We start from the raw sequence: 57,671 nt of genomic DNA, 5'->3' as shown, positions 1-57,671 counted from the left end.
TGCTTAATAACATTATTCTCTATTAAATCTAATGAAGAATTAGGTGCACCAATAATTGGCAAACTTCTATGATTAGGTCCATATTCAAAAACCTTATGATTATCAAACTTGTCGTTTGATTCCATTTTTTTATATTGCTCCTTCGAAACTCGGTCTTTAATAGGACTTATATCCATATGACCTTTTTGTATAATTCCCGAGGATTTATTTTCTGTTTTTGCTAATAGGGAGATATCATTACCTAAACCTTGAGTACTTTTTGCAGCAACCGTAGCTCCAGCAGCAGTTTGAGCACCAGTCACTGGTACAGCAACAGCCGTTTCGCCTCCACCGTTACTCCTACAGTTTCTACCGCACCATAGCCATTTTGGGTGCTCAGTACACAATTTTAGTTGACCAGTACATATTATCAGCATGAAATCAAAACTCTACGATCAATTCACCATATTAATGAAAATAATCAATTCATAGTAATTTATAAAATAATTAGGTCTTCATGCATCATATTTTCCAAAATATACTTCATACTAAGACCTTCAAGAAGTGATGCCTCAAATAACTCATATGGATTTCTACTAACCGCAAGAATTTGTCTTCCTACTGCTAGTTGCCATCCCTCTTTATGATCCACCAAACCATATACAACACCGTTATACTTAACTTCAATTTCATGCCCTATTTCTAATGCTTCTACAACTTCTCTTACTACATCTGTACCTGTATACATATTCTATAATCTCCATTTCAAATCAATGCTTACTTCTTCTATTTGGTTTCAAATCATCTCTCCAAATATGTTTATGCGGGAAAATATGCTTATCACCACTATGAAAATAGTCAAGATCAACAATCGGTCTACCATCTGGACTATAGTATTTACAAAAGAATCAATTATAGTTTTAATATGTATTTGACTTAGTTTCTACAAAATAATGCCTTAAAATAGATTTCATAATAAATACTATCAATCTAAAACTATAAGATTTCTAAATGTATTTCTTGCGCAAAGAACTCAACTTTAAAGTGTTGAAAGTCAAACATAACCTGATACCCTTCTATTTCCATTGGTAAAAATTCCCCATTTATACGCATTTCCCCTGTACCATACATTTTTATAGGTTCAATCCGATATGTATCTAAAAAATAAGAATTTGCAGCAAAAAGTCCATTTAATTTACATTCTAATTGAGCTATTACGCTCTTCTCAAGTTTTATTAAATTACAATTGATAAATTCTATGTTAAGATTTTCTATTCTTAAAACTATTTTTCAGAAAAATGCTGAATATCAAAAGAAATAGGCTCTATATCAGGATATAGATTTTCTAAGATATACTCTACGGCTGCTTTATTTTTTAACACTCTCTATCTCCTTACTGGAATATGTGCTTTAAAACTTTTTTTTATTATATTACTTATAAAAATCGAGTGTAGTAAGATATACATCATATTACTACACTCGATTTTATTTATATTATTTTAGAGCACTAATATCCCCAATAATAGCCATTACACTATACGCCAAACGCACAAGTTGTAAACGATTTGCTTTAATCGCTTCGTCTTTATCCATAACCATAACGTCTTCAAAGAATTTGTTAATAGCTGGCACTAATGTGCTTGGTACGTCCACTACTGCGTCATAGTCATGGTTATCCCATGCAGATTGACTCATTTCAGAAGCTGTCTTAGCTGCTGCATATAATTCTTTTTCTGCCTCAGCAGATAACAATGCTTCATTCACACCGGTATAGGTAATATCTTTCACCAAATTATACATACGAGTATAAGCTTGTACTAATTCAACATGTTCATCAATGCGATTATGTAATAAGGCTTTCACTAAACCTTCTGCATCGGCAACAGATAATTGACTGTTAGATAAGAGCAAGTCGATGACATGATGTGGTACTTGGCGATCGAGGAATATGTTTTTCAATCGCAATGTGAAGAAGGATTCTACTTGTTCTACTAATTCCCCTTGTTTTTCTGCAGGTACTTGTAATAAGTTCATAGACTCTACAAAAATAGGGCGTAAGGATATATTCCAGTTGCTAGTGAGTAGAATATTTAAAATACCAATGGTTTGACGACGCAATGCATATGGGTCTTGAGAGCCAGTAGGAATCAAACCGCGGCTGAAAGTAGCCACAATATTATCAATTTTATCAATAATAGATAATACTTTACCTGCTTCTGTTTGTGGTAATACATCTCCAGCGAAGCGTGGTAAATATTGTTCAAAAATAGCCTCTGCTACGTCTGTAGATTCACCATCTAACAAAGCATATTCTTTCCCCATAATTCCTTGTAGTTCTGTAAACTCTGTAACCATACCAGTCGTAAGGTCTGTTTTAGCTAATTCTGTAGCTCGTGCCAGAATACCTCGAGTTTCTTCGTCTAAACCAGTAGCATCAGCAAATGTTTTTCCTAATTGTAACAGGCGATTAGTTTTATCTGCTAAATTGCCTAAACCTTCTTGGAATACGATTTTCGTTAAACCTTCTTTGCGATCAGCTAATGCTTTCTTTCTATCTTCATTAAAGAAGAATTTGGCATCGTCTAAACGAGCGCGCAATACACGTTCATTACCAGCTTGTACCACTTCGATAGAATGATCGGAACCATTGCGAACTGTTAAGAACAATGGCAATAATTTACCGTCTTTACCCACTAATGGGAAGTAGCGTTGATGGTCTTTCATCGGTGTAATAACAGCTGCATCTGGCAACGCTAAGTAAGCGTCTTCAAAAGAACCACATAAAGCTGTTGGCCATTCAACGAGGTAATTAATTTCTTCCAATAAATCATCATCCCATACGATGTCTGCATTTTTTTCATTTGCTATAGCATGTAACTGGTCAGTAATAACTTGGCGACGTTCATCTTGATTTACTAATACAAAATTGTCTTTTAATGTATCAATGTAATCAGATGGCTTCGCAATTGCTATTTCTTTAGCACCTAAAAAACGATGCCCACGACTCACATTAGAAGATTGTACAGTGGCAAATTCTACAGGTACCACTTCTTCATCGAGAAGTGCTACTAACCAACGAACAGGGCGAACGAAACGATCTTCTAAATTCCCCCAACGCATCGATTTAGGGAAATTCAAAGCACTGATCAATTGTGGCAATATATCTGCTACGATCTCTTTTGCACTTACGCCAGCTGTTTTTGTTTCTGCGTAAATATAACCGTCTTCTACAGTGAGATCAGATACATCAAGGCCTTTACCACGAGCAAAGCCAATCGCTGCTTTCGTAGCATTTCCATCTGCATCATAAGCAATTGACACAGATGGACCTTTATGACGTTCACTAACTTCGGCAGAAGAATCTGCCAAGCCTGTAACAATCAGTGCTAAACGACGTGGTGTGCCATACGTAGCAATACTTTCAAAAGGAAGGCGAGCTTCTTGTAATTTTGCTTTCGCCAAGTCTTGTAATTGGCTTAAGATATTCGGCATAAAGCCAGCAGGGATTTCTTCTGCGCCGATTTCAAATAATAAATCTTTTGCCATCTTATTTATCTCCTTTCAAAAGTGGGAATCCTAATTCTTCGCGCTTTGCTAAATATTGTTGAGCACAAATTCGAGCCAGTGCACGAACACGACCGATAAAAGCCGTTCTTTCACTAATGGAAATGGCGCCACGAGAATCAAGCAAGTTAAACGTATGGGAACATTTCAATACATAGTCATAAGCAGGCAATACATAACCAGCCTCACAAACGCGTTTAGCTTCTGCTTCGTACATATCAAATAATTTGAAAAGCATATCTGTATCGGCTAATTCAAAATTATATACTGATTGTTCTACTTCATTAGCATGCCATACATCACCGTAAGTAACAGTATCATTCCATTTTAAATCGTATACATTTTCAACGCCTTGAATGTACATAGCCAATCGTTCTAAGCCATATGTAATTTCTACGGATACTGGTTTACAGTCAATGGAGCCAACTTGTTGGAAATAAGTAAATTGTGTCACTTCCATGCCATCAAGCCATACTTCCCAACCGAGGCCCCACGCACCAAGCGTTGGAGATTCCCAGTTATCTTCTACGAAACGAATATCGTGATCTTCTGCGTGAATACCAAGAGCTGCTAACGATTGAAGATATAATTCTTGAATATTATCTGGAGAAGGTTTTACGATAACTTGAAATTGATGATGCTGGAATAAACGATTGGGATTGTCACCATAGCGACCATCGGCAGGACGACGAGATGGTTCTACATAGCATACAGACCATGGCTCAGGACCGATGGCATGCAAAAATGTAGCAGGGTTCATTGTACCTGCTCCTTTTTCAATGTCGTAAGGATTTTGAACGATACAACCTTGATCGCTCCAGAATTTTTGTAAATTTAAAATAATCTCTTGAAATGTCATTGATGCCTCCACTACTACAATGCTTTCTATAAAAGAGTTTTCGTTACAAACAAAAAGTCCCTGTAACGAAAATCGTTACAGGGACGAGTATTACCCGCGGTTCCACCCTATTTGGCGTATGCCCTCTTTTTTCTATGTTGGCCTTTACTAGTTAACAGACTGTTAACGTTCCTGCCAATGCTCAACAGCGCCTTCAACCTAGTGTGAGCTTTCACCATCCTCACTCGCTAAAAAGGTCTACTACTCTGTATCATCGCCTATATTATGTCATCTATTGTAACAATACAGGCTAGACACTGTCAAGATTAGGCTTCGCTAATAGAATCCATTAATGAAAGGTACTCTTCTTTTGTGAGAGTTGGCGTAAAGCTTTTCAATACTTCTTCTGCGCCTTGTGCATCATCATATAATAAATCGACGATAGTCATCGCTAAGGATTGAGCCGTTTTTATATACGCCACGTCAGGAACGATGATTTCATATTCAGCACTGTGGAGTACACCGCTAATACATCCCACCCAAGGATGTACAACAGGCATAATATGCGACACATCCCCCATATCTGTACTTGCGGTCATATGAGGTCGATCATAAACGTGATCTTCTCCAAAAATAGAAATAGAATTGTCTTTTAATAATCTATTTATACCTGGGTCATCTCGAAGTAGCAAATAGCCTGGCAAATCGTAGATAACACAAGTAGCACCGACTGCATCGCCACCGGCTTTAAGAGCTCTATTAACGCGCTTATTGCCATCAATCATGGCATCCACATTAGAGGCACGCACATAGCTCTCTACTTGCACATAGTCGGGAACACTATTTACGAGCGTTCCGCCATGATTAATGATGGGATGGAATCTAAAATAATCGCTTTCTTTAAACGTTTCTCGTATAGAATTAACTCCCATAACACCTAACAAAGCACCATTAAGAGCATTAATCCCTTCGTGAGGCGCCGCTGCTGCATGAGCTGTTTTGCCATGATACTCAATAAGTTTTGTAATAAATCCATTGGATGTACTACCTAAGCCCATTTCCCCTTGTTCTGTATGAGCCGTTTCTACATGCATTTGAAGGGCCATATGAATATCATCAAAAGCCCCTTCATAAATGAGTTGTTGTTTACCACCTAAATACTTAATTTTTCCTTCTTTTCGAAGTTTATTACGATAATCAACTTCGATCATTTCTTCTGCAGGAACGGCAAAGAGAATTACATCTCCATCTAATTGGTCCATCACTGCTTGCAAGCCAATACCGACAGCAAACATATTGGCAATTTGTATATTATGTCCACAACAATGAGCTGCACCAGTTAGCTCACTAGCTCTTGGATGGGCAGGGCACAAAATAGCATCAAGTTCACCAATCATAGCCACTGTTCGTTTTGACTTCTTCCCTGTTAACCGTCCCTTCACCCCCGTTAAGGCGTGACCAGTCGTATAAGGAATCTGCAATTCATCAAACATAGCTTGTACTTTAGCAGAAGTCTGTTTTTCCTTATAACCTAATTCTGGCTCTGCCATAATGGATTCAGCTAATGCTCGCAATCTAGGTTGTGCCGCTTCAATGGCAGCACATACTTTGGCTTTTACTTCTTCTTTTGTTAATATGGCCATAGTACTTCTCCTATATATTCTACAATTAGATAAAACCTTATAGATACAATTTTAAGATCTATAAGGTTTATTATCTATTATATTTTTTTATATTATATCTTCTCTATCAATTTAGATATCATCTACATTAAACATGATATTTAGCAGTTAAATAACTCCTTCTAAATGAAGCATAAATTGAGCTACCGCAGCAGCACAAATAAATGTACCTGCTGTAACTGCTAAGGCTACAGGAATAATGCGCCATGAAAGACGACGGAAAGCACCTAAATCTTTACCGAGTGATAAACCAGCATAAGCTAATACCGGTGTCGTTGTGGCTAAGAAAGTAACTTCACGAGTTTGTTTAATAATCCACTCTTGACCAGGTATACCTGGCAATGAAGCGATAACTCCTACGAGAGATACCCAAAATACCATTGGTAGTTTATTGGCTAATGGTAAGAATGAAATAAGCGCACCAATCGTAGCCAAAGCAGCTAAAACGAAAACGCCCACCATACTTGGCCCTAACAAATGTTTTCCATCTAATATATTACCTACACCAGTGATAATAGCAGCAATACAGATAACAACGATAAATTGTATGATTTTTTCAGTATTATTCATGGTGATTCGCCTCCTCTGCCAAATCTTGTTCTCGCGTTCTACCAGTAAAGAAATTATAGGTTTTTTCCATCACTGGTAAGGAAACGAATAAACCAAAATAAACACCTAATACAGTAGTCAATAAGTTCGCAGCCCCTGCTAAAGCCGTAATTTGTTGTTCAAATTCAGGATATACTGCAATGATTGGTGCCGTTGCAGCAGCCATCATACTAGCACTACCAACGCCGGCCCCCATAGCTAACGCCAATGGATGGAACCAGCCGAGTTGTGCCAAAATGCCAGCTAGTACGGAAATCCACATAGCTCCAATGAGAACGCCACAAATATACATGCCCATTACACCGCGCCCTTCTGGAGAACTAAAGCCATATTTATCGATAATAATGGCTACATTGGGCTCTCTATCAACAGAGTAGCATGCACCTACGGCTTCTCGTTTCATACCTACTAATAAAGCTACAGGTAACCCAAAAATAATGGTCCCAAAGAAATGACCTAATTCTTGCATTAATAAGGCCCAACCAGCACTTGTTAAAATCCCTAAATTAGGGCCAATACCAAGGCCTACTTTTACCATTAACAACATAACAGCAATGCCAATATAGTCAGAGGATTTCTCCATTTGCTCTATCGTTAATATCTTAAACTTAGGAATCGAAATAAGCAGACCTAAGATTAATGCGTACAATAATGGCAACATAACGACAGCGCCAAATTTTTGAATACCTATGAACTCCGCTATTATGGTCAATAGCAGTGCCAAAATATGGATTTTAAGATTACCTAGCAAATGCATGCAATACTCCTTACTACCAATTACTTACAGCAAATTAATTAAGAGCACAATAATGCTCCTCGACAATAGCGATCAACAATTTGTCGATCATCTCCAATGTAGAGCCACCGTTCCAATCGTTCTAATGGACTGCGCACATTCATATCGAAAATAGAAGCATCATCAATAACTAACGCATCAAATTCAAAACCTTCTTCAAAAGATCCTACATTGCCAAAGAAAGATCCTCCACCGCGCGTCGCCATATAGAAAGCTTCACTTAATGTAATAGGTTTCCGTTCACCATCAACTTCAGCCCATTTCATTTTTGATAATCCAATGGCTTCTGTTAAAACGCGAGCCATAGACGTCAAATGACCTCCCGAAATATCGGAGCCTAAGGCTACTGGTACGCCTGCATCTAATAATTTTCGAATCGGTGCTATACCACTAGACAAATTGTTATTCGAATATGGACAATGAGCCACCATGGTATGAGTCTTGGCTAAAATCTCAATTTCATCATCACTAAGATGGATACAATGCGCCATAATCGTCGGTTGTTGTCCAATTAAATTATGGTCAACATAAACAGACGTGTAATCTTTAGACCCTGGGAATAATGACTTAACCCAATCAATTTCACCGCGATTCTCCGATAAGTGAGATTGTACTGGCAAATCGTGGGCTTTGGCAATTTCACTTAACTCTTTCATCAATTTATATGTACAAGACGGAGCAAATCTAGGCGTCACAATAGGTCGTACATAAGGGGCAAAATCAGTTGATTTTTTGATACTTTCAATGGTATCAGCAATGGATTGACTATCCTCTTCCCGCAAATAATCCGGTGCATTTTGATTCATATTGACCTTACCTACATAAGCGGAAATTCCTGCGTCAGCTACAGCTTTCATGAGCTCTACAGTGCCTGTCAAATGGATTGTACCATATATAACAGCTCTTGTCGTGCCATTTCTTTTTAAATCGTCGATGAAAGCAGTATACACTTTCTTCGCATAACCTTCTTCTTTGAATTTATCTTCCTCTGGGAAGGTATAAGTTTCTAACCATGGCAATAATTCCATATCCATACCAAGACCACGGTTACAATACTGCGGTCCATGTACATGAGTATCTACAAAGCCAGGAATAATCAATTTATTTCCATAATCCTTAATAGGATAATCAGTATATTCTATCGGTAAAGATTCTCCTACGTATGCAACGTGAGGTCCATCTACGACGATATATCCATTTTCAATAATGGTAAAAGTATCAAGACTTTTAGTAAAAAGAATATGTCCTTTCAAAATCTTAACGCTTTCCTTCATAGGATCACCTCTCAAATTAATTCTATATGTTATAGCATAGCATATCCCATTATTATGTTAATTGACCAAAACCAATCATTAACTAACAAAGTACAATAGCCAATACATACTTTAGCCTAACGCAAAGTGAATAATAAAAGCTACCGTCAGTACATACATAATTGGATGAATTTCTTTAATACGACCTGTAGCTAATTTAATCAATGTGTAAGATACAAAACCAAAAGAAATACCTTGAGCAATACTAAACGTCAGCGGCATCAATAAAATCGTCAAAAATGCCGGTAATGCTTCTGTAAAATCAGTAAAATCAATATGTGTAACTTCGCTCATCATAAATACACCTACAATGATCAACACTGGCGCTGTCGCTTGTGCTGGTACAAGTAAGAATAAAGGAGCAAAGAATAAAGATACTACATAAAGTAGTCCTGTTACAACTGCCGTAAGACCTGTTCGACCACCATCAGCTACACCCGCAGCACTTTCAATATAAGATGTTACTGTAGATGTACCAACTACAGCACCTGCTGCGGCACCAATAGACGTACAAAGCAATGCGCGATTGAGCCCAGGAAATTTGCCATCTTCATCTACTAAATTAGCTTTTCTCGTTACGCCAATCAATGTCCCAATATTATCGAACATATCTACAATAGTAATAGAAAAAATAATAGAAACAATGCCATATGCAAAAGCACTCATTACATCAAATTGGCCGAATGTATCTACTGGAATCGGTGGAACAAGATTAAAAATATCATTCATTGATTGCGGTACTTTAGCAATCCCTAACGCCATTGCTAGTATAGTAGTAATCACCATACCAATAAGAAGACCGCCTTTTACTTCTTTTGCAAGAAGTACACTGGTAATGACCAAACCTGCCAATGTTAACAATACGGCAGGATCTTGTAAATTGCCAAGACCCACAAAGGTGGCAGGATTAGATACGATAATATTAGCATTTTTAAAACCTATGAAAGCCACAAATAAGCCAATGCCTACACCAATAGAAATCTTCAATACTGGTGGAATACTATCAATCACTTTATTTAATACACGTGTAACCGTTAAAATAACAAAAATAACTCCTGAAATAAATACCGCCCCTAGTGCCGTTTGCCAAGATAATCCCATAGCACCACAAATAGTATATGCAAAGAAGGCACTTAACCCCAAACCAGGAGCTACTACGACAGGAACATTACCAACTAAACCGATAAGTATAGTAGAAAAAGCAGTTGTTAAAATAACTGCTGCTACTGTACTTTCAAGAGGCATACCAGAAACTGCTAATAAATTAGGTACTACTGCCAAAATATATACAGAAGCAATAAACATGGTGAGACCAGCAAAGACTTCAGTCCTGACATTAGTCCCCTTAACAGATAAATTAAAAAAACGATCTAAGAAACCTTTTGTAGTCGAACTTTCTCCAGTTTTCATCGCATTCATTATATTCCCTCCTTCTGGTTAACCAGTGTAACCAAAACCGGACCATAAGAAACACTTACTTATAATAAGAAAAACTTACTCATAAAATGACTTGCTTACTAATGGGAATGACTTGCTAATAAAAAACTTACACTTTCCTACTTACTAAACGTTCTTGTTAGTACACTACATGTATCATTTAAGCTATCTAATTTTACTTTTCCGATCATCCTTTCTTATATTTACCTACTTATAAAACAAAACGACTACAAGAGCACTTTAAGTAGCTCTTGTAGTCGTGAATTTCGGTACCCGCTAGAGAGCCTTGGCCCATCACGCCAAGGTTATACAAGATTTGGTAAAACTATGAAATTAAATTTGTCATACCAAATATGCCTTTTATGCATTATTTAATTTAAGTATAATTATTCGAACCTATAAAGTCAATAAAAATTTTACACTTTGTAGCTCTTTTCCAATTTCTTTCGTTACAAATTGAAATAAGTATCGCTCCAATTCGCTCCATGCGGATCGATGAAGAGACAGCATGTTTTCGTCTCCCCATTCATAGGAGATTACTTGATATAACATATCTCGTAGTGACGGAGATGGCCTCTTTTCGATGATATGTGACAGTTCCTGCCAAAACCCTTCCGACTCTTCTTCCTTCTGCAACGCTTCTCTTTGGGGAACGAGTCCCGCCAACGAAAGTAATTGCCAGCCTAAAATAATAGTCGCCAATCGAACATTCCGACGTCGAATTTGTTTAGAATATTGTACAACTCGATCAAAAACAGTTCGATCCACATCATAAAGAGCGAATAATTCTTGTATCAATTCACTAGCAACGGCTGCATAAGCAATATTTTCAAGATTTACGTCTAATGATTCCACTACATAGGATCCATCAATTTGTGATACTTTCACATAATCTCCATCAGGAGCGACTGTTATGTACATAGCACTAAAAGGACGCAAATAGGAACTATTGCGCAATGTTTGGAGTCGCTTATGAGGAAGAGAAGCGCGAATCAATCCTAAGCGAGGAGTAATAAAGGTAAAGAGCGAATGTAATTTATATTTTTTTCGACTAATGACTATAGCTGGTGTATTAAATCCACCATTAAGACTCTGTCTGTTCATCATTATATACATCTTCTACTGGAATAGGAACGACTCGTAATCTAGAAATACGATAACCTTGCAATTGAATCACTTCAAAAGTATAACCTTGTACATCTACTGTATCACCTACAATAGGCGTTCGTTCAAGAAGACCAAAAATATACCCACCAATCGTATCAGAATCAGAGTCTTCAATGTCGATATCCATCGTTTCTGCTACTTCGTCGACAAGCACTTTTCCGTCAAATTCAAAGGAACCGTCACTATACGTCATAACAACTGGTAAATGGGAACCATGTTCATCTTGGATATCCCCTACTAATTCTTCTACAATATCTTCTAAACCTACGAGGCCTACCATGCCACCATATTCATCGACTACAACGGCTTGGTAAATACGGCGAGTTCTCATATATTGTAATAAAGTAGACAATTTCATGACTTCTGGAACAGTCAAAATATCTCGCTTCACATTGCGTAAATCTTTTTTTGCTTGGTTTGGTCGCTCCATTAAATCTTTAATGTGAATCAAACCGATGACATGGTCTTTATCTTCTACGCAAAGCGGATATCTCGTGTGCGATGTAGAACGAATCACTTTAATAGCCTCATCATAGCCATCTTCTAGGAAAATACAGCTTACATCTTGTCGTGGCACCATAACTTCTTTCGCCATACGCTCTACAAAGTTAAAAACATTGTCAATAAGCTCCGACTCCACTTGATCTAACTGACCTTCTTCATGACTACGGGAAATCATCATGCGAATTTCTTCTTCCGTATAAACTAAATCAAGTTCAGTTAAATATTTCGTTTTATAAAATTTTAAAATAACATTTGAAATCTTGCTGCCAATCCAAATGAAAGGATATACGAGACGCCCTGCAGCAACGACAATACGGCTATAAGTATTAACATATTTTGTAGGGAATGATAAACCCAATGCTTTCGGCACAATTTCCCCAAATATAAGCACCACTAAGCTAATAAGAAGTAATAAAAGAACATCTAACACACGATGTACCCAAATACCTTCTATATGAAATACATCCATAATATCAGCGATGACAGCATCAAATACATAGGTCCCCGTAGCTGCTAAAGCAAGTATAAAAAAGAGAATCAAAAATTGCGTCGTATTTAGAAAATACTCTGGATTTTGATAGAGCTTTAATAGAAATTGCCGATCTTTTTCTTCTAAAATCTCCATGTCCTCTACGTGTTCACGACGTAAGCGAGCAAAAGAGAATTTTGCAACCACGAAAAAGTTAATCAAAAAAATACATACAATACCAAATCCTAAGGGTAACAGGCCATCTACATTATCCATATACTAACATCCCTTCTTACTATATTTATTAATGTAAATTATTTATATCCTAATTCAGAAAGTACACCCGATTTATTGCGCCAATCTTTCTTTACTTTTACCCATAAATCGAGATATACCTTCGTTGCTAATAATCGTTCAATATCAACACGCGCTTGAGCGCCAATAGTTCTTAATAAAGCCCCTTTATTGCCGATAATAATCCCTTTTTGAGAATCTCGTTCGCAATAAATAGTAGCCCGAATATATGTAGTTCCATCGTTGCGCGTTTTCATTTCATCTACGTCTACTGCAATGGCATGAGGAATTTCATCGCGCGTTGCTAAAAGAATTTTTTCTCGCACAATATCGGAAATAATGAGTCGCTCTGGCTGATCCGTAATCATATCTTCTGGGAAATATTGAGGACCTTCTGGTAAATGAGAACCAATAACTTTTAATAATTCTGGTAAATTTTCCTTGTCTTTTGCAGAAATAGGAATAACACCAGCAAAATCGAAATCATTGTATGATGCAATAGCCGCAATGAGTTCATCTTTTTTCAAAGTATCAATTTTATTGACAACTAGGAATACTGGAACTTTTACTTTTCGCAATTGCTCAATAATAAAGTCGTCCCCAGGACCTCTCTTTTCATTGCCTGCCACAACAAATAAAACAGCTTCCGTTTCTTTTAAAGATGTAATAGCTGCATCCACCATAAATTCTCCTAATTTATGTTTTGGTTTGTGAACACCAGGCGTATCCATAAATACAATTTGTTTCTCTTCATCTGTATACACACAGATAATACGATTTCGCGTCGTTTGCGCTTTATCCGATACGATAGCGATTTTGTCGCCAATTAAAGCGTTAATCATAGTTGACTTGCCCACATTAGGTCGGCCTACAACGGCAACGAAACCAGATTTAAAATCCTCTCTTTTATTCATTATACGGTTGATCCTCTCGTACATAACCTAAATTAGAAAGTACAAATTCTTCTTCTATACGCATTTCTTTTTTATCTTCATCATTCATATGGTCATAGCCTAAAATATGTAAACAGCTATGAGTCGTTAAATAAGCTAATTCTCGTTCGAAGCTATGCCCATATTCGATTGCTTGTTCTCTCGTTTTTTCTAAAGAAATAATCATATCACCTAATAAATGACTTTCATTGTAGCTATCATTATAATCAAAGCCTTCATTTAAAGCGAAAGACAATACATCAGTAGCTCTATCAATACCGCGGTATTCTCGATTGAGTTCTTGAATTTTATCATTATTACACAATAAAATGCTCAGTTCATCTTCTTCAAGACCATAAACACGACTTACTTCATCACAGACAGTCTGAATAATCGCTTCTACAGCTTTATCTTCGTCCATGCCTTCATCATAACTAATGTATATACGCATATTATACTTCTTTCGCTTTCTGTTCATGATACGCATCATAAGCTTTTACGATGCGCCCTACTAAATCGTGGCGTACTACGTCTTGGTCTGTAAAGTAAACCATATGAATCCCTTTAACAGAGGCCAATACTTTTTCTGCTTCTCCTAAACCAGATACGACACGCGGCGGTAAATCAATTTGTGTTTTATCACCATTGATAACCATTTTAGAATTATTCCCAAGGCGTGTTAAGAACATTTTCATTTGTTCTGCTGTCGTATTTTGTGCTTCATCGAGAATGACAAAAGCATTTTCTAATGTACGGCCCCGCATATAAGCCAAAGGTGCTACTTCGATAGTTCCTTTTTCCATAAATCGTTGCACTTGTTCAATACCAAACATTTCATGAAGTGCATCGTATAAAGGTCGTAAATAAGGATCTACCTTTTCTTGTAGTTCCCCTGGCAAGAAACCTAGGCGCTCACCCGCTTCTACAGCAGGCCGAGTAAGAATAATTTTATCTACATTTCTATTTTTCAAATAAAACGATGCTAGAGCTACAGCGAGAAATGTTTTCCCTGTTCCCGCAGGACCGATTCCAAAGGTAATAGTATTTTTACGAATACTATCGACATATTGTTTTTGCCCTTCTGTTTTTGGGGTGATACTTTTACCACGCATAGTTACAGACAAAGTATCTTCGAACATAGCATGAAGAGCATCGGCTTTGCCTTGTCGTACTAATTTAGCAGCGATGCGTACTTGAGACTCCGAAATAGTACTCCCTTCTCGGTAAAGAAAAACTAATTCTTCTAATGTTCGATAAAGGGAGTTTACTACTTCTTCATCCCCTTTGATAATAACGGTATCACCTCTAGCGACTACATCTGCAGGAATGACTTCTATTATCATTTGCAAATATCGATTATGTTGACCTAAAATAGACTGCGCTAAATCATAGGTAGGAAAAGTAAATACTAATTCGCTCATAGAACCCCCTTACTCAATAAATTTCCGTACAGATTTGCCATTTAAATAATCACATAAATCGCCTTGGTAGGCATCTAATTCATCCAACCTATTATCAATTAAATCCTGTACGCGCCACCATCCCATAGACCAATTCGTAAATAGTGTATTATCTTCTGGTGCACGTCCTACAAGGCGCTGTAATACAATGTCAGGATGTAAATGGCGGACAAATTGTACTGCTCGTTCTGCATATTCTTCGGCACTAATCAATGTAAATTGACCTTCTTCATACCATTTAGCCATCAATGTATTTTTCACAATATATAAAGCATGTAATTTGACCTGATCTACACCTAATGATGAAAGTATTTTTGACCCTTCAATAGTATCTTCCATTGTATCCCAAGGCAAATTAATAATCATATGAGTCGTTATATTAAATCCATATCGTTTAATGCGTAAGACTGCATCGATAAATTGAGCTAAATCATGTCCTCTATTAATTTTTTTTAAGGTATGATAATTGACAGTTTGCAAGCCTAGCTCTATGTAGATATCTTTTTTATATCGCTCTTTAATATCTTGCAACACATCTAAATATTCATCAGCAATACAGTCTGGTCTCGTCGCAATAGCAATACCTACGGCGGAATCGATGCAACCTGCTTCTATATAAGATTGAAAATCATGGAGTGGTAAATAGGTGTTACTAAAATTTTGATAATAAGGAATAAATTTCTTCGCCTTATATTTAGGCCCTATATGAGCAATGTTTTCTTCTAACTGCATATCTACAGTCATCCAAGCAGGACGGTTTTCATAGCCAGCGCCAATTTCACCGCAAAATGTGCAGCCTCCTACACCAGCTACACCATCTCGATTAGGACAAGTCAATGGCAAGGCTACTGGGAGTTTATAAACTTTTTCTCCATATACCTCTTTATAATATTTCGATACCATCCGGTATCGTTTTGGTTTCGTTGTGTCTGTCATAACACTCCTTATAATGATATATTATCCCACTTCATTCGTCAGATTAGGGCGAACAAAAGGCAATACCTCTTTGTTCACATCTATAATAACGATGAGCTCTTCATCACTACTACGGTCATCACATTGAGGAACGCCTAGATATAATGCCGTTTCTTGGCTCATCTTCATTTCTACATATTGCTGGCGAATTTTACGCCATTCTTTAAATGTATAATCAGGAATATACTGCGATGCGATTTCTTCATTTCGCCAGAAAGCTTCCCCTTCTTGAAGCAGTTCTTTTGTTTGTTTCGGCAATCCTACGGCTTCGCTGCGTACCTTGCCACGATAGCTCACCAGTGTATCATATTGTAATAGTTCTGCGGCAATGTGTTGGCCTTTAGAAAGGAAATAGTTATAGAGGAACTCAATTTGATCGATATCCTTGAGATTCACTTTATGATGCCCTTTTCGTAACCATTCTTTCGTCATGTGAGAAAAATACGAAAAAGCATCTTCCTCTCCATCGATTAGTTGCACTCCAATATAGCCAAAAACAGTTCTAAACCGCTCGCTATTATAAAAACGTTCAAATACATCTTCAAAGTATTTTAAAAAGCGAATGTCCTCATAGGACATAACATGATTACTCAATACTTCATAAGGAGCCAATGAATCTGCTACATATTGGTATTCGGCCATTTGTCGCACACCAGATCCTTTAAGGAGCTTTAAAAAACCAATTTGTAAGGCATGAGGTTGCAAACTAAATAAATCATTAAAGGACTGACTAAATCGCTTTATATCTTCATGAGGCAAGCCTACGATGAGGTCCATGTGCACATGAGTATTACCAGCTTCAATGATAGGCCGAATAGATCGTTGAATATAGGGCCAATCATTGTAACGACGAACGGCATCTAAGGTCTCTTTATTCGTACTTTGTACGCCTACTTCTATTTGTATACGTCCTTTAGGGCTAGTAGCTAATAGATTAGTCTCCCACTCAGTCATCAACTCTGGTTCCATTTCTAAATGGAAATTTGTTGTATCGGTCTTAGCATCTCGAATAAACTCCATTAATGGCCTGTGATGCTTAGGAGCACAATTAAAAGTTCGGTCTACAAATTTAATTTGCTTTACCTTGTGATTCATAAACCACTGTAATTCATTAAATACACGTTGTTGTGGAAAAAAACGAACTGTATTTCTATTACCTGATAAACAATACTGGCAAGAAAATGGACAACCTCGGGATGATTCGTAATAGATAATTTTATGTTCTAAATCTTGCAAATCCTCTTCACTATACGGAAATGGTATGGTTGATAAATCTCCTACTTCTACAACTTCTGTAGATCCAAGAATATGTCCATTTTGATGGCGTCCACGAATCCCTGGAATTATCGGTTCTAATCCATTATTTCCAGTTTTCAGGGCCTTAACTAGTTCATAGAATGCTTCTTCCCCTTCACCTTGTACTATATAATCTACAGCAGGATGCACTTCTAATATTTCATCAGCGTTAAAAGATACTTCTGGGCCACCGAGAACAATTTTTATAGTTGGTCGTACAGCTTTCACCAAATCGACTACGTGAAGAGTCATTTCGATATTCCAAATGTAACAAGCAAAACCTAGTACATCTATATTTCGCTCCGTTATATCGCTAAGAATATGCAAAACAGGCATATTAATAGTGTATTCCACTATATCGTATGCCTGTCCACGGGCCTCACTATAGGCTTTAAGGTATCGTAAAGCTAGCGAGGAATGTATAAATTTTGAGTTTAATGTTGATACAACTACGTTCATATTACCTCATCATCGAATGGACCTGCCACCGTCTTCTTTATAATGTACTAGTATACATTAAAATAAGCCAAAAATAAAGGATATAACTGCTCCGATTAGCATGATTGCACCAATGATAATAGCAACAATTCCACCAAAGAAAACGATGGCTGCTGCAATAGCTGCTAACAGGGCAATTAAGACGATACGACTTAACCAACTCGATCCACCGAGACGAATGACTTTCACCTGTGGATTGCCATATGAGTTGTATCCATGTCTATACTCTTGACCTTGTTGTTCATAACTAGGTGCTTCATCAACTTCGATGTAGCCTGCATTGTCTTCAATAGTTACGCCATCAAATTGACGTCGTTCATCAGCGCTAAGAACACGTGTTTTCTGTACATCACTTCTATGCGATTCTTGAGTCATACCTACATCCTCCTTCGCATTATCATAAAATAAGGCTAATAGGCATAATACCTATTAGCCTGTATCTTATTATATCATTATTACTCACTCAGTAGTATGGCTACGCAACATTCTTATTCATACAATCTACTATGAGTCATTCCATTAGTCATTTAAGAATTTTTGTAATAATTCATTAACCATACCTGGATTAGCACGGCCTTTTGATTCTTTCATAACTTGCCCTACCAAGAAGCCAATAGCTTTGCCATTACCGCCTTTGAAATCGGCTACTGGTTGTGGATTATTAGCAATCACTTGTTTTACAATCTCTTCGATAGCACCAGTATCAGTAATTTGTACTAAGCCTTCTTCTTTTACGATAGTTTCTGCATCTTTACCAGATTCCCACATAGAGATGATGACTTTTTTCGCAATTTTACCGGAAATAGTGCCTTTTTCAATAAGGCTAATCATGCCTGCTAAATTTTCAGGACTCACTTTGGATTCAGCAAAGGTCAGGCCATTTTCATTGATCATTTTAGACAAGTCACCAAGCATCCAGTTAGATACTGTTTTTGCATCAGCACCGGCTTTAACAGTGGCGTCTAAATAATCAGCTGTTTTGCGAGATGCTGTCAAAATCGTACTATCTGTAACAGATAAGCCGTAGTCAGAAATGAAACGAGCAATTTTCGCATCTGGCAATTCTGGTAAGTTTTTACGAGCTTCATCAATTTCTTCTTCACTAATCACAATTGGAACCAAATCTGGTTCTGGGAAGTAGCGATAATCGTCTTCTGCATCTTTTTTACGCATAGCCAATGTAATACCTTGCGCATCGTCCCAAGTACGAGTTTCTTGATAAACTGTACCACCATCTTCAAGAACTTGCGCTTGGCGCAATGCTTCATATTCAATGGCTTTTTGTATACCTGTTAAGGAGTTAACGTTTTTAGTTTCTGTACGAGTACCGAACTTTTCAGTGCCTCTAAGACGTACAGATACGTTAGCGTCGCAGCGTAGAGAACCTTCTTCCATACGACCGTCAGATACATCTAAATATTGCAAAATGGAACGCAATTTTTCTACATATGCTTTAGCTTCTGCACCGGAACGAAGATCTGGTTCAGATACGATTTCAAGCAAAGGCACACCTGTACGGTTGTAGTCTACATTGGAAGAATTAGAATCAGAAATGGTACTGCCACTGTGCACTAATTTGCCTGCATCTTCTTCCATGTGGATACGAGTAATACCAATTCGCTTTGTTTCCCCTTCTACTTCAATATCTAAATAGCCATTTAAACAAATTGGCAAATCATATTGTGATGTTTGGTAATTTTTAGGCAAATCAGGATAATAATAGTTTTTACGGTCAAATTTATTGAATTGTAAAATCTCACAATTAAGTGCTAAGCCTACTTTAATAGCGTATTCTACAACTTTTTTATTCAACACAGGCATAGCACCAGGCAAACCTAAGCACACTGGGCATACATGTGTATTTTGGCTACCGCCAAATTCTGTAGTACAACCACAGAATATTTTAGAATTGGTTTTCAGTTCCGTATGCACCTCTAAACCAATGACTGTTTCGTATTTACTACTCATATAGAAACCTCCCCAGTTGGTGCAACTAATTGACAATCTGGTCTAGCTTGTTCAAAAGCAAATGCAGCGCGAAGCAATACATCTTCACCCATGGCAGGACCTAATAATTGCATACCAATAGGCAAATTATTGCTAGACATACCTGCTGGAATGCTAATGCCTGGAATACCTGCTAAGTTGGCTGGTACTGTACAAATATCTTCTAAGTACATAGCCAACGGATCGTTTACTTTTTCACCAAATTTATAAGCAGCATTTGGCGCTGTAGGAGATAATAAAAGATCGACTTTAGAGAATGCTTCATCAAATTCATTTTTAATGAGACGGCGTACTTTTAAAGCTTTCAAATAATATGCATCATAATAACCAGAACTCAATACATAAGTACCAAGCAAGATACGGCGTTGTACTTCAGGTCCAAAGCCTTCTGTACGCGTTTTTGTAGCCATTTCTACTAAATTGTCAGCAGGCACGCGCAAGCCGTAGCTAACGCCGTCATAACGAGCTAAGTTAGAACTTGCTTCAGCAAGGGCAATAATATAGTAAGCAGACAAAGCGTATTTAGAATTAGGTAAAGACACTTCTACGATTTCTGCACCTAATTTTTTATACGTTTCAATCGCTTCTTCCATAGCTTTTCGTACATCGCCATGAAGACCTTCACCGAAGAATTCTTTCGGCACACCGATTTTAAGATTCTTCACATCAGCTACTAAGGATTGTGTGTAGTCTACTCGTGCACCTGGGATGGATGTAGAATCTTTTGGATCGTGACCAGTAATAGCGTTTAATACTAATGCTGCATCTGTTACGTCTCTCGTAATAGGACCAATTTGGTCTAAGGAAGAGGCAAAGGCAATTAAACCGTAACGAGATACATTACCATATGTCGGTTTCAAACCTACCACGCCACAGAAGGAAGCAGGTTGACGAATAGATCCCCCAGTATCAGAACCTAATGCCCAAATAGCAGAACCACTAGATACGGCAGCTGCACTACCACCGGACGAACCACCTGGAACACAGTCAGCATTCCAAGGATTGGTTGTTTTTGCTAATGCAGAATTTTCGGTAGAGCCGCCCATAGCAAATTCATCCATATTAAGTTTACCAAGACTGACTAAACCTTGGTTATTAAGTTGCTCAATAACGGATGCATTATAAGGTGGAATAAAGTGCTCTAACATTTTAGAGGCACATGTGGCAGGCTCATCTTTGATACAAATATTGTCTTTGACCGCCCCTGGAATACCTGCTAATGGAGAAATAGCTTCCCCTTTTGCAATGGCCTCATCAACAGCTTTTGCAGAAGCGAGGGCACGTTCATGGGAATCAGAAAGATACGCATGTACTGTTGGTTCCACTTTTTCTTTATGACTAATAACTGCTTGTGTCAATTCGACAGCGCTAATTTCTTTATTCACTAAGCGCTTGTGAAGTTCATGAATTGTTGCCACTGTGAAACCTCCTATTCTTGTACAACGCGAGGTACTTTAAAGTACCCATCTTCTGCTTCTGGTGCATTGGAAAGTGCTAATTTGTGATCTAAAGAAGGCTTTTCTTCATCTTCTCTAAATACGTTGTGCAATGGTACTGCGTGAGCCATTGGCTCTACACCTTCTAAATCTAATTCATTTAATTCTGCCACATAGGACAAAATATCGGATAATTCTTTTTCTACAGTAGAAATATGGTCAGCTTTTACTTCTAATCTTGAAAGCAAAGCGATTTTTTTTATTTCTTCTTGGCTAATTTTCATCAATCCACATCCTTTCACATTTTATTATTATACCATTTATGAAAGCTCTTTCACATCTTATTCCCAAGATGCAATGAGGGCTAATAGTTCTTCTTCATTAATAACGCGAATCCCTAATTCGTTGGCTTTCGTTAATTTACTACCACTATCTTCGCCAGCTACGACTAATGTCGTCTTTTTCGATACAGACCCAGTGACTTTGGCGCCGTGTGCTTCTAATAATTTCCCTGCTTCACTACGTCCCATAGCGGACAATTTACCTGTAAGAACTACAATTTCTCCGTCCATTTCATTGCCTGCTGGTTCTACTGTATCTATAGTCATATTAAGACCAGCCTTTACAAGACCTTCTACAACTGTAATATGTTCTGGATCCTTGCGATATTCGATAATGCTATCCGCCATAGTAGGACCAATTTCTTCAACGCTTAGCAACTCTTCTTTTGTAACCGTTAAGAATCGATCCATAGAGCCTAACACACGGGCAATTGTGCTAGCTGCTTTAGAGCCAATGAGAGGAATACCTAAGCCAAAGAGCACTCGGTCAAGGCCTCTCGACTTCGAATCGTCAATAGCTTTCACTAAATTTTCTGCCGATTTTTTACCCATCCGATCCATCGTTACTAATTGATCGACGGTCAAACTATATAGGTCTACTACAGAAGCAATTAACTTATTATTAATCAAGTTTTCCACAATGCTTGGTCCTAATCCATCGATATTCATAGCATTGCGAGAAGCAAAGTGTATAATTTTTTCTTTTTCTATAGCAGGACAATGTTTATTAGTACAACGAATAGCTGCTTCTCCATCTCGTCGCACCGCAGGCGAGCCACAAACAGGGCAAATATGAGGAATTTTAAAAGGGATTTCCACTCCTGTTCTCTTTTCTTTCACTACCCGAATGACTTCAGGAATAATTTCTGCTGCTTTATGAACGATAACATGGTCACCGATGCGAATATCTTTTTCTGTAATAAAGTCTTGGTTATGCAATGTAACGCGACTCACATTGGTGCCGGATACAAAGACTGACTCTAATTCTCCTGTAGGTGTTAATACCCCTGTTCTGCCTACATTGATAGTAATATCCTTTAATACCGTTTCTACTTCTTCTGGTGGGTATTTATAGGCCGTAGCCCATTTAGGGTCTTTCGCTGTTGAGCCTAACATATCTTGGTCATTGAAATCGTTGACTTTAATAACCATCCCATCTGTATCGTACGGTAATTCATGGCGCTTTTCGTCCCAATACTGGATTATCTCTATGACTTCGTCAATAGTATGGCATAAACGATAATGAGGGTTAACAGGAAAATGGAAGGCTTCTAATGTCTTTAATAGCTGTTCTTGGCTTTCAATATTAGCCCCATCTTCAGAACCAATAGCATAGGCGAAGAAAGCTAAATTACGGTTGGCTGCAATGGCTGGATCTTGTTGACGCAAAGAGCCTGCTGCCGCATTTCTAGGATTCACAAAAGTTGGTAAACCTTCTTCTTCTCTTTCTTCATTGATGCGTTTAAATTCGCTATGAGGCATGTAAGCTTCTCCGCGAATTTCAATAAAGGCTGGCGCATTTTCTAAATAAAGGGGAATAGATTTAATAGTCTTTACATTAGCCGTAATATCTTCCCCTACACGTCCATCGCCACGAGTAACAGCACGGGTAAATACACCATTTTCGTAGTGCAAATTAACGGCTAAACCATCGATTTTTAACTCTACTACGTAAGCCTCTGTATGTCGCCCTAATTCTTTAGTCACACGGTTATCAAAAGCCCTTAGTTCATCACTATTGAATACATTGGACAAACTCAACATAGGTCGGCCGTGAACAACTTTTTCAAAAGCTCCTTCTACTTTGCTCCCCACTCGTTGGGTAGGCGACGACGGAACGCGATATTGAGGATGAGCCTCTTCCAAGGCCAATAACTCTCTATATTTTTGATCATATTCATAATCACTCATAGTTGGCGCATCTTTTACATAATATAAATACTGCGCATGAGTTAATTCTTCTTGTAATGCTTTTATTTTTGCTTGTACATCCATTATTACATCCTTATACTCAATAGGGTTTGTAATTACAATTATTAATAACTAAAATATAGCTTCAAGATAACATAGTTCAAACTAAATTAATCACTACATATATTAAAGTACAATCAACTAATTAGCTTTTTTTATAGGCGCAAATTTAGCCATAATCACACGAACCCCTTGCGTAGGGAAATCGATAGTAAGCTTCATGCCAGCCCCTTCACCAGCTACATCTAAGACAGTGCCATTTCCCCATTTACTGTGAACCGCTGTATCACCAACAGCCCAATTAGGCACTACATCATTACGAATGATTGGTTTTGTTACAGGACGACTCGTTACCGACATATGAGATGGCACTGTCCGCTGAATCTCATCTGATACTTTCCGTTTAGCCCGCAACCCATCAATTAATTCTTCTGGAATTTCATCGATAAAACGAGATGGCAAATAACTGCTGGTACGACCAAACACAGTTCGAGTTGTTGCATTAGAAATAAATAATTCCTTCTCTGCACGTGTAATTCCTACATAAGCGAGGCGTCGTTCTTCTTCGATTTCTTCAGGATTCATAAGCGTTCTGCTATGTGGGAACAAGCCTTCTTCTAAACCGCCTAAAAAGACGATAGGAAATTCTAGACCTTTCGCTGCATGCAAAGTCATCAATGTCACTTTAGATTCTTCTTGTTCAAAAGAATCTACGTCATTGACTAATGCCACTTGCTCTAAGAAATCTTCTACAGTGCCCGTTGGATTTGTATCTTGGAAATCTTTCGCTACAGATAACAACTCACCAATATTCTCTGCTCTTGCTTGATCTTGAGGGTCTGTACTCTCTTCTAATTGCGCTAAATAGCCAGTCCGATCAAGAATGGCTTCTAATATATCCAGCACTGATTTATTATCCATTTCTGCTACTAAGGTAAAGATGAGGACACCAAATTCTTCTAATTTTTCTTTAGTTTTCCCTTTAATCGTATCAACTAAGTGAAGTTGAGTTAAAGTCATGAACAAAGACGTCCCATTTTGACGGGCATAATCTTGCAATTTAGCCACTGTAGTAGCACCGATACTCCGCTTTGGTACGTTAATAATGCGGAGTAAACTTAAGTCATCAAAAGGATTGTAGAGAACCCGTAAGTAGGCCAATACATCTTTGATTTCTTTACGATCGTAGAATTTTGTGCCTCCTACCATCGTATACGGTAAAGCTCTTTTAATGAGCGCTTCTTCAAGAACACGAGATTGCGCATTCGTACGATATAAAATAGCCATATCCCCATAAGGTACGCCGTGAATATCGTGTTTTTTTACAATCGTATCGCCTATGAAAGCTGCCTCTTCATGTTCAGACTGAGCCGTAAAATGCTGAATTTTAGAACCTTCTACTTTATCAGTCCATAAGTTTTTTTCTGGACGACCTTCATTATTTTCGATCACTGCGTTAGCTGCATCGAGAATAATTTTTGTAGATCGGTAATTTTGTTCCAATTTAATGGACATACAATTAGGGTAATCTTTTTCAAAATCTAAAATATTTTGAATATCTGCACCGCGCCACGCGTAAATACTTTGGTCAGCATCACCTACGACGGCAATATTTTTCCAATGGCTAGACAGTAAATAAGCCAATAAATATTGAGCATGGTTCGTATCTTGATACTCATCGATCATAACATAGCGAAAACGTTTACTATATTTATCTAATACAGCAGCATTAGATTGCAGTAATTTTACGGCTACCAATAATAAATCATCGAAATCTAAAGCATTATTTTTACGCAATTCCCGCTCATAATATTCATATACGTCAGCCACTTTTTGTTGGTAAAAATCCCTAGCGCTCTTTCTAACATCAGAAGCAAAGAGCAACTTATTTTTAGCATCTGAAATAGCACTCAACATAGCCCCTACGGGATAATATTTATCATCTAAATTTAAAGCCTTTAAGGCAGCTTTAATGACAGCTTGTGAATCGCTTGTATCGTAAATAGTAAAATTACTATTGTAGCCTAAAAAATTATCTAATTCAAAGCGTAAAAACTTGGCACAAAAACTATGGAATGTACTTAACCAAATACGATTTGCCACATCTCCTACTAAGCCTTCTACGCGGCTTTTCATTTCTTTAGCCGCTTTATTAGTAAAGGTGATGGCTAAAATCTCATAAGGATTAACGCCTTGCGATAATAAATAGGCAATGCGTACCGTTAATACTTTTGTTTTACCTGAACCGGCACCTGCAAGAATAAGCAAAGGCCCTTCTGTATGTTGTACAGCCTGTTGTTGTTCTTTATTGAGGCCTGCTAACAATGATTCCATAATAACTCCTTTATTCTATCTTTGAAAGGAATGTGTTGTTCTCTATAAGACTGATTAATTCATATCTATAGGATTCTATCTACTACATATAATAAAAACGTTGCTAATAGCAACGTTTTTATTATATTTCTATACAGATACGATAGTATCTATTATTTCATCGCTCCTAGGATAGGAGGTACAATTTGTTTTTTACGAGACATCGTATTTGGTAAAAATACACTATTGTCCTTGATCTCCTTACCAAATGCTTTTGTCACTACAGCGTCTACATCACCGCTATATAACAAAGTCGTGCTTTCATCAAGAATATTAGTAATCATAATATAAGAGGCCGAATAATTGTTAGCACTGCGAAGTGATTCTAAGGCATCTACTAATTCTCCTTGTTTAGCTAAAATATCTGTAGTATCCATCACAGAGATTTGACCGATAGAAATAGTTTGACCTCCTTCAGAGAACTCTTTCATATCTGTGCGAACAATGTCGTCGTTAGATAAATCAGAAATATCTGCACCCGCTTTTAACATATCTAAGCCGTAGCTTTCAATATCTACACCAGCAATGGCAGCTAGTTTATGAGCCATTTCTTTATCTGTTTCTGTACATGTAGGAGAACGGAATAATACAGTATCTGAAATGATAGCAGACAACATAACGCCAGCAATATGTTTAGGAATGTCTTGGTTGTTTTCTATATACAATTTAGTCAAAATTGTATTTGTACAGCCTACGGGTTCCATGCGAATAAATACAGGGCCATCTGTTTCAAAATCACCAATGCGATGGTGATCGATAACGCCACGAATATTCATGGATTTATAGCCATCAATAATTTGTTTAGACTCATTATGATCTGTTAAATATAAATCACCACCATTAGGAGCAAACTCTTCCCAATTTGTTACAATTTGAGGATGAGCGAAACCGAAATGATTCAATACATAAGTGGTTTCTTTGTTAGCCGGACCTGCACATACAGGTGTAGCAGGTGTGCCCATTTGTGTCAATAAATTAGCATAAGCAATAGCAGAACAAATAGAGTCAGTATCAGGGCTTTTATGACCCGATACAAATGTTAATACGTCGCTCATAGTTACCTCTCATCACTTTATAAATATATATCGTTTCAAACGATTTTTAACGAACTTTCAACTTCCATATTATAGCATATTTTCATAAAAAAAACACGCTAATACATAGTATATTAGCGTGTTTTTAATTATTTATAAAAGCTCTTTTCTATTAAATTAGTGGTTTTTCTTTTTCGTAAAAAGACCAGGGCCTAATTTTTCAACAATAATGAAGAGCATTGGAATAACGAAGATACCAAATACGGTAGCTGTTGTCATACCTGCGGCTACTGTAACCCCCATAGAAATACGGGCTGCAGAACCAGCACCGCTAGACATAGCCAATGGCAATACACCTAAGATAAATGCAAAAGATGTCATCAAAATTGGACGAAGACGAATCTTAGCAGCTTCAATAGCTGCATCTACTACATCCATGCCTCGTTCGTCGACACGAACTTTAGCATACTCAATGATCAAAATTGCGTTTTTCGCAGCCAAACCAACGAGTGTTAACAAGCCGATTTGCATGTAAATATCATTAGCTAAATTGTATTTACCAGTAAAGTTCAACAAGTACGGTACTAATGCAGCACCAATCATACCAGATGGTACGGAGAACAATACGGCAAATGGTACTTTCCAAGATTCATACAAGGCAGCAAGAATCAAGAATACGAAAATCAAACCTAAGCCAAGAATCAATACAGTTTGAGAACCAGCTTTTAATTCTTCTCTAGATTGACCTGCCCAGTCATATGTATAACCTTGTGGTAGTGTACGAGCTGCTGCATCTTGTAAAGCCGCAATGGCATCACCAGAAGAATAACCTGCTGCTGGAGAACCACCGATTTGAACTGCCATAGCGTTATCAAAACGAGTAATAGATGATGGCGTACCAGTTTGTTCTTTCGTAATGTAATTAGCAACAGATACCATTTGGCCTGAACTGTTACGAACAGCAATCATATTAAGATTATCTGCATTCTGACGATACATATCTTCCGCTTGTACTACTACTTTATAGTTTTTACCATAGGAAGTGTAATCATTAACTTGAATACTGCCATAGAAACCTTGTAATGCAGTAAAGATATCCCCAAGCGCTACCCCATCAAGAGCTGCTTTTTCACGGTTAATATCGAATTGCAAAGATGGTGTTGTAGTATCAAAAGTTGTATAAATCGATTGGATTGCTGGGCTCTTACGAGCTTCTGCAATGAATTCACCAGCTCGTTCTGCCATTACTTGTGCACTATCACCAGATTTATTAATAATATACATACTGAAACCACCGGTACTACCTAAACCTGGAATGGATGGTGGATTCAAAGCAATAACAGTTCCTTCGGGTACCCCTTTCGCAGCAAATCCAAAGGTTCTACCAATCATGGCTTTTGCCGATTGATTATCACCAGGCCGTTTGTCCCAGTCATTCAATACAGCAAAGATAACACCAGCACTCGATTTCTGTCCTCCCCCTAAGAGATCAAAGCCGGATACAGCGAAGATTTGGGCGAAGTTTTCCCCTACACCTGGCGTATCTTCAAGGAAATCGCGAATCTTCTCGAGAGATTCGGCTGTACGATCCATTGTAGATCCAGGCGGCAAGTTAACAGCTACAATGTAGTAACCATTATCTTCATCTGGTACGAAACTACTTGGCAATACGGAGAATATCGCTGCTGTACCGCCGGCAAAAATTAACAAGGCTATAACGGTTAAACTCAACCGATGACTTAAGCGAGCTAATACTTTACCATACCAGTCACTGAAACGATCCAAAGCATGATTGAATTTATTCAATTGGCGTTGTAAGAAATTTTCATGTTCTTCTTCTTTATGAGGTTTTAACATAGTCGCACATAGCGCTGGCGTTAAAACTAAGGCAATAACTGCAGAAATGGCTACGGATACAGCAATTGTTAAGGCGAACTGCTTATACAAAATACCAGTCATACCACCCATAAAGGCAACAGGAATAAATACGGCAGACAATACGAAGGCAATACCAATTACAGGGCCTTGTACGTTTTCCATAGCTTTGATAGAAGCCTCTTTAGGTGATAAACCATTATATTTCAATTCATATTCTACAGCCTCTACAACTACGATAGCATCATCAACTACGAGACCGATGGCAAGAACCATGGCAAATAATGTCAATGTATTAATAGAGAAGTCTAGTAAAATAAATGCTGCAAATGTACCGAGCAAAGATACTGGTACGGCAATCATTGGAATAACCGTGGAGCGCCAAGATTGTAAGAATACATATACGACTACAAGAACGAGTAATAATGCTTCTACGAAAGTCTGCTCTACCTCTTCAATAGATGCACGAACGAATTTCGTATTATCAATAACTTCTCGGTATACTAAATCTTCTGGGAAGGATTTAGATTGTTCTTCTAAGAGCGCTTGAATATTAGCAATCGTTTCTAATGCGTTCGCATCATTTTGCAAAGAAATGGCGAAACCAGCAGATGGTACTGGTCGAGTAAATAAAATTTCCCCTTCTTTTGCGGTTTCATCTTTAAAGGACACGATTGGGGAGAAGTTGTAATTACGAGCCCCTATTTCGATGCGAGATACATCTTTTAAGTGAAGTGTCGTTCCATTAGCAGATTTAATGGCAATCTCACCAAACTGCTCTGGCGTTACGAGACGACCTTCAATTTTGATTGGATACTGAAAGGCTTGTTCCCCATTTGTTGGATTTTGACCTACAGTACCAGCTGCCGCTTGTAAGTTTTGACCTTTAATAGCACCTATTACATCGGCTATAGTAACGCCTAATTTTTGCATTTTCGCTGGATCTAACCAAATCCGCATGGAGAAGTCAGAACCGAACTCCGTTACAGTACCTACACCGCTTACAGCTTTTACAGCATCTAATAAGTAGTTCGTACCGTAGTTTTTCAAGAAGGTTTGATCAAATGTTTCATTAGGAGATACTAAGGCGAAAATATAAGCCATATCGCCAGACGATTTAGTCGTCGTTACACCTAATTGTTGAACTTCAGAAGGTAATTGAGATAAGGCCGCTTGTACACGGTTTTGTGTATTAACCGTATCCATATCGGCATCACTATCTTGAGCGAATTGCAATGTCAAAGAATACGTACCATTATTAGTACTTGTAGAAGACATATAATCCAAGTCTTGTACACCAACAATTTGTGTTTCAATAACACTGGCTACAGTATCATTTACGACTTGCGCCGTAGCACCAGTATAAATAGCGCTTACTTGCACTGTAGGAGGTGCAATTTGTGGATATCGAGCTATCGGAAGGCTTATCATGGAAATAAGACCTGCCAAGGTAATCATAATAGCGACTACGATGGCGAAGATAGGTCGATTAATAAAGAATTTCGACACGACTTACCTCCTATTATTTCGTACTTTCTACTTGTGCTTTTGTTAATTGTGTAGCTTGTACTTTAGCTCCACTTCTAATCTTAGTTAAACCATCTACAACGATTTCATCACCACTAGCAAGACCAGATTTGATTAATGTGAAGGAGCCTAATGTAGCGCCTAATTCAACAGCTTTTTGAGCAACTGTACCATCTGCATTCACTACGAATACGAAGTTTTTATCCATAATTTGTTGGATACTGCGGCTTGGTACCAAAATCGCCCCTTGTATATTTTCACCTGGAGAAATAACTGTAGCAAACATATTAGGTAATAATAAACGATCTGGATTTGGGAAGGATGCTTTAAGCGTTAATTTGCCAGTCGTATCATTTAAGCTTTTTGCTGCTTGCACAACAGTCCCCAAATGATTATATTCTTGACCATCTGCTAATCGTAAACGCAAGTTAGTGCCACTTGTTTCATCACCACTATTGTTTTTCATGAAGTCCAGGTACTCTGCTTCTGTCATGCTAAATTCAACGAAAATAGGATCGATAGAGTCGATTGTTACCATCGTTGTAGAACCAGCAGTAACAAACGTACCTAAGTCAATATCATCCATGCGCAATGTTCCAGAGTATGGAGCATATACGATAGTATCACCTAAATTGTCTTGGGCAATTTTCAATGCTGCTTGTTGAGCCTCATAAGCTGCTCTTGCTTGTTCCGTAGCAGAGCGTTGCGTATCTACTCGTTGACGAGCGATGGCATCTTGATTTGCCAACACTTCATAACGATTTAAGTCAACTGCAGCATTTTGAAAATCTGCATTAGCTCGTGCTACATTAGCCTCTGCAGCAGCTACGTCTTGTTCATATTGACGGGAATCAATGCGGAACAATGGTTGACCCTCTACAACTTGTTCTCCACCTTTAACATATTTTTCCACTACATAACCAGTTACACGAGCTCTTACAGGAACGGAATTTTCTGCAATCACTGTACCTGTATAGGTTTGGTCTACTTGAGCGTTGCTAGCTACGATTTTATAAGAATTAACAGCTACATCTGTAGGTGCTTGTTGCTCACTACCACAACCAGTTACCAGCAGAGCAGACACAGCAAGGACTGCCAACATGCGTGAATAACGAGACTTCATTACATGTACTCCTTTTCATACCTTAAAACATTGAATCTTTTAAATATCTTATTTATTTTACTTGATTATCATCTATAAAGTCAAGATTTTTCGCCTTCTAAAAGTATTTATAAATTCATATTTTACCTGCATTTTCAATGCTTATATTGCATACAATCTCATCAGAACCAGTATGAATATAAAACAAAACGATAACCTCTTATATACAAAAAAAGCGTTTATTTACTGAACACAGTAAATAAACGCTGTAAAGACATTGGTGGAGATGAGGAGAATCGAACTCCTGTCCAAAAGTGTTGCCATATAGACTTCTCCGAGCACAGTCTATGATTTAAGTCTCAAGTTCCTATCGCTCACAGACAAACTACAGAACTCCAGTTCATAAAATCTCGCTTAATTCATATGAACGGATAAATTAAGCCAGCCTACTGTTTGACGTCCGTTCACACTTGGTAGGCACAAGTATGAGGGACGTAGCTTATGCAGCTAATGCAAAATTTTCTTCTGCGTTTAAATGTTTTCCCACCGTTTAACGGCCTCATGGAACGCCGACTCGCTATCTATACCACACGCACCCCTGTCGAAACCTTTACATCCCCGTGGATTTGTTGGTCATATAATCATACCCCTATAAAAGATGACTGTCAACTATAAACCACTCCACTTTGATCTAATATTTTTGTTGTTCCTTCAATCGTTTCGCAATATCTCGTTTTGCATCACGTTCAGCCATATCTTGTCGCTTATCGTAGTTTTTCTTGCCTGTTACAAGGCCTACTGTGACCTTTACATAGCCACGGCTGAAATGAAAGTTCAAAGGAATTAAAGAAAAGCCTTTTTCTTTCACTTGACCAAAGAGCTTATCGATTTCTTTGCGATGCATCAATAATTTGCGAGTCCGTTCTGGTTCGTGGTTGAACCGATTGCCTTGTTCGTAAGGACTAATATGGACTCCCATTAAGAGCATTTCCCCATTATGAATGCGGATGAAACTATCTTTTAAATTTAATTTTCCTTGACGGATTGATTTAATTTCCGTCCCTGTCAAGGCAATGCCTGCTTCATAAGTTTCATGAATGTGGTAGTCGTGACGAGCTTTACGATTATCTGCAATTAAAGAGTCAGACTTTTGTTTTGCCATAATTACCTTTTACGTCTTCCTTTCTTCATTTTTACCTGTTTCACTTTCTTATTGTTCTTCCCTTTACTTCTTGATTTAGACAGCACTCCTTTTCGATTCGCTTTACTGCCTGTTCCTTTGCGTTTCGGCTTTTTATGTTTCCCTATATCTTTATAATTAGAAGAGCGTCCTAAAGCCTCTTGGATTTGTGTTAAGTTATCGACTTCACCGAGAACAAAATCAATTTGGCGTTTCTCTACGTCAGCTTTCACCAATGTTACCGTTACAGTTTCTCCTAAGTGATAAGTTTTACCTGTTCTTCGTCCTACTAATAAGAAATGTTCTTCATCGAAGAAATAATAATCATCGTTCATCATATTCATATGAACAAGACCATCAATGCCATTGTCCAATTCTACAAACATACCGAAGGAAGTAATACTAGAAATTTTACCTTCAAATACTTCACCCACAAAAGGTAGCATATATTGAGTTTTTTTCAAATCAATGGTATCTCGCTCAGCAGCTACAGCAATTTGTTCTCGCTCTGAAGAGTGTTCTGCAGCTCGTACTAAAAACTCATTTTTTACATCTCGTTTACTATAATCGCTATTCCAATGCATCGTCGCTTTTAATAATCGGTGTACCATTAAATCTGGGTACCGCCGAATAGGTGATGTAAAGTGAGTGTAGCACTTAGAAGCTAAACCAAAATGCCCGAAGTTTTCTGTACTGTACCGCGCTTGTTGCATAGAGCGAAGGGTCATAATTTGAGCAACTTGCTCAATATCACTGCCCTTTACACTATCCAAAATCGCTTGAAAATCTCGGGGCTCTAATTTTTCTAGATTAAGTCGAATATTTTGTCCTAAATAATTTAGTACTTTTTGAAAAGCTGCCATCTTCTCTTCATTCGGGTTTTCATGGATACGATAGACGCTTGTAATACTTGCCTCTTTCAAGTGAGTTGCCACCGTTTCATTAGCGATGAGCATACACTCTTCAATCAATCGCTCAGCTAAAGTCCGTTCCCGCTTAACAATACGCAATGGAGTTCCATTTGTATCAAGCAATACTTTATATTCAGGAAAATCAAAATCCAAAGCACCACGACGGCGGCGCATCTGACGCAAATGTTCAGCAATATCGCGTAATACTTCTAGCATGGGCATAAAAGGTCGTAAATCATCAGGAATGATATCTTCTGCTAAGGCTTTATACACTTCTTTATAACTACACCTACGATTGACATGAATAATGGAGGGACGAATTTTATAATTTACAACTGTACCATGCTTGTCGATTTCCATCATACAAGTCATAGCATAGCGATCTTCACCGGCATTTAAACTACAAATCCCATTGGACAGTACTTCTGGTAACATAGGGATAACACGATCGACTAAGTAAACCGAAGTCCCTCTATTATAAGCTTCTTTATCAATCGCTTTTTGAGACACTACATAGTGACTTACGTCGGCAATATGAACACCTAATTCATAATTACCATTCTCTAATCGTCGTCCACTAACAGCATCATCGAGATCTTTCGCGTCTTCTCCATCAATAGTAACCATATCGATATGGCGCAAATCCCAACGACGTGGATCATCAGTTACAACTGTATCGATACGTTCACTAGCTTTTATCACATCATTAGGAAAGGAAAATGGCAATTTATGATGGGCCATAATCGTGTTAATATCTAAACCCACATCGCCTTTATAGCCTAAAACTTGTGTAATTACACCTTCTGGGTTCTTACCAGGTTCATGCCATTTAACAATTTTTACTAATACTTTAGCTCCACTGCGAGCGTTTAGAGTATGATTCAAATCGACATATACATCGGTGCTAATGCGCTCATCATCAGGGATGACAAAACCAAAGTGATGTTGTCGGTCATAAGTGCCTACAATGGTATCATTAGCCCGTTCGAGGACTTCCAAGATGCGGCCTTCTCGCTTATGACGACTAAATTTAGATTTAATAATACTCACTCTAACTTTATCATCATGTAATGCACTACCTCTATTTTTTTCGTCAATATAAATATCTTCCTGACCTAAACCGGGAATAACAAAACCAAATGATTTTCTATAGCCCTTATAAATGCCTTCAATTATACCTTCCTCACCACCATACGCATATACATCTGGTCGTGTGGCGCGCAATCGACCTTCGCTTTCTAATTCCTTTGCAGCGCTGATGAACGCGTCTAATTCAGCGCCTCCTTTTATATGACAATCCATAGCAGCATCTTCTACGTGATATGTATCTGGGGCTATAGATTTATAAAAAGCCAATACTCGTTCTTTCACAATAACACCCCCTTTTTGTGTATATTTTGAAAAAGAAAAAGCCTGCTAGGCAGGCTTTCATCATTAAAATTGGTTCATCATTGCCCCTAGTACTAAACTTAATACAGCAAAGATAATACCTAATATAACTGTACATCTTGACAAAAAACCGTCTAAACCGCGGCTTTTGCCACCAAATGTAGAATCAGCAGCACCAGAAACAGAGCCGCCCATGCCAGAGCTTTTGCTAGATTGAGCCACTACTACTACGATTAATAAAACGGATACAATGATTTCTAAAATCATCAAGAAATTTGTCACGATGTTCATCCTTCCTCTGTAGAACCACTAATGGTACGATGTTCTAAATACTTTTCTACTTTACGTTTAATTCTTTGCAATGCATTATCAATGGATTTAACACTACGCTTTGTTGACGTAGCCATCTCTTGATACGATCTGCCATCTAAATAGCCTTCTAATACAGTCCACTCTAAATCGCTCAAAATATACCCGATATTGCGTTCAATATCGCCCATTTCCTCTTTACTAATAATGAGGTCTTCTGGATTCGTAACGTACCGAGAAGCTAACATCTCGAAAAGTGTTCGTTCTGAATCTTCTGTATAGACAGGTTTATTGAGAGAAATATAGGAATTTAAAGGCATGTGTTTTTGCCGCGTTGCAGACTTAATAGCAGTAATGATTTGGCGCGTAATACAAAGTTCTGCAAAGGCTCTAAAAGACGCTAATTTCTCTGGTTTAAAGTCTCTCGTCGCTTTGTACAAGCCAATCATTCCTTCTTGAATGATATCATCTCGATCCGCGCCTACTAAGAAATAAGTACGCGCTTTTGCTCGAACGAAGTTTTTATATTTGTTGACTATATAGTCGATTGCAAACTCATTCTGCTCTTGTTGAGCTATGACCACAACTTGCTCATCGGTCATTTCTTTGAAATTGTAATCGGACTGGTACACATGAATCGACTTCATAGGTCCTCCTTACAATCATATTGTAGAAATACCAATATGCTTATTATATATGAATTATGATGGTTCCGCAACTTATGCAGATATTCTCTATATCTGTCCCTTCCGAAGGGCATCTAATTTCTCTGCCACTTCAGGACTTAATTGATCGTGCACTTCATTGCGACTAATAACGAATCTATCTCTGTAGTGCTTGTGCGTATATTGCAAACGTTCTTCTTGTTTTGCTAAACGAATATCATTTTGCAGTTCCCGCGCAGGAATACGTAGCCCTCCAGAACCAAGGATTTGATTTTGCTCCGCCCCATCAGAAGTGACCACATAGACATTGGTATATTTACCTTTCCGTAAAAATACTTCCCTTTCTATAAAAGCATCTGCTGTTTCACTATCATCTGTATACACTTCAAGAAATCCTTCTGTTACGACTTCCACAGTAGCTGCTGACTTCGTATAGCTGCCATCAAAGACAAGAATCACTTCATAGTCTTTATACTTCCCGTAATTAAGCAATTGATTCCGCAATTCCATACGAGCATGTTCTAGTGATTCTTTGGCAATTTTCTTTAAGCTGGCCCAAGCGAAAATCACATTATATCCGTCTATAATCAAAATATCTTTTAACATATAGCACCTACTTAGCCTTTAGGCGTTCGTTGTCGTACCACTTCATACATCAAGACAGCGGCCGCTACGGAAGCGTTTAAGGAATTTAATTGTCCATACATCGGTATAGTAACAAGGAAATCGCACGCCTCTTTAACAACGCGACTGATGCCTTTACCTTCATTGCCAATAACAAGAACAAGAGGTACGGTCATATCAGCTTCGTATAATGTAGCATTACCTTCCATATGAGCACCTAATACCCAAAAACCTTGTTTTTGCAATTGTTTGATTGTTTGTGTTACATTGCCAATTTGAACGAGTGGGATTTGTTCCACTGCTCCTGCCGATGTTTTTGCTACAGTGGCATTAATAGGCGCATTATGGCGTTTAGGAATTAAGACAGCTGTAGCCCCTACACATTCAGCAGTACGAATAATAGCCCCCATATTATGAGGATCTTCTACACCATCAGTGAGGATTAATAGAGGCACATCGTGAGTTGTTTCTTGTAGTACTTCTCCTAATTCTTTAAACTCTACAGCATTAACAAAGGCAATAACGCCTTGATGAGGAATATCTAATTCATAGCGATTCAGTTGTTTCACAGGTACTAACCGTACATCGATACGCTTTGATTTTGCTAGCCCTATAATATCAGCTAATCCGCTATTCGCTTTATCTTCGTTCACTAATATGCGTTGTATGGAACGATTCGCTTTCAAAGCTTCTTTTACGGCATTTCTACCAACTATATAATTATCCATTCGAAAGACCTCGCAATGTCATAGAATAAGCTCTACTCATCAACTCATATAAGCGTTCTTCTTGGCCTGTTTCAAAAAGAAATCCTAAGACAGCTTCAAAGGCTGTACTATTCCGATATTCTCGAACAGAACTGCTTTTCGGTACGTTTACATTACTATTTCTAGCCCGTCTTGCAATGTGCTGCTCTTGCTCTGTGAAATCCCCTTCTAATGACTCCAGCACTTTCGATTGTGACTTAGCACATACAAATTCAGTGACTAATGTATGTAATACTTGAACCTTTGAAATACTCATTTCTACAATGCGTTGCCGAATATACATAGAATAAACTGCATCTCCTACATAGGCGAGCATCACTGCATCAGAAGATAAGACTTGTTCCACCGCTTTCGCTTGGAAATGACCTTTTTCTTCATCTAAAAGGAGTAGTTTTTTAATAGCTTCTTGTTTTAAAAATTGAAATTGCTTAAATTTCACGTTTTTTCCACCGTGCTCCATTTGGAGAATCTTCAATCGTAATACCAATATCTGCCAAACGATCTCGAATGCAATCAGCTAAAGCCCATTGTTTTTGATTGCGGCATTCTTGACGAACAGACAAGATAACATCCATCAATTGTTCATAGTCCTCGGCACCAGCATTATCTTTAGGTTCCCAAGATTTAGTTAACACACCAATAATATCAGTCATTAATTTGAAGATACGTTTCACTTCTGCAATGGCTTCTTGGCAAACAACGCCTTCGCGACTAGAAACGGCTTGGTAATAAATATTGATTTCTTTTGCTAAGCCAAACATGCTAGATGTAGCTAAAGCCGTATTGAAATCGTCACTCATAGCAGCTTCAAATTCTTCTTCATACTTTTTAGCTTGCTCTAATAAGCGTTGTGCTTCATCACAAGAAGCAGGTTCACGTGTTTCTAAGTAGAGAAGATTATCGATAGCCGTATTAAGACGCTCTAAGGATTTAATCGCTTCTTCCAAACGTTCATCAGAGAAGTCTAATGGACTACGGTAGTGAGTACTTAATAAGAAATAGCGTAATACATCTGGGCTATATTGTTCTAAAATATCTTTCACTAAGAAGAAATTGTTTAATGATTTAGACATTTTTTCAGAATCGATAGTAATAAATCCATTATGAAGCCAATATTTTACAGTTGGATGGTGTCCGGAGCAGCCTTCAGATTGAGCGATCTCATTTTCATGATGTGGGAAAATTAAATCGCTACCACCGCCGTGGAAATCGAATTCTTCGCCTAAATATTTTTGGCTCATAGCGGAACATTCAATATGCCAGCCTGGACGTCCATTGCCCCATGGACTTTCCCAATATGGTTCACCTGGCTTTGCCGCTTTCCAAAGGGCAAAATCCATTGGATTCTTTTTACGTCCATCTACTTCGATACGAGCACCCGCTTCCATATCATCGAGAGTACGGCCAGACAATTGACCATAGTGTTCAAATTTCTCAACACTATAATACACATCTCCGTCTAATGCGTAAGCATAACCTTTATCGATTAAAACAGAAATCATTTCAATGATGTCAGGAATGTGAGTAGATACGCGAGGATAAATATCTGCTCGCTCTACGCCAAGTGCATCCATCACTTCAAAATAGCTATCAATATAGCGGTTTGCTACTTCGTCCCATGGTACACCTTCGCCATTGGATGTATTGATGATTTTATCATCTACATCTGTAAAATTTTGTACATACGTTACTTTATAACCTACGTGTGCTAAATAGCGGCGAATCACATCCCAAGTCACAAATGGACGAGCATTACCTATATGTGGGTGGTTATATGGAGTCACACCACATACATAAATTTTAGCCTCTCCCTCTGTTACAGGTACAAATGTTTCTTTACGACGTGTCATCGTATTATATACTGTAAGTTCTCTCATCGTTACCGATGCCTCCATCTATATAAATAAAAAAGACCCTCATCTCATACAGAGACGATGGCCCGCGGTTCCACTCTGTTAGGTACTATAAAACAGTACCCCCTCAACGCATAACGGCGCGTAACCGGACAAAACCTACCTATAATCGGAATGTCAGCTCATGAATGCATTTCCTTTACCTATACTTGAACTCTTCCACCGTCAGTTCTCGCTAGAAAGCTAGTTGTAAAGTACTTCTTTCAATCTCAGCTATTGTATCTATTACTAATGTATTCATTTTATCAATTTCAATAATCAATGTCAACGAAAATCAGTAGTTTCCTCTATGATTACAGTCTAGAAAAATTTATAGTATACCCCAAAAATAATCCCACAAGTAATAGCGTCATCACTATTACTTGTGGGGTATGAGTATCATCTTAGATCATGTGATGATGAATCATATCATCACATGACTTGAAAGTTCACACTGATCATTTCAACAAATCAGTGTAATTATCCAATCGACTGACAGCAGCTTGTACACCTAACAATGTAACGATATTATTCAAATCAGGGCCATGCATCTGTCCTGTTAAGGCAACACGAATCGGCATAAATACAGACTTACCTTTTAATTCTGTTTCTTTCATAACCGCTTTGATCGTCGCTTTTACAGTATCTGGTGTTAGCTCATCAAGTTCTGTTAGTTTCGTTTTGAACGTATCTAATACAATAGCTACTGTTTCTTCTTGTAATACTTGTTTTAACTCTTCTGCCGCTTCTTTCTCAAGAGTTACTGTATCCTCTAATAAGAAACGAACATGATCTTTAATTTGTGCCCCAAAACTGAGGTGATCTCGGAATGTAGTACATAATAAAGTCAAACGAGCTTTATCGTCTTCGTTCAAAGTCTCTTTGGCAAGGCCTACTTCTTGTAAATGTGGCAAACACAATTGGAGAAGCTCTTCATCACTTAAAGCTTTCATATAGTGGAAATTGATATGATTTAATTTATCAATATCGAATACGGCAGGATTTTTTGCCACTCGATCCATAGAAAAGGCTTTGATTAACTCGTCTTGAGTAAAGAATTCTTCTTCCCCTTCCGGCGCCCAGCCTAACAAAGCTAAGAAGTTCACCAACGCTTCTGGCAAATAGCCTAAATCTTTATATTGTTCTACAGAAGTAGCACCATGACGTTTAGACATTTTTTTATAATCTTTGCCAAGAATCAAGGAAATATGTCCAAATACAGGTGTATCCCAACCTAGTGCTTCGTAAATTGCCATTTGTCGCGGCGTATTCGATAAATGTTCTTCTGCGCGAATCACGTGAGTAATATCCATTGTATGATCGTCTACAACAACGGCAAAGTTATAAACAGGAATACCGTCAGATTTAACGATAACAAAGTCACCAACCCCATTGGATTCAAAGGATACATGACCGCGTACCATATCGTCAAAAGCATATGTTTTATTCAATGGCACACGAAGGCGAATGGTAGGAGTTCTACCTTCAGCGCGGAATTTCTCTTTTTCTGCTTCTGTTAAATGACTGCAACGACCATTGTATTTCGGTGTTTCTCCACGATTTTTTTGTTCTTCTCGAACAGCTTCTAACTCATCATTAGTACAGAAACATTCATACGCTTTATCTTCAGCTAATAAGCGATCTGTTACTTCTTTATATATAGAGAGTCGCTCCGTTTGACGGTATGGACCATTGTCTCCGCCTACATCAATTCCTTCATCCCAGTTCATCCCTAACCATTGTAAGGATGCTTTAATATTTTCTTCACTTTCTCGAGTGGAGCGAGCTAAATCTGTATCTTCAATGCGAAGAATAAAGGAACCCCCTTCTTTGCGCGCCAATAACCAGTTAAACAACGCAGATCGAGCACCACCAATATGGAATGGACCCGTTGGACTTGGGGCAAAACGCACTTTCATAGAACTCATTTAAATAACATCTCCTTCATATACGGTAACAACTGCTTGGGCTGCAATCCCTTCACGGCGACCGATGGCACCAAGCATTTCGTTAGTAGTCGCTTTAATACTAATACGATCAAGCGGTATTTGTAACACCGACTGAATATTCACTTTCATTTGCTCAATGTGAGGCTTTAATTTCGGCGTTTCCGAAATCACCATAATATCTACATTATAGGCTTCTAAGTGTCGTTCTTTCAACAAGGAATTTACATGTTGTAATAAAAGCATGCTAGAAATCCCTTTATAGGCATCGTCTTCAGGTGGAAAGTAATAGCCAATATCACGCAATCCTGCAGCCCCTAACATAGCATCCATTAAGGCATGAATCAGCACATCTGCATCAGAATGACCATCTGGGCCGATAGACGATTCAATGTGGACGCCACCAAGGATGCAAGGACGCCCTTCTTTTAATTGATGAATATCATAGCCATAGCCTACTCGCATAGCCTTCTCCTTAATTCCCAAATATCGTTTTACAACATCTATATCATTAGGAGTGGTAACTTTTATATTTTTATAATCCCCTTCCAGAATGTGTACCGCTTTATCTATATATTCTACTAAAGATACATCATCAGTACCTATATATCCTGCTTCTTTAGCCCTATGATGAGCTTCTACAAATAATGACTTCTGAAAGCCTTGTGGGGTCTGAATATTTACTAATTCACTACGATTCAACGTTTCTATAACTTGACTATTTTTATCGACCCGTTTAACCGTATCCGTAGAAGGGACACCAACAGTAACAGCACCGTATTCATAGGCGCCATCAATAACCTTATTAAATAAATCAGCCGTTACTACAGGTCGAGCTCCATCATGAACAAGGACAATGTGATTGCTTTCTTTCACCTTACTTAAGCCATTGTAAACAGAATCTTGTCTCTCTTTTCCGCCCGTAACAATGACAATCTCAGTCTGTAATTCTATGGAAGCAATGTGATCAGCCATCTGCTGTTCTTCGCCGTTAGCAACGACGAGAATGATTTCATCGATACGCTCAACTTCATCAATATGTGTTAATGACCATTGAATAATCGATTTAGAACCGAGAGGATAAAAGATTTTATTTTCTTCTAATGCCATACGTCGCCCTGCACCAGCAGCTAATAAAATACAACTGACATTACTCATGCTTACCTCCGTCTACGCGAGCAAAGATCATTCGCCCTGCACTAGTTTGCAAAATAGAAGTAACCATCACTTCTACTTCTTGGCCTACATAAGGACGACCATCTTCAACGACAATCATAGTACCGTCATCTAAATAAGCTACACCTTGATGAATTTCTTTCCCTTCTTTCATAACTTGCACGCGAATCCACTCGCCAGCAATGAGGGCTGGTTTTAAGACATTAGCTAATTCATTAAGATTGAGTACATGAATACCTTGTACTTTAGCGACTTTATTTAAATTATAATCATTAGTCATCAATTTCCAATGTTTCTCTAAGGATAAGCGCATCAATTTTGAATCGACTTCTTCCAAGTCATCATAATCATCTTCGACGATTTGAATAGGAATCACATTGCTATCTTGCATGTCCTTCAAAATATCTAATCCTCGGCGGCCTCGATTGCGCTTCGTCGCATCGGCAGAATCAGAAATCGTTTGCAGCTCATTGAGTACAAAAATAGGCACAACTAACGGTCCATCAATAAATCCTGTAGCTGACAGTTCTTTAATACGACCATCAATAATAACAGATGTATCTAATAGTTTATGACTACTTGCTACATGGTTACTAGAATCACGTAATGATTTTGATACTTTAGTTTTTTTATTACTATTGTCACCACTTGTCCATTGTTTTACGTAATTCAAATACATTTCTGGCCCTTTTCGAGCCATTAAACGTAAGCCACTATACCCAAAAATAGCACTTAAAATGATAGGGATGTATGGACCAATAATAGGAACTTGATTAAATGCGAAGCCAATTAAATTTGCAATAATAAGACCGAATAATAAACCAATAGTGCCCGCAATTAATTGTTGGTTCGGAATATGTGTCAATACGCGTTCTAATCGTTTTGCTATGAATAATCCTTTGTGTAATAAAAAAGAAGATATTAAATACCCAATAACGACACCTACTATCGTTCCTACTGTAACGATAATAATATTGACCATCGTATGGGATATATTGCCTAAACTAGCAAACTGTTCTAAGAAAGATGGATCAATGAGGGGAATCAAACTCTCCATCCCTACATAAGAAGCAGTACCTACTAGTATGGCGATGACATATCGTAAAATTCGATAAATCATAGCCACACCTCCTTTAAAACTAATAGCTCATAATTATTTCTTTGAAAGTTAATTAACAATCTAATATTGTTAATCGGTTACGTTAATTTCCAAATATCAACTGTATAGCCTGAGCAATGGATGTAACACCTTTAATTTGTATATCTTTATTGCTCTTCGTCAATTGTTTTACATTACCTTCTGGAATGATAAACTTTGTAAAGCCTAATTTCTTTGCTTCATTAATACGTTGTTCAATACGTGGAATACTACGGATATTTCCAGTTAAACCGACTTCTCCTAAAATAATCATATCATTAGGAACGACTCGATTTTTAAGGCTCGACACAATAGCAGCAGCCATCGATAAATCACAGGCTGGCTCATTCACTTTCAAGCCTCCAATGACATTGACATAAACATCTTTATTGCCCAATGTAAACCCGCAACGCTTTTCTAATACAGCTAGCAAAACGACGAGACGATTTAAATCATACCCAATGGCCGTCCTTCTAGGCAATCCGAAAGCTGTAGATGCAACGAGACTTTGTACTTCTACGAGAATAGGTCGTTGTCCTTCTAAGTAAATCATAACGGCACTGCCGCTTTCCTCATCGGATCGTTCTGCTAAAAGAGACGCCGATGGATTAGCTAATTCTGCTAAACCATCTTCAACCATTGCGAAAATGCCACTTTCAGAGGTGGAACCAAAGCGATTTTTAATGGATCGTAAAATACGGAACTGATAGGACCGCTCCCCTTCAAAGTAGAGCACTACGTCCACCATATGTTCTAACATACGAGGCCCAGCAATATTGCCTTCCTTCGTAACATGCCCAATTATAAGTATCGGTATATTTTGTTCTTTAGCAAAACGCAATAAACGAGATGTACATTCCCGCACTTGGCTGACACTACCTGGTGCTCCGTCAATATCGCCAGTATACATAGTCTGAATAGAATCGATGATCATAAGAGTCGGTTGCTTAGCCAGTGTTTCTTCTAAAATATGATCTAAATCTGTGTCGGCTATAACATGGAGTCCCGAACTATTTATATGCAACCGTTCTGCTCGCAATTTTAATTGCAATTGCGACTCTTCCCCTGATGCATACAAGACTGTACTACCTGTATCTGATACTTTTTGAGATACTTGCAATAATAGCGTCGATTTACCAATCCCTGGATCACCGCCTAGCAACATCAATGCACCAGGCACAATACCGCCACCCAATACGCGATCAATTTCAGCAAAGCCTGTTGAAATCCTTTCGATGGATGATATTTCAATATCTGCTAAAGCGACTGCTTTTGTATCACTGTTCCCAATACCGCGTTTCGTCGGTGTTCTGCTGTGTTTTACATCTTTAATAACCTCTTCTACAAGGCTATTCCATTCGCCACATTGTGGGCATTTCCCCATCCACTTTGGCGACTCAGCACCACAGTTTTGGCAGAAAAAAACTGATTTAATTTTAGCCATATATTCCTCATAAGTGATAAAAAGGCCATGAATGATAATCATTCATGACCTTTTGTGCATAATATATACAGTGTTTGGTCAACTATTACCACTAATAGTATACCATTTTAGAGCTAGATTTTATATGAAAGCTTACGAGAACAAATGTGTGAATGATTATTCACGGGACAATACAATTGCATTGTCTACTACATCAGCTTTAATTGTCGCTCCTTCTGGGGCGTCTCCTTTTAAGATTAAATCAGATACTGGATCTTCAATCAATCGTTGAATAGCCCGTTTTAATGGACGTGCACCCATAGCAAAGTCAGAACCTTCTTTCACAAGTTCATCCATAGCAGCTGGTGTAATGTTAAGGGTTAAGCCCATATGAGAAAGACGTTTTGTTACATCTTTCATTAAGATGTGAACGATGTCTTTCAAATCGGACGCTGTTAAGGAATGGAATACTACCATTTCGTCAATTCGATTTAAGAATTCAGGGCGGAAATGACGTTTTACAGCATCCATAACAGATTTTTTCGCTTCTTCAAATTTCACCTCCCCTTTATTGTCCAATACACTATCTGCTTTTTTAGCAGCTAAGAAGCCAAGCTCTGGCGAATTCTTTTGCAGTGCTTTTGCCCCTAAATTACTAGTCATAATAATAACAGTATTTCTAAAGTCTACTGTGCGACCTTGGCTATCTGTTAAACGACCGTCATCAAGGACTTGTAATAAAATATTAAAGAAATCAGCATGAGCTTTTTCTACTTCATCAAGAAGAATAACGCTATATGGTTTTCTTCGTACTGCATCTGTTAATTGACCACCTTCTTCATACCCTACATATCCTGGAGGGGCCCCTACTAAACGAGACACTGTATGTTTCTCCATATATTCGGACATATCAAGGCGAATCATAGCCGATTCATCACCAAACAAATTAGCTGCTAATGCCCTCGCTAATTCTGTTTTACCTACCCCTGTAGGTCCTAAGAATAGGAAGGAACCTATTGGCCGTTTTGGGTCTTTTAGTCCCGCTCTAGCACGACGAACTGCTTTTGCTACCGCCACTACAGCTTCATCTTGACCTATGACGCGTTTATGAAGCTCTTCTTCTAAATGTAATAAAGCTTCCGATTCTTCTTTAGCAATTTTAGCTACTGGAATTCCTGTCCATTGGGATACTACAGCAGCAATATCTTCTTCAGTGACCACTAATTTAGCATCACTCGTTTCTTTAGCAGCCTCTTTTTTATGAGCAATTTCTGCTACAATGCGTTTTTCTTCGTCTCGCATTGTAGCAGCTTTTTCAAATTCTTGCGCCGTTACAGCTGCTTCTTTTTCTTTTTGAACTTTGCTCAGTTCTTCTTCTAATGCTTTCACATCTGGCGCAGCAGAAAAGACTTTCATTCGCACTTTAGATGCTGCTTCGTCTACTACGTCAATAGCCTTATCTGGAAGGAAGCGGTCATTGATATAGCGACTAGACAATGTAACAGCCGCCTCTAACGCTTCATCTGTAATTTGTGCTTTGTGGAATGCTTCATAGCGATCCCGCAAACCTTTTAATATTTCCAGAGCATCTTCTTCAGACGGTTCTCCCACTTGTACTGGTTGGAATCGACGTTCTAAAGCTGCATCTTTTTCAATATTCTTTTTATATTCATCTAAAGTAGTAGCCCCAATCACTTGGAATTCTCCACGTGCTAAAGCTGGCTTCAAAATATTAGCTGCATCCATAGCCCCTTCACTAGCGCCAGCGCCTACTAATGTATGAATTTCATCGATGAAAATAATCATATCATCGTGAGCCTGTACTTCGTCGATAGCTTTTTTCAATCGTTCCTCAAATTCACCACGATATTTAGCGCCTGCTAACATAGCACTAAGGCTTAACGAAATAATCCGTTTATTGCGCAATACTTCTGGCACATCACCATTGACGATGCGTTGTGCTAACCCCTCAGCAATAGCAGTTTTACCAACCCCTGGTTCACCGATAAGAACAGGATTGTTTTTGGTGCGGCGACTTAAAATTTGAATTACTCGAGTAATTTCTGTATCACGGCCAATAACAGGATCAATTTTACCTTGTTTTGCCGATTCATTTAAATCGATGGCAAAATCAGACAATTCTCCTAAGTCATTATTGCCTTCACCTTGACTTGTAGCGCCAGCTCCGCCTTTTGCAGATCCTAAAATATTGCGAATTACATTGATAATATCATCATTTCTAACGTCATTATCCCGTAAAATCGCTACAGCTACACCGCCACCATCACTTAATAAGCCTAACAAAATATGTTCTGTTCCTACATAGTTGTGGTTCATACGATTCGCCACACCTACTGCCAACTCTAACACATGTTTTACACGCGGTGTCATATATACAGTAGTGGCATTTTTATTACCTTTCCCTACTTGTTCCACCACATCTTCTGTTACAGTATCAGCAGTTATATCAAATTCTTTTAATGCTTTTGCAGCTACACTATTCTTTACTTTTGTTAAGCCTATAAGAACGTGTTCAGTACCAATATAGTCATGGCCTAGTTCTATAGCTGCCTCTTTTGCAAAAGATAACACCTTTTGTGCATCATCTGTAAATCGTTGCATCATATCATCTATCCCTCTCTAACAAAGTCTGATTATTCTATGCCATATCTACCAATTTTTGACGAATCACAGTTGCCCTGTAAGCATCTCGTTCATTAGTAGTTACATCATCTTTGCCAATATATTTATTTAAAAAATTAGGTCTTGTCACAGCCACGAGCTCATTAAAGCTGTGATCACTCCAGGCAGGTAAAATACCTAAGTCCATACCTAATTGTACATCACTTAACTTTTCTAATGCTTCCTTACCATCAATGCGGCGTGCATATTGTAAAATCCCATAGGAACGCCATAATCTATCTTCTAATCCTTCTCTATCATTATGGAGTAAAGATTGGCGATATTTACGTTCTTCTGCAATGATGCCTTCTACAATTTTCTCCAATTGCTCAATCGTATCTAGCTCACTATCCCCTAATGTACGTTGGTTGGAAACTTGATACATATGCCCTAATGCTTCAGACCCTTCTCCGTATAAACCACGTACAGAATAACCTAATTGAAGGATACTGCGAATTAATCGATTAATACGACCTGTCAATGCTAATGCAGGCAAGTGGAGCATAACAGAAGCACGCATACCAGTCCCTACATTCGTTGGGCATGCTGTAATATAGCCAAACTGTTCATGAAAAGCAAAGACGTGCTTACTTTCAATAGCGTCATCAATAAGAGACGCGTGTTTAAAAGCATTCATTAACTGTAAGCCTGGTTCCATTGCTTGAATGCGAAGGTGATCTTCTTCGTTTACCATAACCGCAACGGATGCGTCATTAGAAACAACTAAGCTTCGATATGGCAACTTTTCTGCCATAGCCGGACTGATCAAATGTTTCTCTACCAATACAGATCGTTCTGTATCGGATAATTTATCTAAACTAATACTAGAGTATTCTCGATTGTCCGCTTTTGTTAAAGTACTAATCAAACCTCTAGCAATAGAGTCAACTTCTTGTAATGAAGGTTCATCGTTTTTATTCGTAAACAAAGGTCCTTCAAAATTTCGTGCCAATCGAACTCGACTCGATATAGCAATGTGTTCACCATTTGGAGAACTATCTTTTAACCAATTACTAAGAGGTGAATCTAATATATGATCTAACATAGTGCTCCTCCTTAGTTTTCGTTACAATCTAAAGCAGACTCTAACTCTTTAATTCTATCCCTCAATCGAGCCGCCTCTTCAAATTGCTCCCCTTGTATGGCTACTTCTAAATCTTTACGCAATTGTTTAATTTCATATTGTTTTTTGAAAGCATTGCTACCTTTACTAGGTACTTTTCCATTATATTCTTTAGAACCTTGTATACGTTGTACTAATGGTTCAATTTGATCTTGGAATACAGAGTAACATTGAGCACATCCAAAGCGACCTAACCGATTAAATTCATCATAAGTATTGCCACAATGAGGACATCGTTTCTGATGTTGAGATTCTAATACATGATTTGGATAGACCATATTTTTGAAAAAATCATTAGTAAAGAAGTTGCTATCCCACATATCATTAACAAAGGAGCTAAAAGGAGAAATTTTACCATCCTTTTGTAAATCACTAGCACAGGAAGCACATAAATGTTGCTCTGTTTTTTCATTATTCACGATATTTGTCATATGGATAGTCGCTTCATTTTGCTTACAATGATTGCATTTCATAGGTTATCACTCCCTCCGCAGTGCCTCTACCATGGAAGCATAGAGATTTCGAATGGCTTCATTTCTCATTTCATAATCTACGTGTTCAATGATTGTAGAAAAAGCATTGTGCATCAATTCTGCTTCTCTTCGGGTAATTTTATCATTTTGAAGCAATTGAAATAATGATTGATCTACGTCACGTATGTCGATTAATCGTTCTACTGTATTCGGACCTTCATAGATACGATAGGTAGTAACGGCTGGTAAGCTTTGTGCCTCTTCTTGATTTAATCGTTGAATACGAATATACCCCCCTAAGCCTCTGCGCGATTCTACATCAAAACCCCTTTCGTTAGAAAAACGTGTACTTAATACGTAACTAATCTGGGATGGAGCACAATTAAGTTCATCCGCTAATTCATTACGTTTTAAAATTAAACGTTCTCGTTCTTCTTTTAATTTATCAAGTATAAATTTTTCTATTTTATCAGCAATCATGCTCATAATTATCATCCTTTCATAATATATTTGTATATATAAATTATTTTTGTTCTTTTGTCTTTTTGACTTTAACATTATTATATTTGACTATTCGATAATTGTCAATATAAAAGTCAAAAAAGGTCAAATTCGATTTTCCCTTTTAAAATAGACGAATCCATGAAATCCATGTATAATGGAATAATATATACTATGAGAAAGAAGGTGTAACAATGGCAGATGCATTAGGAGAACAACTATTAATCGATCTATACGCTTCCGACGAAGAAGTTATTTCTTCCCTTACGGATGTGCAAGAAAGTGTAGCTAATGCCTTCGAACTAGCAAACTTAGAAGTAGAAGAAATGAATTGCCAAGTAATGGATGATGAAATCATCGTATTTGCTATTGCCCATCGTTTCCACTTCACTTTACATGCTTATCCATCCTTAGGCTATATAGCTATCGATACGTACTCATTTGATCGAAATTTACCATTTACGATTTTAATGAAATCTTTACGCCAATCCTTTAGAGCAGAAAAAGTAAAGGCTACAAGCATAAAACGAGCTGATTTTGGTAGCCAACGAGATATGAAGCCGCGCCGCAAAACGAAAATCACTACTCTTGGCCGCGTATCCCGAACTCGTATACAATTAAAACAAACGGGAGGCAAATTAAAACAACAATCAGCAAAAGTGATTAGCTCTTTAGCTAAGAAAAGCGGATTAAAAAAATAAGAGGCTAGAATGACAACAACCCCTTACAGTTAAACTATTTCGTCTAACTGTAAGGGGTTCCTTTATCTAATTTCTTTTTATTTTCTAACCATTAATTCTTCTAAATTAAGAGTCATCACAATATCATCAGCATCATCGCAAAGATATTCTGCATTAGCTGCTTTCAGTTCCTCTTCTGTACCGTATCCATAAGTAACACCAATGGAAATACATCCTAAAGCATTACCTGCTTCTACGTCATATTTACGGTCTCCTACCATATAGGCTAAGCGTCGACCACTATCATCTGTTAAAGGATTTCCAGCAAGATCTAAAGCCTTTTGAAGGATATCTTGTTTATAGATTAGACCTTCTTTATAATTAGCTCCTACGATAACGTCGAAGTATTCAATGATAGAAAAATGTTCTAAAATTTCTCGTGCATAGAGTTCCGGCTTAGCTGTAGCTAGCGCAACAGTATAATGTTCAGCTTTAACTTTTGCTAATAAATCAACGATGTTAGGATATAATTTATTTTCAAATTTCCCCACTGTACCGTAACGTTCGCCAAACTTTTTATATACTACTTCTGCTTGCTCTGCTGTTAGGCCACAATGTTCTTGTAATGAATCTACAATCGGTGGTCCTAAGAACAATAACAATGTTTCATAATCTGGCACTTCATAGCCAAAATGTTGAAGAGCAAATTCAATACTTTTTAATATGCCTTCTTGGGAATCCGTTAAAGTACCATCTAAATCAAAGATTATCGTCTTTTTCATATTACTTTTTCAACGCCTCTTTTAATGTGTGCCATGCCAAAACAGCGCATTTTACGCGAGCTGGCATATTAGAAATATTTTGCAATGCCATAGCATCTTCTAATTCTTCTAATTCAGCTTCATCAGTTACGTCTTTTTTAATCATCCCTAAGAACAATTCCACTAAACGCAACGCTTCTTCTACAGATTTACCTTTCACAATATCGATCATCATAGATGCAGAAGCTTGACTAATAGCACAACCAGAACCTGTATAAGCAGCGTCTTTAACAATGCCATCTTCAACGTCTATTTGAAGGGTTAAATCATCACCACAACTAGGATTGTGACCATGCTCAGAAGTAGTAAATTTAGCAAGTTCCCGTTTATTACGCTTATCTTGATTATGTTCCAAAATAAGTTCTGTATATAATTGATCCATTTCCATAGCTTATCTCCTAATCTTCAAAGCCCATAACGGTACGCACCGTTTTTAATACGTCTAAGAATGCATCTAAATCTTCTTTTCGCGTATATAAGTACATGCTCAAACGAGTCGATGCAGCTACTTTATAAAAAGCGCCTAGTGGTTGCGCACAATGATGACCAGATCGTACACAAATCCCTTTAGAGTCAAGAATAGTAGCCACATCATGAGGATGTACATCGTCTACGGTGAAAGCAATAACACCGTGTTTTTCTTTTGCATTAGTGGAACCAATCACGTGGACATGAGGTATGTCCATTAATTTTGGCAACACATAAGCTACTAACTCTTCTTCATAGGCTTCGATAGCATCCATGCCAAAAGAGTCTAAATAATCCATTGCTGCATGTAATGCCACTGCCCCATCTGCATTAGGTGTACCAGCTTCAAATTTATAAGGCAATTCATTAAAAGTAGTAGTTTGCTCTTTTACATATTCGATCATATCCCCACCGAGCAAGAATGGTGGCATCGCTTCTAAGAGAGCCCGTTTCCCATAGAGAACGCCAATCCCTTGAGATGCGCACATTTTATGACCGGAGAAGACAAAGAAATCACAATCTAATTCTTGCATATCCACTTTCATATGCGGTGTCGATTGCGCACCATCGAGAACGACAACAGCTCCTACAGAATGAGCTTTATCAGTTAACTCTTTCACTGGAAATTCCATACCTAATACATTACTCACATGGGCAAAGGCAACGATTTTTGTATATTCGTCGATTTTATTAATTTCCCCATCTTTTAAATGTCCACTCTCATCTAAGTACATGTACTCCAAAGTAGCCCCTGTTTTGTTAGCTACAAATTGCCAGGTTACAAGATTGGCATGGTGTTCTGCAACAGTAATAACAATTTTATCGCCTGCTTGTAAATTATTGAGACCATAGCTATAGGCAATAAGATTCATCGACTCTGTGCTATTGCGAGTAAAGATGATTTCTTCCCGCTCTCTAGCATTGATGAACTCCACCACTCGCTCGCGAGCATTTTCATAAGCTTCAGACGCTTCGATAGCTAAAATATGAGAACCACGATGAGGATTGCCATTATGATAGAGCATATGATTTACAACCCGATCTGCCACCATTTGTGGGATTTGCGCTGTTGCACCGCTATCTAAATAGATGAGGCGGTGCCCATTATGTTCTCGTTTTAATATGGGAAAATCTTTGTATGCTTCACTAATTGGTCTCATAATCATTCCTCTTTAAATTTTATTACGTACTGCAGCAAGTGCAGCTTCTTCAATGGCTTCGTCACCGATACGATCAATAATTGGTCGAATCATAGATTCTACAATCATATGTTTTGCTTCTGCTTCATTAAAACCACGGCTCATAAGATAGAACAATTTGTTAGCATCAATTTGACCTGCACTAGCAGCGTGATTACCACTTACATTATCTTCTTTACACAATAACAATGGTAAGGAAATCGATTTTACAGTAGGGTCTAGCAATAAAGAAGTATCTTCTTCAGCCCCTTCAGAACCAGTAGCTCCACGAAGGAAATCTAATGTACCACGGAAGGATTTTTTTGCCTTATCACTTAACGCACCTAATGTATGAATATCACTAACAGATTTTTTGCCTCCATGAGTCATGACCAAGGAAAAGTCAAATTTTTGCTCTTTATTACCTAAATAAGCAATATCGTGCACGATGTTACAAGCTTCGCCTTGTAAATCGTGATCATAATTTAATAAGTTTTCTTGGCCCCCAATTTCCACATTGATAAATTCAGCGTCCGCACCGTCAGATAATTTAGTGTAACGATGTTCAATATGTTGTACTGTTTCACCTAAGAGATTGACTTTTTTTACAACCACTTTTGCATTGGCATGTACATCATATTCGTCAAAATACTGAATATTAGTAGCATCCTTAGCAGTTCCATCTAAATAGAATTGAACCTCTAATTCAGCTCCTTCTTCTACGATAAATTGGAAACGACTACCAACGCGATGGCTACCATCAATGCGAATGTGAACAGCTTCTTTGGTATTCGCTGGTACTTGAATGCGATAGCCTTCACCAGCATTCACTAATTGTTGTAAAGCCTCTTCATTGGCGCCTTTATAATTTGTATTAATCAGCGCTGCCCCTGCTGGTAAAGATGTAATAATGCTATCTTTACCGTCGATTTCAGGACGAACTGTTGATTCTGATTCCCCCCATAGACTAACTGGTGTGTGGTTCACACGCAACCATCTAAAGGTCGGTCTTGGGAGTTCATTAAATAGTAATTCGCTCATGCAAACCTCCTAACCGATAGAACCTTCTAATTCTAAACTAATGAGATTGTTCATTTCTACAGCATATTCTAGTGGCAATTCTTTAGAGATAGGCTCTACAAAACCGCGAACAAGCATAGCACGCGCTTCTTCTTCGCTAATGCCACGAGTCATTAAGTAGAAAATAGCTTCATCAGAAATACGGCCGATTTTTGCTTCGTGACCTAAATCGACATTGTCATTTTCTACAATGATTGCTGGAATTGTATCGGATTGAGAAATATCATCAAGCATCAAAGATTCGCAAGATACTGTAGCTTTTGCATGTTCTGCGTTAGGACCGATTTTTAACAAACCTCTATACACAGCAGCCCCACCAGATTTAGAAATGGATTTAGAGTTTACATTACTCGTTGTATATGGCGCATTATGAACGACTTTACAACCAGTATCGAGGAATTGACCTTCACCGGCAAATGTAACGCCTGTAAATTCAGCATGTGCTCCTTCACCATTGAGGATGCTCATAGGATACAAGCAGGATACGCGAGAACCAAAGGAACCAGATACCCACTCAATGGTACCGCCTTTACCAACGATAGCCCGTTTTGTATTTAAGTTATACATATTTTTGGACCAATTTTCGATGGTTGAATAGCGCAATGTAGCGTGATCTTTAACAAACAATTCTACGGCGCCAGCATGAAGATTAGATACATCGTATTTAGGTGCAGAACACCCTTCAATAAAGTGTACTTTGGCTCCTTCTTCTACGATAATCATAGTATGTTCAAACTGACCGGCACCTGGTGCATTCAAGCGGAAGTAAGATTGCAATGGAATCTCTACATGCACACCAGCTGGCACATATACGAAGGACCCACCAGACCAAACAGCGCCATGCAAAGCAGCCCATTTATGGTCAGTAGGAGGAATCAAAGTCATCCAGTATTGTTTAACAATGTCTTCGTGCTCATGAAGAGCCGTTTCAATATCAGTATAAATAACGCCTTGTTTTACAAGATCTTCTTGAATACTGTGATATACAACTTCAGAGTCATATTGAGCACCTACACCAGCGAGGGATGTTTTCTCCGCTTCTGGAATACCGAGGCGGTCAAAGGTCTCTTTAATATCTTCTGGAACTTCGTTCCAATCTTCTTTCATATCTACTTTTGGTTTTACATAGGTATGAATATTATCCATATTTAAACCGCTAATATCGGGAATCCAATTAGGAATCCCCATGCGATTATAAATGTCTAAAGATTTTAAACGGAATTCAAGCATCCATTCAGGCTCTTTTTTATTAGCCCAAATTTCGCGGACGATATCTTCAGTTAAACCGGCATTAGCAATATAAGAATATTCAAATTCATTCTTAATATCGTAGACGCCACGGTCCAAGTCCGCTATTTGAGTCTTTTTGCGTTGTTCCATGTTGCCTCCTAAGCCAATGTTTTATATGCGTCATACCCTTTTTCTTCGATTTCGCGCACTAAAGAAGCGTCCCCAGTTTTAACGATTTTACCGTTAATCAAAATATGAACAAAATCAGGTTTAACTTTTTGTAAAATTTGATTGTGATGCGTAATAATTAATACCGCATTATCTTCGTTGTGGAAACGATCCACCCCTTCAGACACGATACGAACAGCATCAACGTCTAGACCAGAATCAGTTTCATCAAGAATAGCCAATTTAGGATTTAAAATGGACATTTGAAGAATTTCATTTTTCTTGCGTTCACCACCAGAGAAACCTTCATTTACATAACGTTGTGCATAAGCTGTATCGAAGGATAATTGATCCATTTTTTCTTTCAATTCTTTTTTGAAAGCTAAAGCCCGTACATTTTCACCAGTAATTGTAGATTTAGCAGTACGAATAAAGTTTTCTACTGTAATGCCTGGTACGGAAATTGGGTGTTGAAAGGACATAAAAATGCCAAGTTTCGCACGATCATTTACAGCTTCTTCTGTAATATCTTCACCGTCAAATAGAATAGAACCATTATCTACGGTATATAAAGGGTTACCCATAATGGCATTCGCCAATGTAGATTTACCAGCCCCATTTGTCCCCATCACAACGTGGACTTCACCCTTATTAATTGTTAAGTTAATGCCTTTAAGAATTTTTTTATCCTCTACAGACACCTCTAATTCTTTTATCTGAAGTAGTTCAGCCAAAATATTCACTCCTTTTTAGCAACTATAGCTAGCTTTATAATCCTATATTGATAGCACATAAAGAAAAAAGGTGGTACGCACAAACGTGTATACCACCGTAATTCCGCTACTTTAGCAAACATGTGCATAATAATCTACATTCATTATACATTCTTCTCTAAATGATAGCAAGATATTCCTACTAAAATATAATGGAATTAAAAAATTCTTTATATTTTCTAGTTCTATTTCAATTTCACAAATCGAAACTGATCCTTTCCAATTCTCAATATGATGTATTTTATAAGTTAGAGAAATCTAATGTACCAAATAAATCATCATAAGTTTCAGCTCGACGAATTTGCGTTACAGATCCATCTTTGTGAAGTAACAATTCAGCAGAACGCAATTTACCATTATAGTTAAAGCCCATAGCATGACCATGCGCACCCGCATCGTGGATAACAATGCGGTCTCCCATATCAATTTTTGGTAATTCTCGTTGAATGGCAAATTTATCGTTATTTTCACATAAAGAACCAGTTACATCATAGACATGATCCTTTGGTGCATTCTCTTTTCCTACTACTGTAATATGATGATACGAACCATATAAAGCAGGACGCATTAAATTAGCCATACAAGAATCTAAACCAATATATTGACGGTAAATATCTTTTTTATGAATTGCTGTAGAGACTAAATATCCAAATGGACCAGTTACCATACGACCGCATTCATAAGCTAACGCAACGTTGTTAAGACCATTAGCTACGAGAATTCTGTCATATGCGTCTTTAACCCCTTTACTTAACAATTCAAAATCAACTGGTGTCTGTTCTGGCTTATAAGCAACCCCTACGCCGCCGCCTAAATCGATAAATTCAACTTCGATACCAAGTTTTTCTTTAATTTCTACCGCTAAGTCAAAGCAAATTTCTGCTGTCCCTACAAGGCCTGCCACGTCTAATTCGTTAGACACAACCATAGTATGTAAACCAAAATGTGTAACACCTTTATCTTTTAATATTTTGAAAGATTCCAACACTTGATCGCGAGTCATGCCGTATTTTGCTTCTTCTGGTAAGCCAATGATCGTGTTTCCCCCTTCTTTTAAGGATCCTGGATTATAGCGAACACAGAATGTATCTGGTAAAGAACCATGATGTTTTTCAATATATTCAATATGCGTAATATCATCAAGATTGATAATAGCGCCCAATTCTAAAGCTTTTTTAAATTCTTCATAAGGTGTGTCATTGGAAGTAAACATAATATCATGACCAGTAATACCCACTTTTTCACATAAGAGTAGTTCCGCCAAAGAAGAACAATCTGCACCTATTCCTAAATTTTGAAGAATACGCATAATATATGGATTTGGTGTCGCTTTAACAGCAAAATACTGTTTAAAACCTTGATTCCAGGAAAAAGCTTCTAAGAAGCGCGTCATATTTTCTACGATACCTTCTTCATCGTAAATATGAAATGGTGTTGGATATTCTGCAATAATAGCTTCTAATTGTTCTGCTGTAAAAGGAAGTTTTTTCTCGTTCATATATACCTCGCAAATATACAAAAAGGTTCATCCTAGATGAACCTTTTCAAGTAATATATACCTTAATTATTTATTAAATAGGCCATAATCTAAGCTA

At 37.9% G+C, this 57,671-nt stretch carries 50 protein-coding genes, 1 other RNA gene, 1 riboswitch and 1 other annotated feature (2 of these 53 cut by a window edge); of the genes, 1 reads left to right on the top strand and 50 read right to left on the bottom strand.

Translation table 11 applies throughout. From position 1 onward, the window contains the following. From NFR29_RS03140 to NFR29_RS02935, 42 genes are all read right to left on the bottom strand, one after another. Positions 1-302, bottom strand: the 5' portion of a protein-coding gene (locus tag NFR29_RS03140; RefSeq protein ID WP_251423104.1) for a hypothetical protein. Its footprint begins 139 nt before the window's first position; 302 of the gene's 441 nt are visible here — the first part of the coding sequence; its start codon is at positions 300-302; the stop codon falls past the left edge of the window. A 173-nt stretch (positions 303-475) separates the two neighbouring features. Beyond that, complete coding sequence (locus NFR29_RS03135; RefSeq protein ID WP_251423101.1) at positions 476-727, bottom strand: hypothetical protein; 252 nt, start codon at positions 725-727, stop codon at positions 476-478. Positions 728-1,473: 746 nt separating this feature from the next. Further along, entirely contained in the window at positions 1,474-3,525 is a 2,052-nt protein-coding gene (gene glyS, locus NFR29_RS03130) for a glycine--tRNA ligase subunit beta (RefSeq protein ID WP_251423098.1), read from the bottom strand. Between the two features lies 1 nt (position 3,526). Beyond that, positions 3,527-4,402, bottom strand: a complete 876-nt coding sequence (gene glyQ, locus NFR29_RS03125; protein ID WP_251423095.1) for a glycine--tRNA ligase subunit alpha — start codon at positions 4,400-4,402, stop codon at positions 3,527-3,529. 305 nt (positions 4,403-4,707) lie between these two features. Beyond that, positions 4,708-6,024 carry an amidohydrolase gene (locus NFR29_RS03120; RefSeq protein ID WP_251423093.1) on the bottom strand — a complete coding sequence of 439 codons (1,317 nt, stop codon included), beginning with the start codon at positions 6,022-6,024 and terminating at the stop codon, positions 4,708-4,710. Between the two features lie 147 nt (positions 6,025-6,171). Continuing rightward, positions 6,172-6,633, bottom strand: a complete 462-nt coding sequence (locus NFR29_RS03115) for a hypothetical protein (RefSeq protein ID WP_251423090.1) — start codon at positions 6,631-6,633, stop codon at positions 6,172-6,174. Further along, entirely contained in the window at positions 6,626-7,429 is an 804-nt protein-coding gene (locus tag NFR29_RS03110) for a DUF3100 domain-containing protein (protein WP_251423087.1), read from the bottom strand. The genes NFR29_RS03115 and NFR29_RS03110 overlap by 8 nt, the downstream gene beginning before the upstream one ends. 38 nt (positions 7,430-7,467) lie before the next feature. After that, complete coding sequence (locus NFR29_RS03105) at positions 7,468-8,742, bottom strand: amidohydrolase family protein (protein WP_251423085.1); 1,275 nt, start codon at positions 8,740-8,742, stop codon at positions 7,468-7,470. 111 nt (positions 8,743-8,853) lie between these two features. After that, entirely contained in the window at positions 8,854-10,200 is a 1,347-nt protein-coding gene (locus NFR29_RS03100) for an NCS2 family permease (RefSeq protein ID WP_251423082.1), read from the bottom strand. Positions 10,201-10,452: 252 nt separating this feature from the next. Further along, positions 10,453-10,551, bottom strand: a riboswitch (purine riboswitch). 63 nt (positions 10,552-10,614) lie between these two features. Continuing rightward, on the bottom strand, positions 10,615-11,325 hold the full coding sequence (locus NFR29_RS03095; RefSeq protein ID WP_251423079.1) for a DNA recombination protein RecO: 711 nt from the start codon (positions 11,323-11,325) through the stop codon (positions 10,615-10,617). Continuing rightward, positions 11,303-12,634, bottom strand: coding sequence for a hemolysin family protein (locus tag NFR29_RS03090; RefSeq protein WP_251423076.1), 1,332 nt, complete (start codon positions 12,632-12,634; stop codon positions 11,303-11,305). The genes NFR29_RS03095 and NFR29_RS03090 overlap by 23 nt, the downstream gene beginning before the upstream one ends. A gap of 38 nt (positions 12,635-12,672) precedes the next feature. Then, positions 12,673-13,566 carry a GTPase Era gene (era, locus tag NFR29_RS03085; RefSeq protein ID WP_251423073.1) on the bottom strand — a complete coding sequence of 298 codons (894 nt, stop codon included), beginning with the start codon at positions 13,564-13,566 and terminating at the stop codon, positions 12,673-12,675. Next, on the bottom strand, positions 13,559-14,035 hold the full coding sequence (gene ybeY, locus NFR29_RS03080; RefSeq protein WP_251423071.1) for an rRNA maturation RNase YbeY: 477 nt from the start codon (positions 14,033-14,035) through the stop codon (positions 13,559-13,561). Before ybeY ends, era begins: the two co-directional genes overlap by 8 nt. A gap of 1 nt (position 14,036) precedes the next feature. Then, on the bottom strand, positions 14,037-15,005 hold the full coding sequence (locus NFR29_RS03075) for a PhoH family protein (protein ID WP_251423066.1): 969 nt from the start codon (positions 15,003-15,005) through the stop codon (positions 14,037-14,039). A gap of 9 nt (positions 15,006-15,014) precedes the next feature. Then, a complete protein-coding gene (gene mnmL / locus NFR29_RS03070) occupies positions 15,015-15,980 on the bottom strand; it encodes a tRNA modification radical SAM protein MnmL/YtqA (protein ID WP_251423063.1) in 966 nt (321 codons plus the stop codon). A 21-nt stretch (positions 15,981-16,001) separates the two neighbouring features. Next, the gene (locus NFR29_RS03065) at positions 16,002-17,774 is read right to left on the bottom strand and encodes a B12-binding domain-containing radical SAM protein (RefSeq protein WP_251423060.1); all 1,773 of its coding nucleotides are present in this window, start codon (positions 17,772-17,774) and stop codon (positions 16,002-16,004) included. Between the two features lie 57 nt (positions 17,775-17,831). Further along, on the bottom strand, positions 17,832-18,188 hold the full coding sequence (locus tag NFR29_RS03060) for a DUF4229 domain-containing protein (protein WP_251423057.1): 357 nt from the start codon (positions 18,186-18,188) through the stop codon (positions 17,832-17,834). 144 nt (positions 18,189-18,332) lie between these two features. Beyond that, a complete protein-coding gene (gatB, locus tag NFR29_RS03055; protein WP_251423054.1) occupies positions 18,333-19,781 on the bottom strand; it encodes an Asp-tRNA(Asn)/Glu-tRNA(Gln) amidotransferase subunit GatB in 1,449 nt (482 codons plus the stop codon). Next, on the bottom strand, positions 19,778-21,238 hold the full coding sequence (gene gatA, locus NFR29_RS03050) for an Asp-tRNA(Asn)/Glu-tRNA(Gln) amidotransferase subunit GatA (protein WP_251423051.1): 1,461 nt from the start codon (positions 21,236-21,238) through the stop codon (positions 19,778-19,780). The genes gatB and gatA overlap by 4 nt, the downstream gene beginning before the upstream one ends. A gap of 11 nt (positions 21,239-21,249) precedes the next feature. Continuing rightward, complete coding sequence (gene gatC, locus NFR29_RS03045) at positions 21,250-21,540, bottom strand: Asp-tRNA(Asn)/Glu-tRNA(Gln) amidotransferase subunit GatC (protein ID WP_251423048.1); 291 nt, start codon at positions 21,538-21,540, stop codon at positions 21,250-21,252. A gap of 57 nt (positions 21,541-21,597) precedes the next feature. Further along, positions 21,598-23,592: an NAD-dependent DNA ligase LigA gene (gene ligA / locus NFR29_RS03040; protein ID WP_251423045.1), complete on the bottom strand. Its 1,995-nt coding sequence runs from the start codon at positions 23,590-23,592 to the stop codon at positions 21,598-21,600. Between the two features lie 117 nt (positions 23,593-23,709). After that, a complete protein-coding gene (gene pcrA, locus NFR29_RS03035; RefSeq protein WP_251423042.1) occupies positions 23,710-25,902 on the bottom strand; it encodes a DNA helicase PcrA in 2,193 nt (730 codons plus the stop codon). A gap of 152 nt (positions 25,903-26,054) precedes the next feature. Next, positions 26,055-26,996: a manganese-dependent inorganic pyrophosphatase gene (locus tag NFR29_RS03030; protein ID WP_251423039.1), complete on the bottom strand. Its 942-nt coding sequence runs from the start codon at positions 26,994-26,996 to the stop codon at positions 26,055-26,057. A 156-nt stretch (positions 26,997-27,152) separates the two neighbouring features. Further along, positions 27,153-30,359: an efflux RND transporter permease subunit gene (locus tag NFR29_RS03025; RefSeq protein WP_251423036.1), complete on the bottom strand. Its 3,207-nt coding sequence runs from the start codon at positions 30,357-30,359 to the stop codon at positions 27,153-27,155. Positions 30,360-30,372: 13 nt separating this feature from the next. Beyond that, positions 30,373-31,500, bottom strand: a complete 1,128-nt coding sequence (locus tag NFR29_RS03020; protein ID WP_251423033.1) for an efflux RND transporter periplasmic adaptor subunit — start codon at positions 31,498-31,500, stop codon at positions 30,373-30,375. 257 nt (positions 31,501-31,757) lie between these two features. Then, positions 31,758-32,099: a transfer-messenger RNA gene (gene ssrA / locus NFR29_RS03015) on the bottom strand. Positions 32,100-32,170: 71 nt separating this feature from the next. After that, positions 32,171-32,641 (bottom strand): SsrA-binding protein SmpB, encoded by a 471-nt coding sequence (smpB, locus tag NFR29_RS03010; protein ID WP_251423030.1) that lies wholly within the window; start codon positions 32,639-32,641, stop codon positions 32,171-32,173. 2 nt (positions 32,642-32,643) lie between these two features. Then, a complete protein-coding gene (gene rnr / locus NFR29_RS03005; RefSeq protein WP_251423027.1) occupies positions 32,644-34,941 on the bottom strand; it encodes a ribonuclease R in 2,298 nt (765 codons plus the stop codon). Between the two features lie 63 nt (positions 34,942-35,004). Continuing rightward, the gene (gene secG, locus NFR29_RS03000) at positions 35,005-35,250 is read right to left on the bottom strand and encodes a preprotein translocase subunit SecG (RefSeq protein WP_251423025.1); all 246 of its coding nucleotides are present in this window, start codon (positions 35,248-35,250) and stop codon (positions 35,005-35,007) included. Next, positions 35,247-35,915 carry an RNA polymerase sporulation sigma factor SigH gene (gene sigH, locus NFR29_RS02995; protein WP_251423022.1) on the bottom strand — a complete coding sequence of 223 codons (669 nt, stop codon included), beginning with the start codon at positions 35,913-35,915 and terminating at the stop codon, positions 35,247-35,249. The genes secG and sigH overlap by 4 nt, the downstream gene beginning before the upstream one ends. A gap of 87 nt (positions 35,916-36,002) precedes the next feature. Then, a complete protein-coding gene (locus NFR29_RS02990; RefSeq protein ID WP_251423019.1) occupies positions 36,003-36,539 on the bottom strand; it encodes an NYN domain-containing protein in 537 nt (178 codons plus the stop codon). An 11-nt stretch (positions 36,540-36,550) separates the two neighbouring features. Beyond that, on the bottom strand, positions 36,551-37,285 hold the full coding sequence (rlmB, locus tag NFR29_RS02985) for a 23S rRNA (guanosine(2251)-2'-O)-methyltransferase RlmB (protein WP_251423016.1): 735 nt from the start codon (positions 37,283-37,285) through the stop codon (positions 36,551-36,553). Beyond that, positions 37,278-37,763: a Mini-ribonuclease 3 gene (locus NFR29_RS02980; RefSeq protein WP_251423012.1), complete on the bottom strand. Its 486-nt coding sequence runs from the start codon at positions 37,761-37,763 to the stop codon at positions 37,278-37,280. Before NFR29_RS02980 ends, rlmB begins: the two co-directional genes overlap by 8 nt. Continuing rightward, the gene (cysS, locus tag NFR29_RS02975; RefSeq protein WP_251423009.1) at positions 37,753-39,201 is read right to left on the bottom strand and encodes a cysteine--tRNA ligase; all 1,449 of its coding nucleotides are present in this window, start codon (positions 39,199-39,201) and stop codon (positions 37,753-37,755) included. The genes NFR29_RS02980 and cysS overlap by 11 nt, the downstream gene beginning before the upstream one ends. 47 nt (positions 39,202-39,248) lie before the next feature. Then, positions 39,249-39,457 (bottom strand) — a binding site (T-box leader). 217 nt (positions 39,458-39,674) lie between these two features. Beyond that, positions 39,675-41,144 (bottom strand): glutamate--tRNA ligase, encoded by a 1,470-nt coding sequence (gene gltX / locus NFR29_RS02970; protein ID WP_251423006.1) that lies wholly within the window; start codon positions 41,142-41,144, stop codon positions 39,675-39,677. After that, on the bottom strand, positions 41,145-42,320 hold the full coding sequence (gene ispD, locus NFR29_RS02965) for a 2-C-methyl-D-erythritol 4-phosphate cytidylyltransferase (protein ID WP_251423004.1): 1,176 nt from the start codon (positions 42,318-42,320) through the stop codon (positions 41,145-41,147). Further along, positions 42,313-43,458, bottom strand: coding sequence for a PIN/TRAM domain-containing protein (locus tag NFR29_RS02960; protein ID WP_251423001.1), 1,146 nt, complete (start codon positions 43,456-43,458; stop codon positions 42,313-42,315). Before NFR29_RS02960 ends, ispD begins: the two co-directional genes overlap by 8 nt. 82 nt (positions 43,459-43,540) lie before the next feature. Then, positions 43,541-44,920 (bottom strand): DNA repair protein RadA, encoded by a 1,380-nt coding sequence (radA, locus tag NFR29_RS02955; protein ID WP_251422998.1) that lies wholly within the window; start codon positions 44,918-44,920, stop codon positions 43,541-43,543. 156 nt (positions 44,921-45,076) lie between these two features. Next, positions 45,077-47,524 (bottom strand): ATP-dependent Clp protease ATP-binding subunit, encoded by a 2,448-nt coding sequence (locus NFR29_RS02950; protein WP_251422995.1) that lies wholly within the window; start codon positions 47,522-47,524, stop codon positions 45,077-45,079. A gap of 34 nt (positions 47,525-47,558) precedes the next feature. Next, the gene (locus NFR29_RS02945; protein ID WP_251422992.1) at positions 47,559-48,626 is read right to left on the bottom strand and encodes a protein arginine kinase; all 1,068 of its coding nucleotides are present in this window, start codon (positions 48,624-48,626) and stop codon (positions 47,559-47,561) included. 11 nt (positions 48,627-48,637) lie between these two features. Next, positions 48,638-49,177 carry a UvrB/UvrC motif-containing protein gene (locus tag NFR29_RS02940; RefSeq protein WP_251422989.1) on the bottom strand — a complete coding sequence of 180 codons (540 nt, stop codon included), beginning with the start codon at positions 49,175-49,177 and terminating at the stop codon, positions 48,638-48,640. 6 nt (positions 49,178-49,183) lie between these two features. Further along, positions 49,184-49,663 (bottom strand): CtsR family transcriptional regulator, encoded by a 480-nt coding sequence (locus tag NFR29_RS02935; protein WP_251422987.1) that lies wholly within the window; start codon positions 49,661-49,663, stop codon positions 49,184-49,186. A gap of 209 nt (positions 49,664-49,872) precedes the next feature. Between NFR29_RS02935 and NFR29_RS02930 the strand changes: the two genes are divergently transcribed. After that, positions 49,873-50,379, top strand: a complete 507-nt coding sequence (locus tag NFR29_RS02930) for an S-adenosylmethionine decarboxylase family protein (protein ID WP_251422983.1) — start codon at positions 49,873-49,875, stop codon at positions 50,377-50,379. A 77-nt stretch (positions 50,380-50,456) separates the two neighbouring features. Here the strand turns inward: NFR29_RS02930 and NFR29_RS02925 are convergent, their stop codons facing one another. From NFR29_RS02925 to NFR29_RS02890, 8 genes are all read right to left on the bottom strand, one after another. Beyond that, entirely contained in the window at positions 50,457-51,140 is a 684-nt protein-coding gene (locus NFR29_RS02925; protein ID WP_251422980.1) for an HAD hydrolase-like protein, read from the bottom strand. A 1-nt stretch (position 51,141) separates the two neighbouring features. Continuing rightward, complete coding sequence (gene sufU, locus NFR29_RS02920; RefSeq protein ID WP_251422977.1) at positions 51,142-51,567, bottom strand: Fe-S cluster assembly sulfur transfer protein SufU; 426 nt, start codon at positions 51,565-51,567, stop codon at positions 51,142-51,144. Between the two features lie 10 nt (positions 51,568-51,577). Further along, entirely contained in the window at positions 51,578-52,807 is a 1,230-nt protein-coding gene (locus tag NFR29_RS02915; RefSeq protein WP_251422974.1) for a SufS family cysteine desulfurase, read from the bottom strand. Between the two features lie 12 nt (positions 52,808-52,819). Next, on the bottom strand, positions 52,820-53,866 hold the full coding sequence (locus tag NFR29_RS02910; RefSeq protein WP_251422971.1) for a SufB/SufD family protein: 1,047 nt from the start codon (positions 53,864-53,866) through the stop codon (positions 52,820-52,822). 9 nt (positions 53,867-53,875) lie between these two features. Beyond that, complete coding sequence (sufB, locus tag NFR29_RS02905) at positions 53,876-55,285, bottom strand: Fe-S cluster assembly protein SufB (RefSeq protein WP_251422968.1); 1,410 nt, start codon at positions 55,283-55,285, stop codon at positions 53,876-53,878. Positions 55,286-55,293: 8 nt separating this feature from the next. Next, positions 55,294-56,037, bottom strand: a complete 744-nt coding sequence (gene sufC, locus NFR29_RS02900) for a Fe-S cluster assembly ATPase SufC (RefSeq protein ID WP_251422965.1) — start codon at positions 56,035-56,037, stop codon at positions 55,294-55,296. A gap of 280 nt (positions 56,038-56,317) precedes the next feature. Further along, a complete protein-coding gene (locus NFR29_RS02895) occupies positions 56,318-57,574 on the bottom strand; it encodes a diaminopimelate decarboxylase family protein (RefSeq protein ID WP_251422962.1) in 1,257 nt (418 codons plus the stop codon). 66 nt (positions 57,575-57,640) lie between these two features. Further along, positions 57,641-57,671: the 3' end of a DoxX family protein gene (locus NFR29_RS02890; protein ID WP_251422959.1), read on the bottom strand. It continues 389 nt past the right edge of the window; 31 of the gene's 420 nt are visible here — the last part of the coding sequence; its start codon lies beyond the right edge, outside the window; its stop codon occupies positions 57,641-57,643.

The sequence above is a fragment of the Veillonella agrestimuris genome, from assembly GCF_943193065.1.
Taxonomy (GTDB): domain Bacteria; phylum Bacillota; class Negativicutes; order Veillonellales; family Veillonellaceae; genus Veillonella; species Veillonella agrestimuris.
Note: the sequence above shows the minus strand (reverse complement) of the source record. Positions and strands in the feature narration are given on the sequence as shown.

Excerpts from the sequence above, each read along its gene's own strand:
- NFR29_RS02895 (WP_251422962.1), bottom strand. The coding sequence starts at position 57,574 with ATGAACGAGAAAAAACTTCCTTTTACAGCAGAACAATTAGAAGCTATT.
- NFR29_RS03110 (WP_251423087.1), bottom strand. The coding sequence starts at position 7,429 with ATGCATTTGCTAGGTAATCTTAAAATCCATATTTTGGCACTGCTATTG.
- NFR29_RS02930 (WP_251422983.1), top strand. The coding sequence starts at position 49,873 with ATGGCAGATGCATTAGGAGAACAACTATTAATCGATCTATACGCTTCC.
- NFR29_RS03020 (WP_251423033.1), bottom strand. The coding sequence starts at position 31,500 with ATGAAGTCTCGTTATTCACGCATGTTGGCAGTCCTTGCTGTGTCTGCT.
- NFR29_RS02935 (WP_251422987.1), bottom strand. The coding sequence starts at position 49,663 with ATGAGCATGATTGCTGATAAAATAGAAAAATTTATACTTGATAAATTA.
- secG (WP_251423025.1), bottom strand. The coding sequence starts at position 35,250 with ATGAACATCGTGACAAATTTCTTGATGATTTTAGAAATCATTGTATCC.
- NFR29_RS03075 (WP_251423066.1), bottom strand. The coding sequence starts at position 15,005 with ATGAGCGAATTAGTATTTACTTTTCCTACCTATGATTTAGCGCAGTCT.
- sufU (WP_251422977.1), bottom strand. The coding sequence starts at position 51,567 with ATGGAAATGGATCAATTATATACAGAACTTATTTTGGAACATAATCAA.
- ispD (WP_251423004.1), bottom strand. The coding sequence starts at position 42,320 with ATGAGTAATGTCAGTTGTATTTTATTAGCTGCTGGTGCAGGGCGACGT.
- mnmL (WP_251423063.1), bottom strand. The coding sequence starts at position 15,980 with ATGACAGACACAACGAAACCAAAACGATACCGGATGGTATCGAAATAT.
- NFR29_RS02990 (WP_251423019.1), bottom strand. The coding sequence starts at position 36,539 with ATGTTAAAAGATATTTTGATTATAGACGGATATAATGTGATTTTCGCT.
- pcrA (WP_251423042.1), bottom strand. The coding sequence starts at position 25,902 with ATGGAATCATTGTTAGCAGGCCTCAATAAAGAACAACAACAGGCTGTA.
- NFR29_RS02910 (WP_251422971.1), bottom strand. The coding sequence starts at position 53,866 with ATGAGCGAATTACTATTTAATGAACTCCCAAGACCGACCTTTAGATGG.
- NFR29_RS03095 (WP_251423079.1), bottom strand. The coding sequence starts at position 11,325 with ATGATGAACAGACAGAGTCTTAATGGTGGATTTAATACACCAGCTATA.
- NFR29_RS02940 (WP_251422989.1), bottom strand. The coding sequence starts at position 49,177 with ATGAAATGCAATCATTGTAAGCAAAATGAAGCGACTATCCATATGACA.
- NFR29_RS02945 (WP_251422992.1), bottom strand. The coding sequence starts at position 48,626 with ATGTTAGATCATATATTAGATTCACCTCTTAGTAATTGGTTAAAAGAT.
- era (WP_251423073.1), bottom strand. The coding sequence starts at position 13,566 with ATGAATAAAAGAGAGGATTTTAAATCTGGTTTCGTTGCCGTTGTAGGC.
- NFR29_RS03115 (WP_251423090.1), bottom strand. The coding sequence starts at position 6,633 with ATGAATAATACTGAAAAAATCATACAATTTATCGTTGTTATCTGTATT.
- NFR29_RS03060 (WP_251423057.1), bottom strand. The coding sequence starts at position 18,188 with ATGACTCAAGAATCGCATAGAAGTGATGTACAGAAAACACGTGTTCTT.
- NFR29_RS03135 (WP_251423101.1), bottom strand. The coding sequence starts at position 727 with ATGTATACAGGTACAGATGTAGTAAGAGAAGTTGTAGAAGCATTAGAA.
- NFR29_RS03065 (WP_251423060.1), bottom strand. The coding sequence starts at position 17,774 with ATGAACGTAGTTGTATCAACATTAAACTCAAAATTTATACATTCCTCG.
- NFR29_RS03030 (WP_251423039.1), bottom strand. The coding sequence starts at position 26,996 with ATGAGCGACGTATTAACATTTGTATCGGGTCATAAAAGCCCTGATACT.
- NFR29_RS02950 (WP_251422995.1), bottom strand. The coding sequence starts at position 47,524 with ATGATGCAACGATTTACAGATGATGCACAAAAGGTGTTATCTTTTGCA.
- gatB (WP_251423054.1), bottom strand. The coding sequence starts at position 19,781 with ATGAGTAGTAAATACGAAACAGTCATTGGTTTAGAGGTGCATACGGAA.
- NFR29_RS03120 (WP_251423093.1), bottom strand. The coding sequence starts at position 6,024 with ATGGCCATATTAACAAAAGAAGAAGTAAAAGCCAAAGTATGTGCTGCC.
- glyS (WP_251423098.1), bottom strand. The coding sequence starts at position 3,525 with ATGGCAAAAGATTTATTATTTGAAATCGGCGCAGAAGAAATCCCTGCT.
- NFR29_RS02925 (WP_251422980.1), bottom strand. The coding sequence starts at position 51,140 with ATGAAAAAGACGATAATCTTTGATTTAGATGGTACTTTAACGGATTCC.
- ligA (WP_251423045.1), bottom strand. The coding sequence starts at position 23,592 with ATGGATGTACAAGCAAAAATAAAAGCATTACAAGAAGAATTAACTCAT.
- NFR29_RS03105 (WP_251423085.1), bottom strand. The coding sequence starts at position 8,742 with ATGAAGGAAAGCGTTAAGATTTTGAAAGGACATATTCTTTTTACTAAA.
- NFR29_RS03100 (WP_251423082.1), bottom strand. The coding sequence starts at position 10,200 with ATGAATGCGATGAAAACTGGAGAAAGTTCGACTACAAAAGGTTTCTTA.
- rlmB (WP_251423016.1), bottom strand. The coding sequence starts at position 37,285 with ATGGATAATTATATAGTTGGTAGAAATGCCGTAAAAGAAGCTTTGAAA.
- ybeY (WP_251423071.1), bottom strand. The coding sequence starts at position 14,035 with ATGCGTATATACATTAGTTATGATGAAGGCATGGACGAAGATAAAGCT.
- radA (WP_251422998.1), bottom strand. The coding sequence starts at position 44,920 with ATGGCTAAAATTAAATCAGTTTTTTTCTGCCAAAACTGTGGTGCTGAG.
- cysS (WP_251423009.1), bottom strand. The coding sequence starts at position 39,201 with ATGAGAGAACTTACAGTATATAATACGATGACACGTCGTAAAGAAACA.
- smpB (WP_251423030.1), bottom strand. The coding sequence starts at position 32,641 with ATGGCAAAACAAAAGTCTGACTCTTTAATTGCAGATAATCGTAAAGCT.
- gltX (WP_251423006.1), bottom strand. The coding sequence starts at position 41,144 with ATGAGTTCTATGAAAGTGCGTTTTGCCCCAAGTCCAACGGGTCCATTC.
- sigH (WP_251423022.1), bottom strand. The coding sequence starts at position 35,915 with ATGAAGTCGATTCATGTGTACCAGTCCGATTACAATTTCAAAGAAATG.
- NFR29_RS02915 (WP_251422974.1), bottom strand. The coding sequence starts at position 52,807 with ATGAGACCAATTAGTGAAGCATACAAAGATTTTCCCATATTAAAACGA.
- gatC (WP_251423048.1), bottom strand. The coding sequence starts at position 21,540 with ATGAAAATTAGCCAAGAAGAAATAAAAAAAATCGCTTTGCTTTCAAGA.
- sufB (WP_251422968.1), bottom strand. The coding sequence starts at position 55,285 with ATGGAACAACGCAAAAAGACTCAAATAGCGGACTTGGACCGTGGCGTC.
- glyQ (WP_251423095.1), bottom strand. The coding sequence starts at position 4,402 with ATGACATTTCAAGAGATTATTTTAAATTTACAAAAATTCTGGAGCGAT.
- NFR29_RS03090 (WP_251423076.1), bottom strand. The coding sequence starts at position 12,634 with ATGGATAATGTAGATGGCCTGTTACCCTTAGGATTTGGTATTGTATGT.
- NFR29_RS02960 (WP_251423001.1), bottom strand. The coding sequence starts at position 43,458 with ATGATTTATCGAATTTTACGATATGTCATCGCCATACTAGTAGGTACT.